Annotated in this window: 61 protein-coding genes, 1 tRNA gene and 1 pseudogene (1 of these 63 cut by a window edge); 41 read left to right on the forward strand and 22 right to left on the reverse strand. The window is 68.6% G+C overall.

Features of this window, described 5'->3' with window-relative positions; all coding sequences use genetic code 11:
* A pseudogene (locus WBA97_RS18730) lies at positions 1-585 on the forward strand (DNA polymerase III subunit gamma/tau); the annotation flags it as partial.
* Positions 586-594: 9 nt separating this feature from the next.
* Here the strand turns inward: WBA97_RS18730 and WBA97_RS18735 are convergent.
* Positions 595-1,425 (reverse strand): N-acetylmuramoyl-L-alanine amidase, encoded by an 831-nt coding sequence (locus WBA97_RS18735; protein ID WP_424232139.1) that lies wholly within the window; start codon positions 1,423-1,425, stop codon positions 595-597.
* Positions 1,426-1,476: 51 nt separating this feature from the next.
* On the opposite strand from WBA97_RS18735, the gene WBA97_RS18740 reads away from it, so the two are divergent.
* The 8 genes from WBA97_RS18740 to WBA97_RS18775 all read left to right on the forward strand — a co-directional run bounded on the left by WBA97_RS18740 (position 1,477) and on the right by WBA97_RS18775 (position 8,813).
* Positions 1,477-1,815, forward strand: coding sequence for a YbaB/EbfC family nucleoid-associated protein (locus WBA97_RS18740; RefSeq protein WP_424232140.1), 339 nt, complete (start codon positions 1,477-1,479; stop codon positions 1,813-1,815).
* Between the two features lie 3 nt (positions 1,816-1,818).
* Entirely contained in the window at positions 1,819-2,415 is a 597-nt protein-coding gene (gene recR, locus WBA97_RS18745) for a recombination mediator RecR (RefSeq protein WP_424232141.1), read from the forward strand.
* Positions 2,412-2,921, forward strand: a complete 510-nt coding sequence (locus WBA97_RS18750) for a uridine kinase family protein (RefSeq protein WP_424232142.1) — start codon at positions 2,412-2,414, stop codon at positions 2,919-2,921. The genes recR and WBA97_RS18750 overlap by 4 nt, the downstream gene beginning before the upstream one ends.
* Positions 2,922-3,025: 104 nt before the next feature.
* Positions 3,026-4,693: an ABC transporter substrate-binding protein gene (locus tag WBA97_RS18755; protein WP_424232143.1), complete on the forward strand. Its 1,668-nt coding sequence runs from the start codon at positions 3,026-3,028 to the stop codon at positions 4,691-4,693.
* Between the two features lie 35 nt (positions 4,694-4,728).
* The gene (locus WBA97_RS18760; protein WP_424232144.1) at positions 4,729-5,751 is read left to right on the forward strand and encodes an ABC transporter permease; all 1,023 of its coding nucleotides are present in this window, start codon (positions 4,729-4,731) and stop codon (positions 5,749-5,751) included.
* Positions 5,748-6,680, forward strand: coding sequence for an ABC transporter permease (locus WBA97_RS18765; protein WP_424232145.1), 933 nt, complete (start codon positions 5,748-5,750; stop codon positions 6,678-6,680). The genes WBA97_RS18760 and WBA97_RS18765 overlap by 4 nt, the downstream gene beginning before the upstream one ends.
* 7 nt (positions 6,681-6,687) lie before the next feature.
* On the forward strand, positions 6,688-7,686 hold the full coding sequence (locus WBA97_RS18770; RefSeq protein WP_424232146.1) for an ABC transporter ATP-binding protein: 999 nt from the start codon (positions 6,688-6,690) through the stop codon (positions 7,684-7,686).
* Positions 7,683-8,813 carry an ABC transporter ATP-binding protein gene (locus tag WBA97_RS18775; protein WP_424232147.1) on the forward strand — a complete coding sequence of 377 codons (1,131 nt, stop codon included), beginning with the start codon at positions 7,683-7,685 and terminating at the stop codon, positions 8,811-8,813. The genes WBA97_RS18770 and WBA97_RS18775 overlap by 4 nt, the downstream gene beginning before the upstream one ends.
* Before the next feature lie 121 nt (positions 8,814-8,934).
* Here WBA97_RS18775 and leuA read toward each other — a convergent pair whose 3' ends face one another.
* Positions 8,935-10,737, reverse strand: coding sequence for a 2-isopropylmalate synthase (gene leuA, locus WBA97_RS18780; protein WP_424232148.1), 1,803 nt, complete (start codon positions 10,735-10,737; stop codon positions 8,935-8,937).
* Between the two features lie 347 nt (positions 10,738-11,084).
* On the opposite strand from leuA, the gene WBA97_RS18785 reads away from it, so the two are divergent.
* The 3 genes from WBA97_RS18785 to WBA97_RS18795 all read left to right on the forward strand — a co-directional run bounded on the left by WBA97_RS18785 (position 11,085) and on the right by WBA97_RS18795 (position 13,173).
* Positions 11,085-11,276 (forward strand): hypothetical protein, encoded by a 192-nt coding sequence (locus WBA97_RS18785; RefSeq protein WP_424232149.1) that lies wholly within the window; start codon positions 11,085-11,087, stop codon positions 11,274-11,276.
* Positions 11,277-11,300: 24 nt separating this feature from the next.
* Complete coding sequence (locus tag WBA97_RS18790; RefSeq protein WP_424232150.1) at positions 11,301-11,600, forward strand: hypothetical protein; 300 nt, start codon at positions 11,301-11,303, stop codon at positions 11,598-11,600.
* A gap of 130 nt (positions 11,601-11,730) precedes the next feature.
* Positions 11,731-13,173 carry a FadD3 family acyl-CoA ligase gene (locus WBA97_RS18795; RefSeq protein ID WP_424232151.1) on the forward strand — a complete coding sequence of 481 codons (1,443 nt, stop codon included), beginning with the start codon at positions 11,731-11,733 and terminating at the stop codon, positions 13,171-13,173.
* Here WBA97_RS18795 and WBA97_RS18800 read toward each other — a convergent pair.
* Positions 13,163-13,750 (reverse strand): TetR/AcrR family transcriptional regulator, encoded by a 588-nt coding sequence (locus WBA97_RS18800; protein ID WP_424232152.1) that lies wholly within the window; start codon positions 13,748-13,750, stop codon positions 13,163-13,165. The genes WBA97_RS18795 and WBA97_RS18800 overlap by 11 nt on opposite strands.
* 42 nt (positions 13,751-13,792) lie before the next feature.
* Between WBA97_RS18800 and WBA97_RS18805 the strand changes: the two genes are divergently transcribed.
* The 3 genes from WBA97_RS18805 to WBA97_RS18815 are packed head-to-tail and all read left to right on the forward strand — an operon-like array spanning position 13,793 to position 16,472.
* The gene (locus WBA97_RS18805; RefSeq protein WP_424232153.1) at positions 13,793-14,944 is read left to right on the forward strand and encodes an acetyl-CoA C-acetyltransferase; all 1,152 of its coding nucleotides are present in this window, start codon (positions 13,793-13,795) and stop codon (positions 14,942-14,944) included.
* Complete coding sequence (locus tag WBA97_RS18810; protein WP_424232154.1) at positions 14,941-15,684, forward strand: SDR family oxidoreductase; 744 nt, start codon at positions 14,941-14,943, stop codon at positions 15,682-15,684. Before WBA97_RS18805 ends, WBA97_RS18810 begins: the two co-directional genes overlap by 4 nt.
* The gene (locus tag WBA97_RS18815; protein ID WP_424232218.1) at positions 15,684-16,472 is read left to right on the forward strand and encodes an SDR family NAD(P)-dependent oxidoreductase; all 789 of its coding nucleotides are present in this window, start codon (positions 15,684-15,686) and stop codon (positions 16,470-16,472) included. The genes WBA97_RS18810 and WBA97_RS18815 overlap by 1 nt, the downstream gene beginning before the upstream one ends.
* 21 nt (positions 16,473-16,493) lie before the next feature.
* Here the strand turns inward: WBA97_RS18815 and WBA97_RS18820 are convergent, their stop codons facing one another.
* The gene (locus WBA97_RS18820) at positions 16,494-17,084 is read right to left on the reverse strand and encodes a nitroreductase family protein (RefSeq protein WP_424232155.1); all 591 of its coding nucleotides are present in this window, start codon (positions 17,082-17,084) and stop codon (positions 16,494-16,496) included.
* Positions 17,084-18,313 (reverse strand): hypothetical protein, encoded by a 1,230-nt coding sequence (locus WBA97_RS18825; RefSeq protein WP_424232156.1) that lies wholly within the window; start codon positions 18,311-18,313, stop codon positions 17,084-17,086. Before WBA97_RS18825 ends, WBA97_RS18820 begins: the two co-directional genes overlap by 1 nt.
* A 209-nt stretch (positions 18,314-18,522) precedes the next feature.
* On the opposite strand from WBA97_RS18825, the gene WBA97_RS18830 reads away from it, so the two are divergent.
* From WBA97_RS18830 to WBA97_RS18840, 3 genes are all read left to right on the forward strand, one after another.
* Entirely contained in the window at positions 18,523-19,788 is a 1,266-nt protein-coding gene (locus WBA97_RS18830) for an aspartate kinase (RefSeq protein WP_424232157.1), read from the forward strand.
* Positions 19,788-20,858 carry an aspartate-semialdehyde dehydrogenase gene (locus WBA97_RS18835; RefSeq protein WP_424232158.1) on the forward strand — a complete coding sequence of 357 codons (1,071 nt, stop codon included), beginning with the start codon at positions 19,788-19,790 and terminating at the stop codon, positions 20,856-20,858. The genes WBA97_RS18830 and WBA97_RS18835 overlap by 1 nt, the downstream gene beginning before the upstream one ends.
* A gap of 100 nt (positions 20,859-20,958) precedes the next feature.
* Positions 20,959-21,366: a GNAT family N-acetyltransferase gene (locus tag WBA97_RS18840; RefSeq protein ID WP_424232159.1), complete on the forward strand. Its 408-nt coding sequence runs from the start codon at positions 20,959-20,961 to the stop codon at positions 21,364-21,366.
* Between the two features lie 12 nt (positions 21,367-21,378).
* Here the strand turns inward: WBA97_RS18840 and WBA97_RS18845 are convergent, their stop codons facing one another.
* Complete coding sequence (locus tag WBA97_RS18845) at positions 21,379-22,554, reverse strand: MFS transporter (protein ID WP_424232160.1); 1,176 nt, start codon at positions 22,552-22,554, stop codon at positions 21,379-21,381.
* A 111-nt stretch (positions 22,555-22,665) separates the two neighbouring features.
* Between WBA97_RS18845 and WBA97_RS18850 the strand changes: the two genes are divergently transcribed.
* Together WBA97_RS18850 and WBA97_RS18855 are read left to right on the forward strand one after the other, a co-directional pair.
* Positions 22,666-23,097: a Fur family transcriptional regulator gene (locus WBA97_RS18850; protein ID WP_424232161.1), complete on the forward strand. Its 432-nt coding sequence runs from the start codon at positions 22,666-22,668 to the stop codon at positions 23,095-23,097.
* Positions 23,094-24,545, forward strand: coding sequence for a catalase (locus tag WBA97_RS18855; protein WP_424232162.1), 1,452 nt, complete (start codon positions 23,094-23,096; stop codon positions 24,543-24,545). Before WBA97_RS18850 ends, WBA97_RS18855 begins: the two co-directional genes overlap by 4 nt.
* Positions 24,546-24,562: 17 nt before the next feature.
* Here the strand turns inward: WBA97_RS18855 and WBA97_RS18860 are convergent, their stop codons facing one another.
* On the reverse strand, positions 24,563-25,666 hold the full coding sequence (locus tag WBA97_RS18860; protein WP_424232163.1) for an alpha/beta hydrolase: 1,104 nt from the start codon (positions 25,664-25,666) through the stop codon (positions 24,563-24,565).
* Between the two features lie 178 nt (positions 25,667-25,844).
* Between WBA97_RS18860 and WBA97_RS18865 the strand changes: the two genes are divergently transcribed.
* On the forward strand, positions 25,845-26,402 hold the full coding sequence (locus tag WBA97_RS18865; RefSeq protein WP_424232164.1) for an NADPH-dependent FMN reductase: 558 nt from the start codon (positions 25,845-25,847) through the stop codon (positions 26,400-26,402).
* Positions 26,403-26,459: 57 nt separating this feature from the next.
* Positions 26,460-26,936: a Dps family protein gene (locus WBA97_RS18870; protein ID WP_424232165.1), complete on the forward strand. Its 477-nt coding sequence runs from the start codon at positions 26,460-26,462 to the stop codon at positions 26,934-26,936.
* Here WBA97_RS18870 and WBA97_RS18875 read toward each other — a convergent pair.
* Positions 26,933-28,771: a prolyl oligopeptidase family serine peptidase gene (locus WBA97_RS18875; RefSeq protein ID WP_424232166.1), complete on the reverse strand. Its 1,839-nt coding sequence runs from the start codon at positions 28,769-28,771 to the stop codon at positions 26,933-26,935. The genes WBA97_RS18870 and WBA97_RS18875 overlap by 4 nt on opposite strands.
* Before the next feature lie 176 nt (positions 28,772-28,947).
* On the opposite strand from WBA97_RS18875, the gene WBA97_RS18880 reads away from it, so the two are divergent.
* Complete coding sequence (locus WBA97_RS18880) at positions 28,948-29,493, forward strand: hemerythrin domain-containing protein (protein WP_424232167.1); 546 nt, start codon at positions 28,948-28,950, stop codon at positions 29,491-29,493.
* Between the two features lie 64 nt (positions 29,494-29,557).
* Here WBA97_RS18880 and WBA97_RS18885 read toward each other — a convergent pair whose 3' ends face one another.
* Entirely contained in the window at positions 29,558-30,397 is an 840-nt protein-coding gene (locus WBA97_RS18885) for a hypothetical protein (RefSeq protein WP_424232168.1), read from the reverse strand.
* A gap of 297 nt (positions 30,398-30,694) precedes the next feature.
* Between WBA97_RS18885 and WBA97_RS18890 the strand changes: the two genes are divergently transcribed.
* From WBA97_RS18890 to WBA97_RS18905, 4 genes are all read left to right on the forward strand, one after another.
* Positions 30,695-31,138: a hypothetical protein gene (locus WBA97_RS18890; protein WP_424232169.1), complete on the forward strand. Its 444-nt coding sequence runs from the start codon at positions 30,695-30,697 to the stop codon at positions 31,136-31,138.
* Positions 31,139-31,142: 4 nt separating this feature from the next.
* Entirely contained in the window at positions 31,143-31,796 is a 654-nt protein-coding gene (locus WBA97_RS18895; RefSeq protein WP_424232170.1) for a class F sortase, read from the forward strand.
* Between the two features lie 774 nt (positions 31,797-32,570).
* Positions 32,571-33,140: a DUF6932 family protein gene (locus tag WBA97_RS18900; RefSeq protein ID WP_424232171.1), complete on the forward strand. Its 570-nt coding sequence runs from the start codon at positions 32,571-32,573 to the stop codon at positions 33,138-33,140.
* A 386-nt stretch (positions 33,141-33,526) separates the two neighbouring features.
* Complete coding sequence (locus WBA97_RS18905; RefSeq protein ID WP_424232172.1) at positions 33,527-34,120, forward strand: hypothetical protein; 594 nt, start codon at positions 33,527-33,529, stop codon at positions 34,118-34,120.
* A 237-nt stretch (positions 34,121-34,357) separates the two neighbouring features.
* On the opposite strand, the gene WBA97_RS18910 is transcribed toward WBA97_RS18905, so the two are convergent.
* Positions 34,358-34,840 carry a hypothetical protein gene (locus WBA97_RS18910; RefSeq protein ID WP_424232173.1) on the reverse strand — a complete coding sequence of 161 codons (483 nt, stop codon included), beginning with the start codon at positions 34,838-34,840 and terminating at the stop codon, positions 34,358-34,360.
* Entirely contained in the window at positions 34,837-35,784 is a 948-nt protein-coding gene (locus WBA97_RS18915; RefSeq protein WP_424232174.1) for a hypothetical protein, read from the reverse strand. The genes WBA97_RS18910 and WBA97_RS18915 overlap by 4 nt, the downstream gene beginning before the upstream one ends.
* 513 nt (positions 35,785-36,297) lie before the next feature.
* Between WBA97_RS18915 and WBA97_RS18920 the strand changes: the two genes are divergently transcribed.
* Together WBA97_RS18920 and WBA97_RS18925 are read left to right on the forward strand one after the other, a co-directional pair.
* Positions 36,298-36,492: a winged helix-turn-helix domain-containing protein gene (locus tag WBA97_RS18920; protein WP_424232219.1), complete on the forward strand. Its 195-nt coding sequence runs from the start codon at positions 36,298-36,300 to the stop codon at positions 36,490-36,492.
* A gap of 37 nt (positions 36,493-36,529) precedes the next feature.
* Complete coding sequence (locus WBA97_RS18925) at positions 36,530-37,453, forward strand: SUMF1/EgtB/PvdO family nonheme iron enzyme (protein ID WP_424232175.1); 924 nt, start codon at positions 36,530-36,532, stop codon at positions 37,451-37,453.
* Positions 37,454-37,483: 30 nt separating this feature from the next.
* Here the strand turns inward: WBA97_RS18925 and WBA97_RS18930 are convergent, their stop codons facing one another.
* The 3 genes from WBA97_RS18930 to WBA97_RS18940 form a co-directional block, all read right to left on the reverse strand.
* Positions 37,484-37,747 (reverse strand): hypothetical protein, encoded by a 264-nt coding sequence (locus tag WBA97_RS18930; protein WP_424232176.1) that lies wholly within the window; start codon positions 37,745-37,747, stop codon positions 37,484-37,486.
* Positions 37,744-38,007: a hypothetical protein gene (locus tag WBA97_RS18935; protein WP_424232177.1), complete on the reverse strand. Its 264-nt coding sequence runs from the start codon at positions 38,005-38,007 to the stop codon at positions 37,744-37,746. Before WBA97_RS18935 ends, WBA97_RS18930 begins: the two co-directional genes overlap by 4 nt.
* A gap of 150 nt (positions 38,008-38,157) precedes the next feature.
* Complete coding sequence (locus WBA97_RS18940; RefSeq protein ID WP_424232178.1) at positions 38,158-38,937, reverse strand: aminotransferase class IV family protein; 780 nt, start codon at positions 38,935-38,937, stop codon at positions 38,158-38,160.
* Between the two features lie 179 nt (positions 38,938-39,116).
* Here WBA97_RS18940 and WBA97_RS18945 point away from each other — a divergent pair, with 179 nt between their 5' ends.
* On the forward strand, positions 39,117-39,317 hold the full coding sequence (locus WBA97_RS18945) for a hypothetical protein (RefSeq protein ID WP_424232179.1): 201 nt from the start codon (positions 39,117-39,119) through the stop codon (positions 39,315-39,317).
* Here the strand turns inward: WBA97_RS18945 and WBA97_RS18950 are convergent.
* Positions 39,314-39,661, reverse strand: a complete 348-nt coding sequence (locus WBA97_RS18950; RefSeq protein WP_424232180.1) for a GntR family transcriptional regulator — start codon at positions 39,659-39,661, stop codon at positions 39,314-39,316. The two genes, WBA97_RS18945 and WBA97_RS18950, sit on opposite strands and share 4 nt — an antisense overlap.
* Positions 39,662-39,801: 140 nt before the next feature.
* Between WBA97_RS18950 and WBA97_RS18955 the strand changes: the two genes are divergently transcribed.
* From WBA97_RS18955 to WBA97_RS18990, 8 genes are all read left to right on the forward strand, one after another.
* A complete protein-coding gene (locus WBA97_RS18955) occupies positions 39,802-40,023 on the forward strand; it encodes a hypothetical protein (protein WP_424232181.1) in 222 nt (73 codons plus the stop codon).
* Positions 40,024-40,112: 89 nt separating this feature from the next.
* On the forward strand, positions 40,113-40,859 hold the full coding sequence (locus WBA97_RS18960) for an ABC transporter permease (RefSeq protein ID WP_424232182.1): 747 nt from the start codon (positions 40,113-40,115) through the stop codon (positions 40,857-40,859).
* Positions 40,859-42,985, forward strand: coding sequence for a cell division protein FtsK (locus tag WBA97_RS18965; protein WP_424232183.1), 2,127 nt, complete (start codon positions 40,859-40,861; stop codon positions 42,983-42,985). Before WBA97_RS18960 ends, WBA97_RS18965 begins: the two co-directional genes overlap by 1 nt.
* A gap of 140 nt (positions 42,986-43,125) precedes the next feature.
* Positions 43,126-43,377, forward strand: a complete 252-nt coding sequence (locus tag WBA97_RS18970; RefSeq protein WP_424232184.1) for a hypothetical protein — start codon at positions 43,126-43,128, stop codon at positions 43,375-43,377.
* Positions 43,378-43,412: 35 nt separating this feature from the next.
* Positions 43,413-43,937, forward strand: a complete 525-nt coding sequence (locus WBA97_RS18975) for a hypothetical protein (RefSeq protein WP_424232185.1) — start codon at positions 43,413-43,415, stop codon at positions 43,935-43,937.
* Positions 43,937-45,466, forward strand: coding sequence for a DUF3631 domain-containing protein (locus WBA97_RS18980; protein ID WP_424232186.1), 1,530 nt, complete (start codon positions 43,937-43,939; stop codon positions 45,464-45,466). The genes WBA97_RS18975 and WBA97_RS18980 overlap by 1 nt, the downstream gene beginning before the upstream one ends.
* A gap of 59 nt (positions 45,467-45,525) precedes the next feature.
* Positions 45,526-45,744 carry a helix-turn-helix domain-containing protein gene (locus WBA97_RS18985; RefSeq protein WP_424232187.1) on the forward strand — a complete coding sequence of 73 codons (219 nt, stop codon included), beginning with the start codon at positions 45,526-45,528 and terminating at the stop codon, positions 45,742-45,744.
* Entirely contained in the window at positions 45,737-46,921 is a 1,185-nt protein-coding gene (locus WBA97_RS18990) for a site-specific integrase (protein WP_424232188.1), read from the forward strand. The genes WBA97_RS18985 and WBA97_RS18990 overlap by 8 nt, the downstream gene beginning before the upstream one ends.
* A 48-nt stretch (positions 46,922-46,969) precedes the next feature.
* Here the strand turns inward: WBA97_RS18990 and WBA97_RS18995 are convergent, their stop codons facing one another.
* The 3 genes from WBA97_RS18995 to WBA97_RS19005 form a co-directional block, all read right to left on the reverse strand.
* Positions 46,970-47,428, reverse strand: coding sequence for a hypothetical protein (locus tag WBA97_RS18995; protein WP_424232189.1), 459 nt, complete (start codon positions 47,426-47,428; stop codon positions 46,970-46,972).
* 118 nt (positions 47,429-47,546) lie between these two features.
* A tRNA-Pro gene (locus tag WBA97_RS19000) sits at positions 47,547-47,620 on the reverse strand.
* 17 nt (positions 47,621-47,637) lie between these two features.
* Positions 47,638-48,591 (reverse strand): metallophosphoesterase, encoded by a 954-nt coding sequence (locus WBA97_RS19005; protein WP_424232220.1) that lies wholly within the window; start codon positions 48,589-48,591, stop codon positions 47,638-47,640.
* 91 nt (positions 48,592-48,682) lie between these two features.
* Here WBA97_RS19005 and WBA97_RS19010 point away from each other — a divergent pair, with 91 nt between their 5' ends.
* The gene (locus WBA97_RS19010) at positions 48,683-49,153 is read left to right on the forward strand and encodes a GatB/YqeY domain-containing protein (RefSeq protein ID WP_424232190.1); all 471 of its coding nucleotides are present in this window, start codon (positions 48,683-48,685) and stop codon (positions 49,151-49,153) included.
* Between the two features lie 56 nt (positions 49,154-49,209).
* On the opposite strand, the gene WBA97_RS19015 is transcribed toward WBA97_RS19010, so the two are convergent.
* Positions 49,210-51,753: a penicillin-binding protein gene (locus WBA97_RS19015; protein ID WP_424232191.1), complete on the reverse strand. Its 2,544-nt coding sequence runs from the start codon at positions 51,751-51,753 to the stop codon at positions 49,210-49,212.
* A gap of 235 nt (positions 51,754-51,988) precedes the next feature.
* Between WBA97_RS19015 and WBA97_RS19020 the strand changes: the two genes are divergently transcribed.
* Positions 51,989-52,306: a WhiB family transcriptional regulator gene (locus tag WBA97_RS19020; protein ID WP_424232192.1), complete on the forward strand. Its 318-nt coding sequence runs from the start codon at positions 51,989-51,991 to the stop codon at positions 52,304-52,306.
* 49 nt (positions 52,307-52,355) lie between these two features.
* On the opposite strand, the gene WBA97_RS19025 is transcribed toward WBA97_RS19020, so the two are convergent.
* Genes WBA97_RS19025 through WBA97_RS19035 form a run of 3 tightly spaced genes read right to left on the reverse strand, consistent with a single transcriptional unit; the run spans position 52,356 to position 54,791 of the window.
* Positions 52,356-53,492, reverse strand: a complete 1,137-nt coding sequence (locus tag WBA97_RS19025) for an ArsA family ATPase (RefSeq protein WP_424232193.1) — start codon at positions 53,490-53,492, stop codon at positions 52,356-52,358.
* Complete coding sequence (locus WBA97_RS19030) at positions 53,489-54,493, reverse strand: ArsA-related P-loop ATPase (protein WP_424232194.1); 1,005 nt, start codon at positions 54,491-54,493, stop codon at positions 53,489-53,491. Before WBA97_RS19030 ends, WBA97_RS19025 begins: the two co-directional genes overlap by 4 nt.
* A gap of 46 nt (positions 54,494-54,539) precedes the next feature.
* Positions 54,540-54,791 carry a hypothetical protein gene (locus WBA97_RS19035; RefSeq protein ID WP_424232195.1) on the reverse strand — a complete coding sequence of 84 codons (252 nt, stop codon included), beginning with the start codon at positions 54,789-54,791 and terminating at the stop codon, positions 54,540-54,542.
* Positions 54,792-54,831: 40 nt separating this feature from the next.
* Here WBA97_RS19035 and WBA97_RS19040 point away from each other — a divergent pair, with 40 nt between their 5' ends.
* Positions 54,832-54,973, forward strand: the 5' portion of a protein-coding gene (locus tag WBA97_RS19040; RefSeq protein WP_330838386.1) for a hypothetical protein. It continues 14 nt past the right edge of the window; the window shows 142 of its 156 coding nt (coding positions 1-142); it begins with the start codon at positions 54,832-54,834; its stop codon lies beyond the right edge, outside the window.

The following is a 54,973-nucleotide window of genomic DNA, read 5'->3' on the forward strand; positions in this document are numbered from 1 at the left end:
GTGACCACCCCGGCCCCGGCGCCCGCCGCGAGTGGGGCGCTCGACGCGGCCGCGGTGCGCGGGCTGTGGTCGGAGCTGCTCGGCTCGGTCCGCAAGAACAGCCGCAGCACCGAGGCCATGCTGACCAACGCGACCGTGCAGTCCGTCGAGGGGGACACGGTCACCATCGCGCACACCGCGGCGCCGCTGGCCCGTCGGCTCGGTGAGCCGCGCAACGTGGATGCCATCGCCGCCGCGCTCGGTGAGGTACTCGGCGGGCAGTGGCAGGTCAAGTGCGTGCACGCCGCGCACAACACGGCCACCCAGTCGGTGCAGCAGAAGCCACGCAGCGAGCCGCCCACGTTCACCCGGCCAACGCAGCCCGCCGCGGCCCCGCGACAGCAGCAGGCGCCCGAACCGCCGAGGCCTGTCGTCCCTGCCTCGCCGCCGCCCGCCGACGAGCCGCCGCTGCCGGAGCCACCGGAGGACGACTACTACGAGGACGATGGCGTGCCGCCTGCGCCGGTGCCAGAGAGCAACCCGGAAGAGGACATGGTCAAGCTCCTCACCGACAAGCTCGGCGCCCGCCCCATCAACAACCGGTAGGCGGGCTGGTCAGCCCAGGTAGGCGAGGATGCCCGCCGTGATGGCCGTCGCGTAGGACTGGCGGCCCGCCTGGTCGCTGAACGCGGCGGCCTCGGTGGCGTTGCGCATGTTGCCGCACTCCACGAGCACGGCAGGGCGCTCCGACAGGTTGAGCCCGCCGAGGTCGTCGCGGGGTGACAGGCCCGAGGACCCGATGTAGGTGGACGTCGCGAAGCCCTTGGCCACCAGCGTGTCCCGCATGGTCGTGGCCAGCCGCGTCGACGGCTCGCCCTGTGCCTCGTTCAGCGGTGGCGCCGAGTACGCGAGGTGGAAGCCGTGTGCGGACGGGTTGGTCGAGCCGTCCGCGTGGATCGACACGACGGCCGCGGCGCCCGACTCGTTGGCGATCGCGGCCCGGCGGTCGACGCACGGGCCGATGCCGTTGTCGTCCGGCCTCGTCAGCACGACGCGCACGCCCTGTGCGGTGAGCTGGTCGCGGACCCGCTCGGCGACGTCCCACGTGAACGCGTGCTCCGGGTAGCCGGCGTTGGTCGCAGTGCCGGTCGTGTTGCAGGCCTTCACGCGGCCGCGGCCGGCGGGCACCTGGCGGTTGATCTCGCCGGGGTTCGCCGCGTTCGCGCCGTTGTGGCCGGGGTCGAGGACCACCACGGGCGCGGGTTTCGCGGGCGGGGCCACCGTGGTGGTGGTCGGGGGCGTGGTGGTCGTGGCGGACACGGTCGTCGTGGTCGGGGCCGTGGTCCTCGTCGCCGTCGTGGCCGGCGTGCCGGATGACTGGCCGCCGCACGCCGTGAGCGTCACCAGCCCGATCACCGCGAGTACAGATCTCCGCACGGCGCTCACCCTGCCACAGGGGTGCGCGACTACGCTGGGAACAACCGAAGAGAGGACTCCATGGTGCAACCCGGTGGTGGCATGCCCGACATGCAGCAGATCCTGCAGCAGGCTCAGAAGATGCAGGAACAGCTCATGTCCGCGCAGGAGGAGCTGGCCAACGCGGAGGCGACGGGCTCGGCGGGCGGTGGTCTCGTGACGGCGGTCGTGTCCGGCTCCGGCGAGCTGAAGTCCCTCGCGATCGACCAGAAGGTCGTCGACCCCGACGACGTGGAGACGCTGGCCGACCTGGTGGTCGCCGCCGTCCGCGACGCCAGCGGCAAGGCGCAGCAGATGGCCGCCGACGCGATGGGTCCGCTCGCGGGTGGCATGGGCGGCCTCGGCCTGCCCGGCATGTAACCCATGTACGAGGGACCGGTCCAGGACCTGATCGACGAGCTGGGGCGGCTCCCCGGCGTCGGTCCGAAGAGCGCACAGCGCATCGCGTTCCACCTGCTCGGCGCCGACCCGGCCGACATCGCCCGCCTGCAGCTCGCTCTGCAGAAGGTGAAGGAGGGCGTGGTCTTCTGCGACATCTGCGGCAACGTCTCCGAGGAGCCGACCTGCCGGATCTGCCGCGACGCGCGCCGCGACCCCTCCGCCGTGTGCGTGGTGGAGGAGCCCAAGGACGTGCTGGCCATCGAGAAGACCCGCGAGTTCAAGGGCCGCTACCACGTGCTGGGTGGCGCGCTGGACCCGCTGTCCGGCATCGGTCCCGACCAGCTGCGGGTGCGTGAGCTGCTGCAGCGGATCGGCGGGCAGGAGATCACCGAGGTCATCCTGGCCACCGACCCGAACACCGAGGGCGAGGCGACCGCCACCTACCTGGTGCGGATGCTGCGCGACTTCCCCGGCCTCACGGTCACCCGGCTCGCCTCGGGCCTGCCGATGGGCGGCGACCTGGAGTTCGCGGACGAGCTGACGCTGGGCCGGGCACTCACGGGCCGCCGGTCGGTGTGATCGAGCTGAGGCCGCCGCGCCTCGGCGCCACCACCCTGATCGCGGTCGACGGGCCGTCCGGCTCCGGCAAGACGCACTACGCGAACGAGCTGGCCCGCGAGCTTGGCGCCACGGTGGTGAGCACCGACGACTTCGCGACCTGGGACGCTCCCGTGTCGTGGTGGCCACGTCTGGTGAACGACGTGCTCATTCCCATAGAAATGGGAAAAACAGCCTGCTACCAGCGGATCGAATGGACGGACGGCCGCTCGCACCCCGGTCGGTACCGCCGGATAGAAGTGCCGGAAGTGCTGGTCATAGAGGGTGTTTCGGCGGGCAGAAGGTCGATCTACGACAAGCTTTCCCACCTCGTCTGGTGTGAGCTTCCTGACGAGACCATTCGGCTGGAAAGGGCCGTCGCGCGGGACGGCGAGGAGGTCAGGAAACACATGCTGACCTGGCAGGACTTCGAGCGTGGCTGGTTCGCGGTCGACCAGACCAAAGCACGTGCGGACCTGTGCCGATGAGGATCGGATACCGAGTCGTTACAGACCAGGACTTCACGTCCTGGCACCCGGACGGGATAGGGTCGGCGACCAAAGTGTGAGACTCGAACCCTCTGAGGTGCGTAATGGTCAACCCCCGCACGGTCCGCTTGGCGGCAATCGGCTTCGCCGCCGCTGTCGCGCTGACCGCGTGCGCTGAATCCCAGCGCGACTCCCAGGACGAAGGTGGCGGCCAGACCGGCGGCACGATGACCTTCGCGACCGAGGGTGCGCCGAAGCTGTTCGACCCCTTCTTCGCCACCGACGGGGCCACCTTCCGCACCTCGCAGCAGATCTTCGAGGGTCTGATCGAGTTCAAGCCGGGCACCGCTGACGCCGAGGCCGGTCTCGCCACCAAGTGGGACCACAGCGAGGACGGGCTGACCTGGACCTTCGAGCTCCGCGAGGGTGTGAAGTTCCACGACGGCTCCGAGTTCAACGCCGAGGCGGTCTGCTTCAACTTCGACCGCTGGTACAACCAGAAGGGCCCGGGCCAGAGCCCGGCCGTGACCGGTTACTGGCAGGACAACTTCGGCGGCTTCGCCGACAAGGCGAACCCGTCGCTGTTCGAGTCGTGCACCGCGGACGGCGCGAACAAGGCCGTCGTGAAGCTGACCCGCTCCACCTCCAAGTTCCCGGACATCCTGGGCCTGCCGTCGTTCGCGATGCAGAGCCCGACGGCGCTGGAGCAGTACAAGGCCGACGAGGTCGTCCAGGCGGGTGACAGCTTCACCTACCCCGAGTACTCGACGGACCACCCGACCGGCACCGGCGCGTTCAAGTTCGCCAAGTACGACGAGGCCAACGGCACCGTCGAGCTGGTCCGCAACGAGGACTACTGGGGCGACAAGGCCAAGCTGGACAAGCTGATCCTGCGTGCCATCCCGGACGAGACCGCCCGCAAGCAGGCGCTGCAGTCCGGTGACGTCGAGGGCTACGACCTCCCGTCCCCCGCCGACTGGCAGGGCCTGAAGGACGACGGCTACAACGTCATGATCCGCCCGGCGTTCAACGTCTTCTACCTGGGCATCGGTCAGAAGAACGTGCCGCAGCTGCGTGACCTGAAGGTCCGCCAGGCGCTCGCCTACGCGATCGACCGCGAGGGCCTGGTCAAGCAGCAGCTGCCCGAGGGTTCCGAGGTCGCGGAGAACTTCTACCCGAAGACGGTCGACGGCTGGACCGACGACGTCGAGAAGTACACCTACGACCCGGACAAGGCGAAGTCGCTGCTCGCCGAGGCCGGCGCGGCCAACCTGTCGGTCAACATCTACTGGCCGACCGAGGTCACCCGCCCGTACATGCCGAACCCGCAGGACATGTTCGGCTTCATCCGGGGCAACCTGGAGGCCGTCGGCGTCAAGCTGAACGTGGTCAGCAAGCCGTGGAACGGTGGCTACCTGGAGGACGTCGACCAGGGCAAGGCCGACCTGTTCCTGCTCGGCTGGAACGGTGACTACAACACGCCGGACAACTTCATCGGCAACTTCTTCTCCGACCCGAACAACCGCTTCGGCACCGGCAACTCGCCGTGGGGCGCCACCCTGTCCCAGGAGCTGCAGGCGGCCGACTCGGAGCCGGACGCCGAGAAGCGCACCGGGTTGTACGAGGAACTGAACAAGAAGCTGAAGGCCGAGTACCTGCCCGCGATCCCGATTTCGCACGGACCGCCCGCACTGGTCGTCGCCGAGAACGTGAAGGGTCTGGTTCCCAGTCCGCTCACGGACGAGCGCTTCGACTCCGTCAGCCTCGGCTGACCTGTCCCGCTCCCCACCACAGGAACAAGGGTTAGGTGCTTCGTTACACGGTTCGGCGGTTGCTGCAGCTCGTAATCGTCGTCGGGGTGCTGTCGCTGCTGCTGTTCGCGTGGCTGCGTTCGCTCCCAGGAGGGCCGGTCTCGGCCCTCCTGGGCGAACGCGCGACCGCGTCGTCCAGAGCCCGGCTCACACAGGAGCTGGGTCTGGACGAGCCGATCTTCGTCCAGTACTGGAAGTTCCTGTCGCGTGCCGCGTCGGGTGACTTCGGGGTGTCCACGGGTGTGCAGCCCGGCGACACGGCGATGGATATCTTCTTCCAGCGCTTCCCGGCGACGCTCGAGCTGTCGTTCTTCGCGATCGTCATCGCGATCGTGGTCGGCATCCCGCTCGGTTATCTCGCCGCCCGCCGCAAGGGCGGCTGGCTCGACAACCTGTCGATCGTCGGTTCGCTGATCGGCGTCGCGGTGCCGGTGTTCTTCCTCGCGTTCGTGCTGAAGCAGGTGCTGGCCGTCGACCTCGGCTGGTTCCCGACCGCTGGCAGACAGACCGGTGGCATCGACGCCACCCGCGTCACCGGGTTCTTCGTGCTCGACGGGATCCTGACGCAGGAATGGGACGCGGCATGGGACGCGATCCACCACCTGATCCTGCCCGCGCTCGCGCTGTCGAGCATCCCGTTCTCGGTGATCTTCCGGATCACCCGCGCGTCCGTGCTCGACGTCCTCGACGAGGACTTCGTCCGGACCGCGGAGTCCAAGGGCCTCACCACGCCGGTCATCAACCGCCGCCACGTGATGCGCAACGCGCTGCTGCCGGTGGTCACCACCATCGGCCTGCAGACCGGTGCGTTGCTCGCGGGTGCCGTGCTGACCGAGAAGGTGTTCGCGTTCCCCGGCATCGGGCAGGCGCTGGCGCTCGGGTTCGAACGCCGTGACTATCCGGTGCTGCTGTTGCTGATCCTCTGTGCCGCCGGGGTGTTCGTGCTGATCAACATGCTGGTCGACCTGTCCTACGCGTTGATCGACCCGCGCATCCGCACGGCGGGTGGTGCCCGGTGAGCACGAAGTCCAAGATCGACGCGCTCGCGGCCACCGCGGGCAAGATCGGCGACGACCCCGGCGTGAGCGTCGCGGCAGCCGCGTGGCGCAGGCTGCGCCGCAACCCGGTGTTCCTCACCGGTGCGGTGATCATCGCCGCGTTCATCGTGCTGGCGATCCTGTCGCCATGGCTGGCGCCGCACGACCCGACCGACCCGATGCTGGGCGACCAGGTCGTCAAGGCACGCAACCAGATCCCGGAGCCGCAGCCAGGGCACCCGCTCGGCGGCGACCAGGTGGGCCGCGACCTGCTGTCCAGGCTCCTGGTCGGCTCGCAGCAGACGCTGCTGGTCGGTGTGCTGGCCACGCTGATCGGACTCACGGGCGGGTTGATCCTCGGCACGCTGGCCGGTGCGATCGGCGGCTGGGTCGACAGCGTGGTCATGCGCGCGGTCGACGTCATGCTGTCGATCCCTGGCCTGCTGCTCGCGGTCTCGATCGGCGCGTTGTTCGCACAACCCAACGTCTACACACTGATCGTCGCGGTCGCGACGGTCCAGATCCCGATCTTCGCGCGCCTGCTGCGGGGCTCGATGCTCGCGCAGCGGCACAGCGACCACGTGCTCGCCGCCCGTTCGCTCGGCGTGAAGCAGCGGGCGATCGTGTTCCGGCACATGCTGCCGAACTCGCTCGGCCCGGTGATCGTGCAGTCCACGCTGGTCCTCGCGATCGCGATCATCGAGGCAGCGGGCCTTTCGTTCCTCGGTCTCGGCAACCCGGACGACCGCGTCCCGGAGTGGGGGCAGATGCTCGGCCGGGCGCAGAACGTCATCGACAGCCACCCGCAGCTGGCCTTCTGGCCCGCCGGCTGCATCATCGTGGTGGCGCTCGGCTTCACACTCATGGGTGAGTCGCTGCGCGAGGCCCTCGACCCGAAGAGCAGGAGGTGACCGGTCAATGGCACTGCTAGAGGTACGCGACCTGCGGGTCGTCTTCCAGCGCAAGGGCGAGGAGCCGTTCACCGCGGTCGACGGTGTCGACTTCGACGTGGAGCCCGGCCAGACGGTCGGTCTGGTCGGCGAGTCCGGCTGCGGCAAGTCCGTGACCGCGATGTCGATCATGGGTCTGCTGCACAAGCGCGGCAACAAGGTCACCGGCTCGGCCAAGTTCGAGGGCACCGAGCTGCTCACGCTGTCCGACCGGCAGATGCGGGACCGGCGCGGCCGCGACCTGGCCATGGTGTTCCAGGACCCGCTGTCGTCGCTCAACCCGGTCATCTCGATCGGCCTGCAGGTCACCGAGGTGCTCGAGCGGCACCGCGACCTGTCCCGCAAGAAGGCCATGGTCGAGGCGGCCGACCTGCTCGAGAAGGTCGGCATCCCGGACCCGAGGCGGCGCCTCGACGAGTACCCGCACCAGCTGTCCGGCGGCATGCGGCAACGTGCGCTGATCGCGATCGCGCTGGCGTGCCGGCCGAGGCTGCTGATCGCGGACGAGCCGACCACCGCGCTGGACGTGACCATCCAGGCGCAGATCCTGGCGCTGCTCGCGGAGCTGGTGCGCGAGACCGGCACCGCGCTGATCATGATCACGCACGACCTCGGCGTGGTCGCGGGCCTGTGTGACGAGGTCAACGTGCTGTACGGCGGCCGCGTGGTCGAGCGCGGCGGGCGGCACGACCTGTTCCAGGTGCCTCGGCACCCGTACACGTACGGCCTGCTGCAGTCGATCCCCAGGCTCGACGCGCTGAAGGGGGAGCGGCTGTCGCCGATCCGCGGGTCGGTGCAGGACAACATTCCGTGGACCTCGGGTTGCGCGTTCGCGCCCCGCTGTCCCAACGCGACCGACACGTGCGTCGAGGTGACACCGGAGATGGTGCCGGACGGGGTGGGTTCCGTGCGGGGCGAGCGGTTGCTGCGCTGCCACAACCCGGTCGCACAGGAGGTGCCAGCGTGAGCGCGCCAGCTACCGAGCCGACCACGCGGCCACTGATCGAGACCGAGGACATCAAGGTCCACTTCCCGATCAAGCGCGGGATCGTGCTGGACCGGACCGTCGGCTACGTGTACGCGGTCGACGGGGTCGACCTGGCGGTCAACCAGGGTGAGACCTACGGCCTGGTCGGCGAGTCCGGCTGCGGCAAGTCCACGCTCGGCCGCGCGATGCTCAAGCTCACCGAGCCGACCGGCGGCAAGGTCGTGTTCGACGGCGTCGACCTGTCGTCCATGAAGGGCGAGCCGCTGCGCACCATGCGGCGGCGCATGCAGATGGTCTTCCAGGACCCGATGTCGTCGCTGGACCCGCGCCAGTCGGTGGAGTCGCTGCTGATCGAGGGCATGCGTGCGCACGGCCTCGACAAGAGCAAGGAGTCGACCGGCAAACGCTTGCGGGAGCTGCTTTCCTCGGTCGGCCTGCCGAGCACCGCGCTGCGCAAGTACCCGCACGAGTTCTCCGGCGGCCAGCGGCAGCGCATCGGCATCGCCCGCGCGCTGACCGTCGAGCCGGACCTCATCGTGGCGGACGAGCCGGTGTCGGCGCTGGACGTGTCCGTGCAGGCGCAGGTCATCAACCTGCTGGAGGACCTGCAGGAGGAGTTCGGCCTCACCTACCTGGTGATCGCGCACGACCTGGCCGTCGTCCGGCACATCTCCGACCGCGTCGGCGTGATGTACCTCGGCGGCCTTGTCGAGGAGGCGACGTCCGACGACCTGTACGCCGAGCCGCTGCACCCGTACACCAGGGCGCTGCTGTCGGCGGTGCCGGTGCCGGACCCGGCGATCGAGGACAGCCGGGAACGCATCCTGCTCGCGGGCGACCTGCCATCGCCAGCCCGCCCGCCGACGGGCTGCCGGTTCCACACCCGCTGCCCGTGGAAGCAGGCGGAGCGCTGCGACACCGAACGCCCCGCACTGCGTGAGATCACGCCGGGCCACCGCGTGGCGTGCCACTGGGCGGAGGACATCCGCGACGGCAAGATCCAGGCGCACGAGGTGAAGCCGGAGCTGGTGGAGATGGAGTGGGACGCGCCGGACGACACCTCGCTGGCCGGTCCCGCCTCGGTCACGGAGACGCTGGGCCCCTGATTCCCGGCCAGGCTTGGGACATGCACTTGTCGCGCTCGACCGGTAGACAAGCGGGGCCCGGCACGATCGTGCGCGGGGGCGGGTCTCGTAAGGGGTTGCCGGGCCCGCCCCCAACGCCTGCTCAGCGTGAGAAGCGGTTGACCGCCGACACCACCGCGCGCAGGGACGCCGTCACGATCGAGCTGTGGATGCCGACCCCCCACAGCGTGCGCTCGCCGATCGAGCACTCCACGTACGCCGCCGCGCGTGCGTCGTCGCCCGCCGTGAGTGCGTGCTCGGTGTAGTCGAGGACCCGCACGTCGTAGCCGACCGAGGCGAGCGCGTCGACGAACGCGGCGATCGGGCCGTTGCCGGAGCCGGTGATCTCGTGCCGGTCACCCTCCACCTCGACGACCGCGCTGATCTCGTCGTGGCCACGGCCGTCCGAGGGATCGGAGCCGGCGATGCGGTGCTCGCGCAGCACGAGCGGTGCGTTGTGCTCCAGGTACTCCGACGAGAACGTCGACCACATGAGCGCGGGCGACACCTCGCCGCCCTCCGAGTCCGTGTAGTGCTGCACGGCCTGCGAGAACTCGATCTGCAGGCGGCGCGGCAGCTCCAGCTGGTGCTCGGTCTTCATCACGTACGCGACGCCGCCCTTGCCGGACTGCGAGTTCACGCGGATCACGGCCTCGTAGGTGCGGCCGACGTCCTTCGGGTCGATCGGCAGGTACGGGACCTCCCACGGGTGGTCCTCGACCGGGTGGCCCGCCCGGTCGGCGGCGTCCTTGAGCGCGTCGAAGCCCTTGTTGATCGCGTCCTGGTGCGAGCCGGAGAACGCGGTGAACACCAGGTCGCCGCCCCACGGGTGGCGCTCGCCGACCGGCAGCTGGTTGCAGTACTCGACCGTGCGGCGGATCTCGTCGATGTCGGAGAAGTCGATCTGCGGGTCGATGCCCTGGCTGAACAGGTTCATGCCCAGCGTCACCAGGCACACGTTGCCGGTGCGCTCGCCGTTGCCGAACAGGCAGCCCTCGATGCGGTCCGCGCCGGCCTGGTAGCCCAGCTCGGCGGCGGCCACGCCGGTGCCGCGGTCGTTGTGCGGGTGCAGCGACAGCACAACGGAGTCACGACGCTCCAGGTTGCGGTTCATCCACTCGATGGAGTCGGCGTATACGTTCGGTGTCGCCATCTCGACGGTGGCGGGCAGGTTGATGATCACCGGGCGGTCCGGCGTCGGCCGCCAGATCTCGGTGACCGCGTTGCACACCTCGGCCGCGTACGACAGCTCCGTGCCGGTGTAGGACTCGGGGGAGTACTCGAACCGGAAGTCGGTGTCGGAGTACTTGCCCGCCAGCTCGGCCACCATCTCGGCGGCGGAGGTGGCGATCTTCTTGATGCCCTCGCGCTCCTCGCGGAACACCACGCGCCGCTGCAGGATCGAGGTCGAGTTGTAGATGTGGACGATCGCCTTGCGTGCGCCCTGCAGTGCCTCGAACGTGCGCTCGATCAGTTCGGGGCGGCACTGGGAGAGCACCTGGATCGAAACGTCGTCGGGAACGGCGCCGTCGTTGATGATCTCGCGCACGAAGTCGAAGTCGGTCTGCGACGCGGCGGGGAAGCCGACCTCGATCTCCTTGTAGCCCATGCGCACGAGCAGGTCGAACATGCGTCGCTTGCGGGCGGGGGACATCGGGTCGATCAGGGCCTGGTTGCCGTCACGCAGGTCGACAGCGCACCACTGCGGCGCGCGGGTGATCACCTTGTCCGGCCAGGTCCGGTCGGGCAGCGTGATCGGCTCGACGACCTGGGCGAAGGGCTGGTAGCGGTGCACCGGCATCGACGAGCCGCGCTGGGTGTTCCACGCGGGCTGGTCGGCGGGCGCCGGCCTGCTCGGCATCCGGATGTTGCTGGTCGCGGCACGCTGTACGTCGGGAATGCTCATGATCTGGGGACTCCTGCTTGCGGGTCTATGGACGAAATGACCGGCAAGGCTTCGCCCCGCGGCGGGGAGCCGGTCTGGTCAGGCCCCGTCGCGGCAACGAAGGAGGAGAGCACGTGCCACGGCGACAGCCTAGCCACCGATCGCGGTGAACACGAAGGCGCCCCATCGCAATGTGGGCCGAACGGCCTACCAAGATTGCTCCCAGCGGCGAGTTTTGTCACGGCGGGTCTGGGCATCCACCTTTCATGACAACTCGTAGATGGAGCCGCACAGGCAGTGGGACCGCAGCGCGCGTAGTCCAGCTCATCGGGGCTGTCTTCGCGCTCATCGAGGTCGTCTACATCCTGTTGAACCTGTTCGGCGCGAACGCAACCAACGCCTTCTTCCGTTTCATCCAGTCGATGGCAGAGCCGCTGGCCCTGTTCTTCCCTGGCCTGTTCACCTTCGCCAACAAGGCACTTGAGACCATCGTGAACTACGGTCTGGCCGCCGTGTTCTGGCTGGTTCTCGCCGGCCTGATCGCGCGGTTCGTATCCTGATGGCGATCGTGCCAGACTCCCACCATGGTCGCTGTGACCCGGTCGAACGTGGTGGGAGTCCTGGCGGGCGTCGTCCGTTGGGTTGGGTTGATCTTCGCCGTCGTGCTGGTCGTGCATGTCCTGCTGACGGTGGGCAACGCCAATCCGGCGAACGGCATCACCAAGTTCTTCTCTGCCGCCGCTGACCCGCTCGCACTCGCGTTCAAGGATCTGTTCACGCCGGACAACGCGGGGTTGCGAGTGCTCGTGAACTACGGTCTCGCGGCGCTGTTCTGGTTGATAGTTTCCTCGGTTTTGTCACGCCTGGTCCGGCGGCTGGCGTGACTCTGGACGACTCTGCCCTGGGTGCCAGTCGGGGGTTCCCAGTGCTGTCGTAGGCCTTGCCGGTGCCCCTCCCCCTCGGGGCGCGGGCAAGGCCTTGCGTCTCGTTTGTAGAACGTGTTCTAGTTATGTCGTGGACACGATTCCGGCCGTCGTTGCCGAGGCGGCTCGTCGGTTCGGGCGCGCGGAGGCCATGGTCGACGGCCCGGTGCGGATGACGTGGCACGAGCTGCACGAACAGGTCCGCGCCACCGCGGGACTGTTCGCCGCCAACGGCGTCCGGCCCGGTGACCGGGTCGCCATCTGTGCTCCCAACACCCACCACTGGGTCCTCGCCGCGCTCGGCGCGTTCACCGCCGGTGCCACCCTGGTCCCCGTCAACACCCGCTTCACGGCCGCCGAGACCGCCGAGATCCTCGCCCGCACGGGCGCGAAAGCCCTGGTCGTCGCAGGTAACTTCCTCGGCCGCGACCGGCTTCGTGAACTCCGTGACGACGGCCACCCGATCCCGGACTTCGTCATGACCGTCGAGCCGGACCAGCCGTGGCGGCCGCTCGACCACCGGGCGCCCGATGTCGACGTCAGCCCCGACGACGTCAGCGACATCCTCTTCACCTCCGGCACCACCGGCCGCAGCAAGGGCGCCATGAGCGCGCACCGCCAGGCTCTGGGCGTCGCGCGGGCGTGGGCCGAACTCGGTTGCGTCACCGAGGACGACCGCTACCTCGTGATCAACCCGTTCTTCCACAGCTTCGGCTACAAGGCGGGCATCCTCGTCTGCCTCCTCACCGGCGCCACGATCGTCCCGCAGGCGGCCTTCGACGTCACCCATGCCGCGCGTCTCATCATGGACGAACGGATCACCGTCCTTCCCGGCTCACCGACGATCCACCAGACCCTGCTCGACCTGCCCGGCGCCGACCTGTCGTCCCTGCGTCTCGCCGTCACCGGCGCCGCCGTCGTGCCGGTGCCGCTCGTGGAACGCATGCAGCACGAGGTCGGCACGGTCCTCACCGCCTACGGCCTGACCGAGGCGGTCGTCGCGACCATGTGCTCGCCGGGCGACGACGCCGTGACCGTCGCCAACACCTGCGGGCGGCCGACTGCCGGGTTCGAGCTGCGAATCGGCGACCAGGACGAGATCCTGTTGCGTGGCCCCAACGTCATGCTCGGCTACCTCGACGATCCAACGGCGACCGACAAGGCGATCGACGCCGACGGCTGGCTGCACACCGGCGATATCGGCCGTGTCGACGACCGCGGCTACCTGACGATCACCGACCGTCTCAAGGACATGTACATCAGCGGCGGCTTCAACGTGTATCCCGCGGAGGTCGAGCAGGCGCTCGCCCGGCTGCCCGGCGTCAGGGAGTCCGCGGTCGTCGGCGTGCCGGACGAGCGGCTCGGCGAGGTTGGCAAGGCGTTCGTCGTCGCCGGTGGACTGTCCACTGACGACGTCATCGCGCACTGCGGGAGCCTGCTCGCCAACTACAAGGTGCCGAAACAGGTCGAGTTCACCGATGCGCTGCCACGCAACGCTTCCGGCAAGGTGCTCAAACGCCTGCTCAGGCCGTGATGCCGTCCAGGGTCATCTTCAGGTACTGGTCGGCCAGCTCGTCCGGCGAAAGCCTGCCGTCCTGGCGGAACCAGCGCACCGCCACCCACACCGAGTCGCGCAGGAACCGGTAGGTGATCGCCGGGTCGAGGTCGTCGCGGAAGCGGCCCGCCTCGATGCCGTCGCGCAGCACGGTGGTCCAGATGCGCCGGACCTCGTCGTCGGCCTTGGACAGGTAGCCGAAGCGGGGGAGCGTGCGCAGGTAGTTGCGTTCGTTCTGCAGCACGGTGATCGCCGCGCGGTGCTCGCCGAGCGACCGGAACGCCTCGGTGACCAGCCCGCGCAGCGCGGTGACCGGCTCGGCGCCCGCGATCTCCCGGTACGTCGCGAGCAGCTCGTCGAGGTAGCTCGACAGCAGCTCGTCGAGGATCGTCTCCTTGGAGTCGAAGTGGTGGTACAGGCTGCCGGACAGCACGCCGGCGGCATCGCCGATGTGCCGGACCGTCGTGGCCCGGTAGCCGCGTTCCGCGAACAGCTCCGCCGCGATCCGCACCAGGTCGGCACGCCGTGCCGATGGCTTGCCGCGCGTCTCCACCATTTTCTCCACTCCACCCAAGCGCTAGCTTGGTAGCCTAGCACCGTGGCAGACGCGTACATCGTCGACGCGGTCCGCACGCCGGTCGGCCGGCGCGGCGGCGGACTCGCTGGTGTTCATCCGGCCGACCTCGGCGCGCACGTGCTGCGCGCGCTCTTCGACAGAACCCCGCTCGACCCCGGTGCCGTCGACGACGTGGTCTTCGGCTGCGTCGACACGATCGGGCCGCAGGCGGGTGACGTGGCGCGGACGTGCTGGCTCGCGGCAGGACTGCCCGAGGAGGTGCCGGGGGTGACCGTGGACCGGCAGTGCGGGTCGTCGCAGCAGGCCGTGCACTTCGCCGCGCAGGCGGTGATGAGCGGCACCGCGGACGTCGTCGTGGCCGGTGGCGTGCAGAACATGAGCGCGATCCCGATCTCGGCGGCCATGTACGCGGGCCGCGAGCACGGCTTCCCCGACCCGTTCTCGACCTCGCGCGGCTGGCTCGCGCGCTACGGCGACCAGGAGATCTCCCAGTTCCGGGGCGCCGAGCTGATCGCCGAGAAGTGGGACATCTCGCGCGGTGACATGGAGGAGTACGCGCTGCGCAGCCATGCCCGCGCGGTGACCGCCATCGACGGCGGCTGGTTCGCGGGCGAGATCGCGCCCGTGGACGGCGTCGACGCGGACGAGTGCCCGCGCCGCGACACGTCGCCCGCGAAGATGGCGGGGCTCAGGACCCTGGTGCCCGACGGTCGGCTGACCGCGGCGCTGGCCAGCCAGATCTCCGACGGCGCGGCCGCGTTGCTGGTCGTCTCGGCGCGTGCGCTCGCCGAGCACGGGCTCACGCCGAGGGCCCGCGTGCACCACCTGTCAGCCCGCGGCGGCGATCCGGTGGTGATGCTCGACGCGCCGATCGCCGCGACCGGCCACGCGCTGCGCCGTGCCGGACTGTCCATCGCCGACATCGACCTGGTGGAGATCAACGAGGCGTTCGCGAGCGTGGTCCTGGCCTGGCTGAAGGAGACCGGCGCCGACCCGGCGCGGGTGAACCAGGCCGGTGGCGCGATCGCGCTCGGCCACCCGCTCGGCGCGACCGGCGCACGGCTGATGACCACGCTGCTCGCCAACCTGGAACGCACGGGTGGCCGGTACGGGTTGCAGACCATGTGCGAGGGCGGCGGGCAGGCGAACGTGACGATCCTGGAGCGCCTGTGACGACCGTGCTGGTGACCGGCGGCGCACGCGGCGTCGGGCTGGGGATCGTGCGCGGGTTCCTCGACGCGGGCGCCAACGTGGTGACGTGCGGCAGGCACGAGCCGACGACCGACCTCGGGCCTGCCGAGTTCGTGCAGGCGGACGTGCGTGATCTGTCCCAAGTGGACGGTCTGGTGTCCTCGGTGGTCAGCCGGTACGGGTCGCTCGACGTGGTGGTCAACAACGCGGGTGGTGCGCCGCCGGTCGAGGCCGCCTCGGCGTCCCCTCGCCTGCACGCCAAGATCATCGAGCTGAACCTGATCGCGCCACTGCACGTGTCGCAGCGCGCGAACACCGTGATGCAGCAACAGGAAACGGGTGGCGTGATCGTGATGATCGGCAGTGTGAGCGGCACCCGGCCCTCGCCGGGCACCGCCGCGTACGGCGCGGCGAAGGCGGGGCTCGCGAACCTCGCGACGTCGCTCGCCGTCGAGTGGGCGCCCAAGGTGCGGGTCAACACCGTCGTGGTCGGGCCGGTCGACACCGAGCGGTCGCACCTGCACTACGGCGACGCGGCCGGGGTCGCGGCGGTGGGCGCGACGATCCCGATGGGGCGCATGGCGGTGCCATCGGACGTGGCGCAGGCGTGCCTGTGGCTGGCCTCCCCCTCGGCGGCCTATGTCAGCGGCAGCACGATCACCGTGCACGGCGGCGGTGAACGGCCCGCGTTCCTGGCGGCCTCGAACGCGGACCCGTCGTGATCTGCGAGGGACGGGTGGTGGCCATCACCGGCGCGGCGCGGGGCATCGGGCAGGCGCACGCGGAGGAGTTCCGGCGCCAGGGCGCGCACGTCGTCGTGAACGACGTCGACGGCGGCGACCACGACGCCGACGTGTCCACATGGGACGGTGCGAGGTCGTTGGTGGACCTGGCCGTGTCGCGGCACGGCAGGCTCGACGTGCTGGTGAACAACGCGGGCATCGTGGCGGACCGCATGCTGGTGTCGACGAGCGAGCAGGAGTGGGACGACGTGGTGCGCGTGCACCTCAAGGCCCACTTCCTGACCATGCGGCACGCGGCGGAACACTGGCGTGCGCGGTCGAAGGCGGGCGAGCGGGTGTCCGCACGGGTGATCAACACCAGCTCGGGCGCTGGTCTGTTCGGCAGCGTCGGCCAGGCGAACTACTCGGCGGCGAAGGCGGGCATCCTCGGGTTGACGCTGGTCGCGGCGGCGGAACTGGCGCGGTACGGCGTGACGGTGAACGCGATCGCCCCGTCCGCGCGCACGCGGATGACGGAGGACCTGTTCCCCGACCTGCCGGGGCCGGGGGAGGTCGCGCCGCTGGTGGTGTGGCTGGGCAGCGCGGAGTCGGCCGGGGTGACCGGCCGGGTGTTCGAGGTGGAGGCCGGGAAGATCACCGTGGTGGCCGGGCACCAGCGAGTGGCCACAGTGGACAGAGGAAGCCGGTGGCCGGTCGAGAAGGTCGGCGCGGCGGTGACGGAACTGATCGCCAAGTCACCACCGGAGATCCCGGTCTACGGCGCGTGACACCGCGTTGGGCACGCGGGTTCAGAAGGCGGGGGTTCCCCACTCGCCCGTGAACGCGATCTCGTCCAGTGCCAGCCGCCGCCGAGGCGCGATCTCCTTCGCGCGTCGCTCCTCGTCCAGCAGGGCCGGGTCGCCGAGGGTGCCGAGTGCGATCACCGTCTGCGGCTCGACGTCGGCCGGCAGCGAGAACACGAGCTTCGCGCCCTCCTTGGCGAACCCGCCCATCTGGTGCGCGACCAGCCCCTCGGCCACGGCCTGCAGCGCCAGGTTCCCGGTGGCCAGCCCGACCCCGTACTCGGACATCGGGATCGGGCCCTTCTCGTTGACGGTCACCGCGCACGCCAGGATCAGCGCCGCCGCCGGATGCGCCCAGCCCTGGTTGCGCCCGGACAGCAGGTCGAAGATCCGCGCGTACGTCTCGTCCCCGCGCCGCCCCACCAGGTACCGCGCGGGCTGGGTGTTGCCGTTCGACGGCGCCCACCGCGCGGCCTCGAGCACCGCACGCAGCTGCTCGGCGGTCACCACACCGTCCGGGTCCAGCGCACGCGGGCTCCACCGGCCGGCCAGCAGCGGGTGGATGGGCACACTCGTCTCGGCGTCTCTGTCAGTCATCAGATCGCGTAACCCCACGACGTCAGTGCGTATGCCCCGAACCACGAACTGACCACCGCCAGCGCGCACAACGCCACCACGAACGTCGACACGCGTCGTTTCGCCAGCGCCAGTGCCACCGGGATCAGCAGCGTGAAGGCAGGCACCATCAGCCGCGCCTTCGAGTTCATCAGCCCGTTCGAGGTCAGGTCCATCGCCAGCACGGCGGCCGAGTACACGACCAGCGGCCACTCGACCTTCCGCACGATCATGATCACCAGCAGGATCAGCGCCACCACGATCAGCCCGACGGTGGTGACCTCCAGCACGGACCGGGCGTCGGCCAGCGCGTCCAGCGAGAACCGCAGCGTCGCGGCACCGCCGTCGAAGCCGGTGCCCCACCCGCGTTCCTGCAGCGCGAACCAGCCGTTCCACTCGCCGGTCCGCATCCCGACCCACGCGAGGTACCCGATCAGCCCGAGCGGCGCGACCACGCCGCCCACCCACGCCCGCCACGACCGAGGATTCCTGATCACCACGAGCAGCGTGGCGAGCCCGACCACCAGGACCAGCGCCGCGCCGGTCGACCGGACCAGCCCGGCCAGCGCGCAGCACACCCCGGCGAGCAGCCACCGCTTCTCCAGCACCCCGACCAGCGCCCACGCGGCGAGCGCGCAGAACACCGCCTCCGAGTACGCCATGGCCAGCACGACCGACATCGGCGACGCCGCGAACAGCGCCACCAGGATCAGCCCGGTCCGGCGCGAGCCGCCGCGGATGTGCTTCCCGAGCCGCGCGAGTGCGTAGGAGCACACGACGCCCGAGACAATCGTCACGGTCAGTGCCGAGGTGACGAGGCCGATGCCGCCCGGCCCGTCGATCGCGGCGAACCACCGCACGATCACCGGGTAGCCGGGGAAGAAGGCGAGCGGGGTCTCGGCGCCGCGCTGCCCGTACGCGTCGACCAGCCCGTCGGGCACCCCGGCGTAGCCGCCGTCCGCGATCGCGAGGAACCACTGCCCGTCCCACGACCGCAGCGCGTCGGACACGGAGTGGTGGTTGCGGCTCGCCATCCACGTGAGCACAAGAAGGCCCAGCTCACGGATGCCGAGGAAGATCAACGCGGGGGCCAGGAGAGCGACCGCTCTTCTGACGGTCCATGCGTGCTCGCGATCGCTGGACTCCACCGGTACGCCGTCCGGGACGGAGGTCTCGTCCGCCTCGGTGCGCGTCACGTCCGTCGCCGGCACCCCGATCCTTCCCGCCCGTCTCGGCTGGCTGTCCGCTACAGGGTAGGACGAGTGTTCTCGCACGTGGCGGGCGCCACACGCGCGACGGAACCAGTTGGCCAACTCGGTTAGGCTCGACGTTGACTCTTCGAGCGGAGCTTGCGGAGCGAGCATCAGACACAGCGCCACTCGGAGCCTGCACGGGGTGGCCGGACGGGAGGTAGCCGACAGTGGCGCTCGTGGTCCAGAAGTACGGGGGCTCATCGCTCGAGAACGCGGACCGGATCAAGCGGGTGGCCGAGCGGATCGTCGCGACCCGCAAGGCCGGCAACGACGTGGTGGTCGTGTGTTCCGCGATGGGGGACACCACCGACGAGCTGCTGGACCTCGCGCAGCGGGTGAACCCGGTCCCGCCGGAGCGCGAGATGGACATGCTGCTCACCGCGGGTGAGCGCATCTCGAACTCGCTGGTCGCGATGGCCATCAGCGCGCTAGGTGCGGAGGCCGTGTCGTTCTCCGGCTCGCAGGCCGGGGTGATCACCGACTCGACGCACGGCCGCGCCCGCATCATCGACGTCACGCCCGGCCGCGTGCAGCAGTCGCTCGACGACGGCTTCATCTGCCTCGTCGCCGGCTTCCAGGGCGTCAGCCAGGACACCAAGGACATCACCACCCTCGGCCGGGGCGGCTCGGACACCACCGCCGTCGCGCTGGCCGCCGCGTTGAACGCCGACGTGTGCGAGATCTACACCGACGTGGACGGCGTCTACACCGCGGACCCGAGGATCGTGCCGAACGCGCGCAAGCTCGACCGGGTCCCGTACGAGGAGATGCTGGAGATGGCGGCGTCCGGGGCGAAGGTCCTGATGCTGCGCTGCGTGGAGTACGCCCGCCGCTACGGCGTCCCCATCCACGTCCGCTCGTCGTACACCAACAAGCCGGGCACCATCGTCACCGGCTCAGTGGAGGACATTCCCGTGGAACAGGCCATGATCACCGGCGTCGCACACGACCGCTCCGAGGCGAAGGTCACCGTGACCGGCGTGCCGGACCAGGCGGGTGTCGCCGCCAGGATCTTCCGGGTGGTCGCGGACGCCGAGATCGACATCGACATGGTGCTGCAGAACGTGTCGAGCACGGTCTCCGGCCGCACCGACATCACGTTCACGCTGTCCAAGGACAACGGCCCGACCGCGGTCGCGTCGCTGGAGAAGATCAAGGCCGAGCTGGGCTTCACCGCGGTGCTCTACGACGACCACGTCGGCAAGGTGTCGCTGGTCGGCGCGGGCATGCGCTCGCACCCCGGTGTCACGGCCAGTTTCTGTGAGGCGCTCGCGAACGCGGGCGTGAACATCGAGATCATCAACACCTCGGAGATCCGCATCTCGGTGCTGATCCGCGACACGCAGCTCGACGATGCCGTGCAGGCCATCCACACCGCCTTCGGGCTCGGCGGGGACGAGGTCGCCCAGGTGTACGCGGGGAGTGGTCGCTGATGGCGCCCGTGCTCGCACTCGTCGGCGCCACCGGCGCGGTCGGCACCGTGATGATCGACATCATGAACGAACGGCCGGCGTTTCCGTTCGGCGAGGTCCGGCTGATCGCGTCGCAGCGGTCGGCTGGCCGCAGGCTGACCGTGCGCGGCGAGGAGAAGACCGTCGTCGCGCTGTCGCCGGAGGCGTTCGACGGCGTCGACATCGCGATGTTCGACGTGCCGGACGAGATCTCCGCCGAGTGGGCGCCGATCGCCGCCGCGCGGGGTGCCGTGGTGGTCGACAACTCGGGCGCGTTCCGCATGGACGACGACGTGCCGCTCGTGGTGCCGGAGTGCAACCTCGACAGGATCGGCGACCGGCCACGCGGGATCATCGCGAACCCGAACTGCACGACGCTGTCGATGATGGCCGCGCTTGGCGCACTGCACCGGTCGTTCGAGTTGAAAGAGCTGGTGGTCGCGTCCTACCAGGCCGTGTCCGGCGCCGGTGTCGCCGGCGTGGAGCGGCTGTACGCGGAGCTGGCCGCGGTGGTCGGCAAGGGCGTCGGTGTGCGGGCGGGTGATGTGCGCGAGGCACTGGAGGCCGCCGGGCTGCCCCTTTCCGACTCGCCGTTCCCTGCGCCGCTCGCGCTCAACGTGGTCCCGTCGGCCGGGTCCTACAAGGGCGACGGCTGGTACTCCGAGGAGCTGAAGGTCCGCAACGAGTCGAGGAAGATCCTCGGCATCCCGGACCTGAAGGTGTCCGCGACCTGCGTGCGCGTCCCCGTGGTGACCACGCACTCGCTGGCGGTCCACGCGACGTTCGCCTCGGCGGTGACCGTCGCCGCCGCCCGCGAGGTGTTCGAGGCGCAGCCGTCGATCGTCCTCCAGGACGACCCGGAGAACGGCGTCTTCCCGACCCCGGCCGACGTGGTCGGCGGCGACCCGACGTACGTGGGCCGCATCCGGCAGGCGCTGGACTTCCCGAACACCCTCGACTTCTTCGTGTGCGGCGACAACCTCCGCAAGGGCGCCGCGCTCAACACGTACGAGATCGCGGAAGCCCTGGCCGTCCCGCCTCCCCGGAACTGAAGGCTGTTGGTCGCGTCGCCCAACCCGGTGGGGGATCCTCGATGTACCGAGCGAGGATGGCGGGCAGGAACACGGTGGTGAGCAGCGCGGAGCGGCGGACATGATGATCAGGCACGCCCCGGACGGCCATGACGAGCTGCGGCGTGCCCACTTCGGCGATCTTGGCGGCCGTTTCAACCGCGACGTCTGGTACGCGGAGATCGGCGGCGAGGTCGTCGGCACCGCCATGATCGGCCCGCCGCGGGGCATCTTCGGCCCGTGGGTCGGCGAGCTGTACCGCATCGAGGTGCACCAGGACCACCGGCGCCATGGCATCGGCACCCGCCTGCACGACGCGTGCGTTGCCGCATGGCGCTCGCGCGGCGTCACCGTCGGCGTGCTGGAACTCCCGGCCACCGACGAAACCACCCGCGACTTCTACGAAAGCCACGGCTGGCGCCGGGACGGCCACACCCACCCCGGCTTCCACGGCACCACCTACGTACGACTACGCCGGACCATCGACTGACAACCCGCGGGTTCAGGTGGTGGCCGGTACCTGTTCGCGTTGCCGTGCCGCCAGTACCCATGCCAGTCCGGCGACAAGGACGCCGCCGATGCCTGCGGTGGCGAAGCCCCAGCCGGGTGACGCGTGGTCCACGACGAACCCGACCAGCGGTGCGCCCGCCGCCGACCCGAGCGTGAACGCCGACGACTGCAGCCCCATCGCCACTCCGCGTGCGGCGGGCGGTGCGAGCCGGGCCACCTCCTCGCCGGTGGCGGCGATCGTCGGCGCACAGAGGAACGCCGCGGGCACCAGCACCAGCATGAGCGACCACCACGCGCCGCCCGCGAGTCCGATCGGGACCGTCAGCAGCCCCAGCCACGCCATCAGCGTCACCTGCCGGAACGACCGCGTGAGCGCCCCGTAGACGAGCCCGCCCACGGCGGACGCGGCCGACCACGCGATCACGATGAGGCCGGTCCACGAAAGGTCCTCGTTGTGCTGCATCTGCGCGACGATCGCGACCTCGGAGCCCGCGAGGATGAACACGGCGCCCGCGCCGACGAGCAGGACACCCACCAGTCGCGGCGACAGCCATACCCGGCGCGGCACCTTCTCCGCTGATGCCTTCTCCGCCTCGCTGCGCACCGCGGGGTTCACTACGTACAACGCGGACCCGACGACCACGATGCCCGCCGCCATCGCGAGCGTCGCGGTCTGCGTGGAGAACTGCGTGGAGACGAGCACCGCCGCCGCGGGCCCGACCATGAACGACAGCTCGGTCGACACCGTGTCCATCGAGTACGCGGTCCGCCGCAGGTCGTCGGGCACGATCGCGGCGATGGCCTGCCGCCCGATGGACATGGCGGGCAGCACGAGCAAGCCGCCGACGAAGCCGCACACGAGCAGCACCGGGTACGGCATGAATCGCGCGAGCACCCAGAACGTGGTCTCGCCGATCGTGGTGACCACGAGCATCGGCCGCAGCCCGTACCGGTCGACGACGCGCCCCAGCACCGGCGCCCCGAGCGCGATGCCGATGGTCGCCACCGCACCGACGACGCCTGCCGCGCCGTAGCCGCGGTCCATCGTCACCGCGACGTGCAAGGTCAGGACCATGCCGGCCGCGGTAGCCGGGATACGGGCGAAGAACGCGAGGACCAGGAGGGTCCGGACCCCGGGCAGGGCAAGCGTTCGGCGGTACAACTGCATGATTTGATGTGACCTCTCGCGATCGTCGATCGGCAACCAATTTACGGCCGACCGACCGACAGTGCCGCGCCTATTCTTGACTCATTCCAGAAAAGGTGGTGTCGTGGAGGCATGAGCGACCACCGGGCAGAACAGCTGAGGGCCGTGGGCCTGCGGGTCACCGCGCCGCGCGTCGCCACGCTCGACTGGCTGGCAGAACACCCGCACGCAACCGCCGACCAGGTGGCCGAGGGGGTGCGTGCACGGCTCGGTTCTGTGTCCACGCAGGCTATCTACGACGTGCTGAACGCGTGCACCCAGACCGGTCTGCTGCGGCGCATCGAACCCGCGGGGTCCTCCGCCAGGTTCGAGGCCCGCGTCGACGACGACCACCACCACCTCGTCTGCCGGGACTGCGGGCGCACCGAGGACGTCGACCGCGTGGTCGGCGCCGCGCCGTGCCTCGAACCGTCGACGTCCGCCGGGTTCACGATCGACGCGGCGGAGGTCGTCTTCTGGGGGCGGTGCCCCGGCTGCGCGGCAGAACAGGAGGGACAGCCGTGACCCGTCCGACCACGAACAACGTGGGCATCCCGGTCCCCAGTGACAACGACTCGCTGACACTGGGCGAAGACGGGCCGATCCTGTTACAGGACCACTACCTGATCGAGAAGAACGCGCAGTTCAACCGTGAGCGCGTGCCGGAGCGGGTGGTCCACGCGAAGGGCGGTGGCGCGTTCGGCTTCCTCGAGGTGACAGAGGACGTCAGCCAGTTCACGAAGGCCGCGGTCTTCCAGCCGGGCACCCGCACCGAGAGCCTCGTGCGCTTCTCGACCGTCGCGGGGGAGCACGGCTCACCGGACACCTGGCGCGACCCCCGCGGCTTCGCGGTGAAGTTCTACACGCAGCAGGGCAACTACGACCTCGTCGGCAACAACACGCCGGTGTTCTTCATCCGCGACCCGATCAAGTTCCCCGACTTCATCCGCTCCCAGAAACGCCGCGCGGACAACAACCTGCGCGACCACGACATGCAGTGGGACTTCTGGACGCTGCGGCCGGAGTCCGCCCACCAGGTCACGTGGCTGATGGGCGATCGCGGCATCCCGTCGTCGTGGCGGGAGATGAACGGCTACGGGCCGCACACGTACCTGTGGCAGAACGCGGGCGGCGAGAAGTTCTGGATCAAGTACCACTTCAGGACCGACCAGGGCACCGGCTACCTCACGCAGGCCGACGCGGACCGCATCGCGGGTGAGGACGCCGACTTCCACGTCCGGGACCTGCACACCGCGATCAAGCGCGGCGACCACCCGTCCTGGACGCTGTACGTGCAGGTCATGCCGCACGACGACGCCGCGGGCTACCGGTTCAACCCGTTCGACCTGACCAAGGTGTGGCCGCACGCGGACCACCCGCTGATCAAGGTCGGTCGCTGGGTGCTCGACCGCAACCCGGAGAGCTACTTCGCGGAGATCGAGCAGGCGTCGTTCGAGCCGTCGAACCTGGTGCCGGGCATCGGCCCTTCACCGGACAAGATGCTGCTCGGCAGGCTGTTCTCCTACCCGGACGCGCACCGCTACCGCATCGGCACCAACTACGCGGAGCTGCCCGTGAACGCCGCGAGGACCGAGAAGAACAGCTACGCCAAGGACGGCGCCATGCGCTACACCAACCCCGGCGACCCGGTGTACGCGCCGAACAGCCACGGCGGCCCGCACGCCGACCCCGCGCTGGCGGGCGAGACCGCGTCCGCGTACGGCGCGACCGGCGAGGTCCTGCGCGCCGCGTACCGCCCGCACGCCGAGGACGACGACTTCGGGCAGCCGGGCACGCTGGTCCGCGAGGTCATGGACGACGACCAGCGGGAGCGGCTGGTGGGCAACATCATCGGGCACGTGAAGAACGGGGTGTCGAACCCGGTGCTGGCGCGTGTGGTCGAGTACTGGCGCAGCGTCGACGAGGCGCTCGGCGACAAGGTCGCGGCGGCGTTCGGTCCCTCCCCGGCCTGACCGGTCCGGCAGTTCTGTCAGGCGGTCGGCCGGAACAGGTCGACGACGTTCGCGCGGGACCGCAGCGCGAGACCCGTCCGAAGCGCGCCCGCCGCTTCGGAGACGGCTTCCCGAAAACGCATGCCGAGGTTCACGAAGCTGACGAACCCGTGAATGAGGTCGTCGTGCTGCCGTTTCACCACCGGCACCCCCGCCTCCCGCAGCCGGTCGGCGAACGCGTTGCCCTCGTCGCGCAGCGGGTCGAACCCGGCGGTCGCCACGTAGGCGGGCGGCAGCCCGCGCAGGTCGCCCGCGAGCAGCGGGGACAGCCTCGGGTCCGCACGCATGTCGACGTCCGGGCAGTAGTGGTCGAGGAACCACGTCATGTCGTCGTCGGTGAGGAAGAAGCCGTCGGCGAACAGGTCCCGGGACCGGCGCCGGGTGGTGCCGTCGGTGGCGGGGTAGAAGAGCAGCTGGAAGACCGGCCGCGGTCCCTTGGCCATGGTCTGCACCGTCTGGAGGCACACGGACGCGGCCAGGTTCGCGCCTGCGCTGTCGCCGCCGATCGCGATCGCCGACGAGTCCGCGCCGAGCGCCTCCGCGTTGTGCGCGGCGAACCGGAACGCGGTGAGCGCGTCCTGTGCGGCGGCCGGGAAATGGTGCTCCGGTGCCAGCCGGTACCCGACCGACAGCACCCGGACCTGGGCGTTCCTGGCCAGGTAGCGGCAGGTCGAGTCATGCGTCTCGATGCTGCCGATGACCCAGCCGCCGCCGTGGAAGTACACGAGCAGCGGTGATCCCGGCGCGAGGCTGACCGGTTCGTACAGCCGGGCGGGCACCGGGTCGCCCGCCTCCGACGGGATGTCCAGGTCGCGGGTCCGCACGCCGGTGACGCCGGGCCCGACCAGGTCGCGTCGCAGCTCGAGCTGCGCACGCGCGTCGGCAGGCGTCCCACCCCCGAGGTTGGTGTCGGTGAGCGCCAGCATGCGCAGCAGCAGCTGCGCGTCGAGCGCCAGCTCCAGCCCGTCCCGCCGGATCGGGGGCCCGGCGATCAGCCTGCGCAACGGCCGGGGCAGCGCGTACACGGCGTGCAGGGCGGCACCTTGAACGGGCAGCGGGACCCTGTCCATCACTCTCGACATAACGCCTCCCGGGCGGGTACGGATGGAGGCTAACCAATGAACGTGTCGCTGGTCACCCGATGTACGGAAAGTCCACTACCACGGGTGCTTGTCCATGGCCAGACCGCTGGTGGAACTACTAGGAGTGGAGTGAAGTGTCGCCAAAAGGGAGGATGATCGGGGTGGCGAAGGGAGAACGGTGACTGTCAGCGTGGTGGGCATCGGTGGGTCGTTGCGCACGGACTCGCAGTCCGAGCGTGCTTTGCGCATCGCGCTCGACGGGGCGGAGAAGGCGGGCGCCAAGACGACCGTCGTCACCGGGACCGATCTGGTCCTGCCGTTCTACGACCCGGCGGAGCCGGAACGCGGCCCGGCCGCCTACCGGCTGGTCGAGGAGCTCCGCAACGCCGACGGCGTCGTCCTCGTCTCGCCCGGCTACCACGGCACGATCTCCGGTCTGGTCAAGAACGCCCTCGACTACGTGGAGGACCTGCGCGACGACGTGCGCCCGTACCTCGACGGCAGGGCGGTCGGCTGTGTCGCGGCCGCACGGGGCTGGCAGGCGTCCGTCACCACGCTCACGGCACTGCGCTCGATCGTGCACGCGCTGCGCGGCTGGCCGACCCCGCTCGGCGCGGCCGTGAACTCCGCGGATGTCGTGTTCGGGCCGGACGGGAGCTGCTCGGACGAGCAGGTCGCCATGTCGCTTCGCACGATCGGGCGACAGGTAGTGGAGTTCGCCACCGCACGCGTGTGACCAGGAATCCCTCCGGGTACACCACCGTTTTCCCCAGGTGTACCGAGGAGGTATGAGATGACCAAGTCACCCATAACCAGCCCGCTGGGCGACGCCGAACGCGAGGCCACCGGCGCGGTCCTCCAGGCGACACTCGTCGACCTGATCGACCTGTCCCTGATCGCCAAGCAGGCCCACTGGAACGTCGTCGGCCAGAACTTCCGCAGCGCCCACCTCCAGCTCGACGAGCTGGTGTCGGCGTCCCGGCAGTACGTCGACGAGGTGGCCGAGCGCGCCAACGCCATCGGCATCTCCCCGAACGGCAAGGCCAAGGCCGTCGTCGAGTCCTCCGGCATCCCGGACTACCCCGCCAACTGGCAGAACACGGAGGCCACCGTCGCCGCGATCGTCGAGATCCTCGGCGAGTTCATCAAGCGGCTGCGCAAGCGCATCGACGAGACCGACAAGACCGACCTGGTCACCCAGGACCTGCTGATCGAGATCGCCGCCGAGATCGAGAAGCAGCACTGGATGTGGCAGGCCCAGACCGCCTAGCTGCCCAGGTGGCGGCGGACGAAGTCGACCTCGATCGCGGTCTGCTTGATCGTCTCGGCGACCACCAGCGATCCGTGACCCGCGTCGTACCGGTACACCTCGTACGGGCTGTTCCGCTCCGCCAGCCGCTCGAGATAGTTCTCGATCTGGCGGATCGGGCAGCGCGGGTCGTTCTCCCCGGCCACCACCAGCACCGGCGCGGCCACGCTGTCCACGTACGTGATCGGCGAGCACTCGACGTAGCGGTCCCGCACGTCGTCGGGTGAGCCGCCGAACAGCGCCCGGTCGAACGCCCGCAGCGGCTCCATCTCGTCCTCGTATGCGGCGAGGTAGTCCGCCACCGGCACCCCCGCGACCCCCGCGGCCCACAGTCGCGGCTGCGTCCCCATCGCCAGCAGCGACAGGTAACCACCCCACGAGGCGCCGTTGACCACGCACTTCGCCGGATCCGCCAGCTCCTTCGCCACCGCCCACTCGTGCACCGCGGCCACGTCAGCCAGCTCGGTGAGCCCCGGCCTGCCCTCGATGGCGTCCCGCCACTTCGAGCCGTACCCGGACGAGCCGCGGTAGTTGACGTGCACGATCGCGAACCCGGCGTCCAGCCACACCGCCCGGTACGCCGAGAACCGGTCCTCGTCGTGCGAGTGCGGGCCGCCGTGCAGCGAGAACACCGTCGGCAGCGGCCCGTCCTGCGCGTCGGCCGGCCGCGCGTACAGCGCGTGCACCTCGCCGTCCTCGCTCGGCACGAACACGTCCATCAACTCGACCGACTCGGGCGCCCGGTGCCCAGGCGGCGCCAGCAGCACCCGCTCTGTGCCGTCGGTGTACAGCGCTCGAACGACCCCGGGCCGGGCCGCGTTGGACCACGAGTACTCGACCGTGTGGTCGGGCCGCACGTCCACCGACCCGATCGTGCCCACCTGGGTGGCGAGCTTGGTCAGCCTGCCGGCGGCGAGGTCGTAGCGGTGGACCGTGTTGCGGGCCTCGTACGTGTGCACGACGACGATCGCGCGGCCGTCGGGGTACCAGTCGGCGGTCAGCTCGCCTGGCAGGTCGATGGCCAGCTCGACCTCGGTGTCCTCGGAGACGTCCCAGATCAGCAGCTCGTCGCGGCCCCGCCGCTCATGCCGGACCAGCAGGCGCTGGTCGCCACCGACCGGGCTGAACCCGATCGCTTCGAGCCCCTTGCCCTCGCCGTCCCACTTCTCGGCGACCGTCGCGCCGTCGGCCACCGCGAGGACCCGCAGCGCGGTATGCCGGCTGTCGCCGTGCTCGGAGTGCTCGATGGCGAGCAGCGTCTCGTCGCGGGACAGCGCGGTCACGCCGCCGTCGTTCTCGTTCCGGTACACGACCCGCGCGGCCGCGCCGTTTTTCGAGACGAACACGGCGGTGCCGTCGTCGTCGGACACGCCGACCGCCGTGACAGTGCGGCCGACGGCCAGGCCCGCGGGGTAGCCGGCCGCGGTGCCGGGCATCGCGGCCACGGGCTTTTCGTTGGCGGGCCTGCCCGCGAACGGCTCGGACACCCAGCTGCCGAACTCGTTGCCGTCGGAGTCGGCGAACCACCAGATGTGCTCGCCGTCCGGGGTGATGGTGCCGTTGTGGGTGCCGTTGGGCCGGTCGGTGACCTTCCGGTGCGTGTCGGTCGCACGGTCCCACGCGTAGATCTCGAACACGCCGCTCGCGTTGGAGACGTAGATGTTGCGGTCCGGCGCGTCGCGGGCCCAGCCGGGCAGGGACACGCGGGCCGCGGTGAACCGTGCGCGCCAGCGGGCCTCGGCGTCGTCGTCGGCGAACAGTCGGTCTGGGACCTCGGCGGCCGGGTGGTTGCTCACCCCCTGATCCTGCCAAACCGCGGCGACTTCGCACAGCGTGTCCGCTGGTGGCACGCACCTGACCGCCGGTATCGAGAAAACCCTTGTTGCGAAGGGACAACCGGCCCGCGGGTGCCGACTGGCCCGATTTCGCGGCAGGCGAGTTAGCGCAGGGTCCTCGCGGGGTATCCCCGTGCATGGGATACGTCGTGGACCTGCACCGCCCGGTGGCAGGCGATGTCATTGACCTGATTCTGGCCGACCACCGCCTGTTCGAGGAGTTGCTGCGCGCACTGCGCGACACCAGCGCGGACCGCGACGAGGTGCGAGGCGCGCTGGCCACCGTGCTCGTGGCCCATGCCGAGGCCGAGGAGAAGTTCGTCTATCCGAAGCTCCGCAAGCGCCGCGCGGTCGGCGAGGAGGAGGCCGAGCACGGCGAGGAGGAGCACGCCGAGGGCCATGAGGCGCTGCTGAAGGTGCTGGAACTCAAGGGAACCGACACGAAGGCCTTCGACGACGCCGTCGAGGAGCTGTCGGGCACCATCAACCACCACTTGGCCGAGGAGGAGCTGACCATCCTCAACCCGGCCCGCGACGAGGTGGGTCCGGTGGTGCGCGCGGACCTGGGCCGTGAGTTCCTGACCGAGCGCAACCGCCAGATCGACGCGAACTGCGGCCGGGTGGAGAACGTCCGCCGCCTGGTGGCGGAGGCGAAGAAGCGGGGCAAGCTCGACGACGACTAGAGCGGAGAAACGACCAGGCCCCGCCCGCGTGTTCGCGGCCGGGGCCTGGTCGTGGATCGATCCGTCAGCACAACACGAGCAGCCCTGTCACGGCCGTGCAGTACCGGCGAGCACTGTCGTTTTCACCGTCGGGATCGGAAGGTGTGGAGGAAACCCGGGTGACGGTCGAGGAGAAGGACCCCAGCGTCAGCAACCCGGCATAAACGGAATACGTCGCGGACACGGTCCCGCCGGACGGAATGGACGCGAAGTCGCACACGACGCCCCGGTTCCCGTCCTTGACACACCCTGACCCGCTACTCCAGGCGAACCCGGCCGCGTAAACCCCGGAAATGCGGACCGAGGAAGCGGCGGAAGGCCCGTGGTTGGTCACGGAAACGGTGTAGGTAATCCGCGAAGCCAGCAGGCCGCGGGGTGACGCGTCAAGTGAAACCGCGAGATCGGCGATCTGGGGCGACACGACGACGGAAACAACGGGCCCGGACCCGGGCGCGAATGAGAAGTTGCTCCCGACGTGCTGGTGCTCGAATGTGTAAGCCGCCAGCGGGGCGGACTCGCGAGCCCGGAAAGTGAAAACCACGGTGGCCTGACCGCCGGAGGCGATGTCACCGACACCACCGCGGTAACTGGTGGGCGAGTTCTCGAAACACGTCCCGCCAGTACATGAGACCAGCTCGAACACCGACGTGATCGGCGCTTCGGCGAGCCGCAACTGGGCGGCAGCCCCGGTGACGGTGAACGCCTGAGGATTGAACAACTCGACGGAAACCGTGAAGGTGCCCCCAGGGGCCACTTCGGAAGTACCCGTGACAGCCGCACTGGGGTCAGGAGGCGCGGCAGTAGCAACCCCCGGTACCACAAGCCCAGCGAGCAGAACAAGAACCCCTACCAGCCCTTTACGCATACCCCATCCAATCCTCAACCGACACCACTGCACCCCGTCGCGACCCAACCCCCGTCCGTTACGAACGGATACTCTCTCCACCCGAAAGGGCTAGTCACTTCAACCTGAATGCGGGAATCCAAAGCACAGAAGCGCACTGAGAGCAGACCGCGTCGTGCGACCGCATTCCTGTCAAGAATCGAGCCAGTCCACTCGGTCGAGTGCACTTTTCACCCGTAGGGATCCCACTTCCTCCGATGCCGCTCCGTTACTGTCCATTTCGGACTGAAGCTGCGACAGGAAGAAGAGGATTCCGCAATGAACGAACTCGATCCCTGCATCATCGACGGGGGTGGCGGCCCCGTCACCAGCACGGGTCTGTCCATGGCAATCGTCGCGGTGGCCCTCCTCGTGGCCGCCGTCGCGGTGGCCATCCTGGCCCGCGTGCGCGGCAGGCGTGCCGCGGGCACGGCGGCCATGGTCGTGGCGCTGGGCCTGTTGACGTTCGGTGCCGTCGCGATCGTCGCCCCTCCTCAGGCGGCCGCCAGCGCCCCCTGCCCGGTCACACCGGCGAACCCCGTCACCACCACCTGGGCGCCCACCGCTACGACGCCCGACCCCGGCACGCCCCCGGCCACCCCGACGACGGACGTCACCACCACCACGACCCCGCCCCTCACAACCACCGGCGGTGGTGGCGGCGGCAACAACGGCGGCGGCGGCAACGGCGGCGGCGGCAACGGTGGTGGCGGCAACAACTGATCCGGTGATCCATCAAGAAGCCCGCGCCCGGCCGGACCGCCTCACCCGCCTGCTGACTCTGTCGGCCGCGGTGCTGTTTGGCAGTGCCGCGGTCGCGGGCGTCCTCGCCCTGCGCGCCCCACCGCCCGACATCCCCCTGTCCGCCCCACTTCCGAACAGCACCATCAGCACGGTGCGCTCGGTGCAGGCACCCGCGATCACCAGAGGCACACCGTCGACGGTGACCGTTTCCGCGATCAACCAGCACGACGTGCCGATCATCGCGGCGACAGTGGAAGACGATCGGATCAGCCCACCGCGCGACGTCCACACGGTCGGCATCTGGACCGGTGGGGCGCCCCTCGACGCCACCACCGGCACCACGACACTGGTGGGTCACGTCAACTACGTCGGCCAGGGCAACGGCGCGTTCCACGACCTGGCATTCGTCCAGGTGGGTTCGGCTGTCACCACCGTCGACGCGACCGGCAGAGCCACGTCGTGGGTCGTCACCGCGATCACCACCACCGCCAAGACCGACGGCGTGGACCCCGCCGCCCTGGCGGGAACGCCCGGTCCACGCCGCCTGGTCCTGGTCACCTGCGGCGGCGAGTACGACGAGAACCTGCAGTCCTACAGCGACAACGTCTATGTATGGGCCACCCCGGCCAGCGGTTGATCTCCCCAGATTCTCCCCGGCGGTGTCCTGGAAATCACTCAGGGCCGGACTCCCCAAAGAGGGAACCGGCCCTGAGCTGCTGTTTTCCACCGTCGGGGTGACAGGATTTGAACCTGCGACCCCTTCGTCCCGAAGGCAAGCAAACAGCGTTTGACGTGTGGAAACGCCACGTCAGTCACCCTTCCGGCGTCCGTGGACGTCCGGCCAGATCTGTGCCGATTCGCCATGATCGTCAGGCAGTTGGTCAGGCGGCGGGAAGGGCTACCAGCAATACAGTCGGAGGCGGGAGGTTTGTGTTCAGACTTTCTCCACTGTTTCAAGGCGGGCGCCTTCGGCGCCCGCTGGCCCGCTGTGCTCATGGCCGAACCGGCACTGCGCGCTGGGCGTGCGGCTGGCGCCGGTCCCAGCGCGCGCCGGTAGGCCGGAGGCGGGCCAGGAGCAGTAGGCCCGCGCTGAACAGAGAGAAGAGATGTCCTCGCCGGACGGGCAGGTCTCCAGGATGGCGGGGACTGCGGTTCGGCTGCGGTTCGTCGGGGGAACGTCCTGCCTTCCCGTCGACCTCCACAAGGGCTATCGCACCGCGTCAAGGGGGCAGACCCAGCCCAGGGTGCCAGCCACGAGGTAGGTGCCCCCTTGACCCGGCACGATCGGGCTACGCCAGGTCGACGGGAAGGCAGGAAGCCCCTTGGATGTTGTGTCTGAAAATGTTCATCAACCTGGGTAACGGAAGGTGACTGCAGCTCGATCTCTTCGTGAGAGCGAGAGGAGTCGATCGTGTTGCCTGAGATGGTCATATCGCAGTTCGACTCCACGCTGCGCGTGCTCCCGTTCGCAAAATCGCCTCACCGTGCTACTTGGGAGGAGCTCGAGGCGACCTTCGGCGACACGGCTGAGCGGAAGACCATGCTCTACCTGGCGCGCAGTCGCCTTGAGGCGATGATTGCTGACTCCGTTCCTGTTGCTGCGGCTTGGGTGAACGGATCTTTCGTCACCAGCAAACAGAGTCCTTCAGATATCGATCTTGTAGTGATCCTGAATGGGCCGCAGGTCGCGCAGATGTGGCAGTCGGGGCTGATCCCCCATGACGAGGTCATGAAGCGGATACGCCACTACGAAGAGCAACGATACGAACCCGGTGGGACGGCGACGCAGCATCTAACAGACTTCCACTACGCTCGGTGGTTTCCCAAAGATCACGGACTCCATGCCAGCAGCTACGGAGAACTTGAGTACTGGTCTTCTTGCTGGTCACGTGTCAAGGTTGAGTCAGATGCGCATACTGAGGAGGTACCGGACTTCACCCGGTACGCAGACTGCAAGGGCTTCGTAGAGGTGAGGTGGTAGCCATGGCAGAACCACTACCACCTGTGCTTTTCACGCGACGAGTCTCCGAGCCAGGACGGCTGGTCAACGCAGACGAGGATCTAGTCAGGTTTGATGAGTTCCTACTCTCAGTTCCATCCGACTACCCAGGGTTGCACGCTTTAAGGCGTCGTCGGGAGGAGCTGGCTACTGCGGCCTACGGTGGCGTCCCCGAACTCGACCTGCATCTCGATGGTGACTCTGTACGAGGACATGGCACCGACGCAACTCACTTAGCGAGGTTCATCGGAGCAGCATCGCGCGCTGTGCAAGAGGTAACCAAAAGCCTAGGAGGCTTTCGGCGGCTTGCACCCGGGCTCCAGGTGATCCCAGGTCCAGGAAGCGTGAGGCTAACTTTCATGCCACGAGTGAGCGTCCCGCCGCCGGGTAGCCTCTCCAGTCAAGCTCTGGTCACGAACGAAGTGGCCGGCCTTCGTCGGCTCGCGAACCTCATGATCGTGGCACAGACAACTGAAGACATCACTGGTGCCGAGATGCTTGCCGCTGTGCAGGACCTGGCGCCCACTGCCCGCAGGGCGATCCGCTCCTTCGCGAAGGCTGCCATTGACGGCGAGTACGACGTCGATGGCACTTGGGTGGATCCTGGTCGCGGAACGACTCCCCTGCGTCTAACTCAGCGTGCAGCTCGTCGGCTGACTGACGCCGCAGCGATGGCTACTGAAGAGATCACGAAGGCGTCGATGAGTGGCGCGATCGACGGCTGGGAGTGGTCTACGAGCACCATCAAGTTTCGCCCCGCAGTCGGATCGCGCTTCCGCGCGCATGTTCCCGAACGGCTTGCGAACGAGGCAGCCCGGTTGGGTGCTCAGCGGGACCTACAGCTGGATGTGCTGTTCACGGTAGTCACCAAGTACGGCGCCGGAAGCGATAGACCTACAGGCCGTGGTTACACCGTGGAACGCATTGCACCTAGTAAAACTTCGGATACCCCGCCGTTCTGATTGACTATAGCCAATCAAGATCATTCCCCGAGTTTACCCTCAGAAAACGACCACAACTGATCATGGCGGACGCCACACGTCGACCATTCACACTTGCGAATCGCACAGGTGGGACGGTAAGTCGGCAAATAACGACAGGTGATCGACGGACATGATCATGAAACCGTAGGTTCGCGGATCTGGTCAGGCTGGTCCTTGTGTCGCGTCATCGGCAGGCGACTTCGTCAATAGATCGCCCTAATCCCGTGTAGCTCCCCGTGGCCACACCACTGTGACCGGTATGCCCTGGTTGCGGGCCGCGTCCACCACGTCGGCCGTTCCGCCGTAGCCGCGTGCTGGCTGGCCGTCCCAGACGGCGAGCAGTTCGTCTGCATCTGTGAGCATTCGCAGGCTGGCGTCCATGTGCGCCTTCGAATCGGACTCGATGTGGTCAAGGCGGATGGTGTCAGCGGCTTCGGCGATTAGCGCGTCGTAGGTGGCGTGGTGCTCCTGGGGGAGGCCGTCGCGGTACCGGTGAGCGGGAACGATGACGTGGAGCGTTCCTCCGTGGTCGAGTATGGCTCTGGCGAACAGGGCATCTGCTCCGTCAGCGATGCAGCTCAGGCCGACCAATGGGCCGTTCTCTGCGCGCTTGCTGACCTCCTCTCGGAGAGCGGCGTCTACCAGTGTTGCCGTTTCGGCGGAGAGGCCGCGGTGCCCTGTTGTTGCCAGGCGCGTCATCCGTCTTCCCGTTCGTAGAGCGTGGCCAGGGCGTCGTCAAGTTGGCGGGCTTCTGTGGTGTGCGTTGCGATGCTCGCGCGGAACTGGCGAACTCGGCTGGTGATTCGTTCGCTGCCGTAGGCGCGGCCAACCGCAAGGGCTTCGGTCGCCAGTGCGCAGCCTCCGGCGATGTCTCCGGTACTGGCTAGTACCGTGGCGTGCTCGACCTGGGCGAGGGCGCGCGGCTTTGCGGCGGTCAGTGCCGGACCTGCAGTTGCATAGGCAGTTCGGGCCGCTCGGAGGTCGCCGAGGCGGCCGAGCGCGCTTGCTCGGTACCGGGCGGCCTTGGCGGACGAGAACGCGAACACCCACGGCCATTGTGGTTCGCCAGTCTGTCGGCCAACCAGGTTCTCCGAGTCGCGCAGCGCAGCAAGTGTCTGTTTCCGGTCGCCTGTGTGGGCGTAGGCGATAGCGAGCAGGGATGCCAACCAAGCGCGAGCAGTTGCAGGCGCGCTGACATCGAGCTGCTGCATAGCCCGCTGGAGCAGCGTCAACCCCTGGCGACTGTCACCGATCTCCACTGCGAAGTGGCCGAGGCTGGCCGTCATGTACGCAGCTAGGAGCGGGTGGTGTGCACGCTTGGCGTGCCCGATCGCCTCGACGTAGCGGCGTCGGGCCGTGGCGTTGTCGCCACGGTCCGCCGCTAGCCAGGCTGCCAGTCCTGCGGTCTCGGACAGTGTCCGAAAGCCATCTGACGTGCGGACACGATCGCGCACGATCCCTGCGGTGAGGTTCAGGTGTGCATCCACCGCCGGAGACAGCCGGTCCGAGGCGACGACTGACTCCATCTGCCGGTAGTGCGTGGTGGGGCCGGACAGGATCTCGATCAGGTTGGCGTCTGATGGCGCCAGCAAGACTCCGGCGCCAACTCCCAGCGTCGTCTTCAGGAACGTCTTGCGGTTCACGTCATCCAACGTAGCCCGCGACGGCCTCCTGAAACCCAGCTCGATGTCGGTCGTGACGTTGAGGACGGCCCGGAGCGCAGATCGGTACCTTGCCGCTGGCCACCTGGTGACGCCCCGTTCCCAGCGGCCGACGTGCCGAGCATCGACAGCTCCTGGCGTGCCGGTCGCCCGAAACACGTGGTTGTTGACCGCCTCCGACAGATCCTGACGGGTCATGGGGTGGCCTGGCGTGCAGGGCGACTCGATTCGCATCCGAGCCGTCGCCAGCAGGCGGTTGCCTGCGGGCGCGGTCTCGGCCTTCTCTGCTCGGTTCGCAGGCGACGGACGGCCCTGACTCTCGGAGGCCGATGTCGCATTCATGCAGGTCAGCATAGGACGCATTGTGACGCGGTGCATAGCGCTAGTACGCGTCCTTACGTTCCGTAGAACTCAGTGACTACATACAGTGCGCCCGTGAGCAAGCTCCCCGACTTCGACCCGGCGAAGATCGGCCCGGACTACCTGTACGTAGCCATGGCCGATCACCTCGCGGCGCGCATCGAGGCTGGGGAGCTGACGCCCAACACCCGCCTACCTGCGGAACGGGACCTGGCCGACGAGTACGGCGTCAGCCTCGGCACCGCCCGCCGGGCCACGCGGGAGCTGCGGGAACGCGGGTTGGTGATCACCGTGCCGGTCAAGGGCACGTTCGTGACCAACCGGTCGTAGCGCTCACGTCGCATCGGGGAACCAGACAGGGGGAAGTGTGGCTACGGTTCAGCGCTGGTCGGGAATCGAGGTACGGGCACTCCGCGAAGCCAAGCGAATGAGCATCCGGGAGTTTGCGGCCCACCTGGGCGTCAGTGAGCGCATGATCTCCAAGTGGGAGGCGGGCAAGGAGAACATCCGCCCGAGGCCGGTCAACCAAGCCGCTCTCGACACCGCCCTGGCCCGGTGCGATCCCGACACACAGGCACGTTTCTCGTTCCTCACCGGTGACTCGCTCGTGCCGGAGGAAGACGGCGGCGCGGCCGCCGAGCCGATCGGGGGTAGCCATGTTCGTCACCCGGTCGACGGCCGATCTATGGCGAAGGTCGACGGGAGCGTCTTCCTGTCGGGACCAGGCAACGAGCCCCTATGGCTGCCGGCCTTCTACATCGATGTCCACCCCGTGACCAACGACGAGTACGCGCGCTTCGTTGCGGCCACCGGCCACACGGCGCCGCAGGACTGGGAGAACGGGCGGCCAGCCGACGGCCGCGGTGACCATCCCGTCGTCTTCGTCACCTGGACTGACGCTGCCGCGTACGCCGAGTGGACGGGGAAGTCGCTGCCCACCGGCCAACAGTGGGAGAAGGCAGCCCGCGGCACCAGGGGCACCGTCTACCCGTGGGGCGACCAGACCACGCCCGCCAAGTGCAACGTCCGCGAGAACGGCGTGGGCAGTACAACGGCCGTGGACTGCTACCAGAGCGGAGTCAGTCCGTACGGCGTCTTCGACATGTGTGGCAACGTCTGGGAGTGGTGTTCGACCCAGACCAAGCCCGGCCGCCACGAACTGAAGGGCGGCGCCTGGACCAGTCCGTTTCTGCGGGCCACACCGTCGTCGTTCAACGACGCGGCCGAGTCCATGTGCGATGACGACACCGGGTTTCGGTGCGCCGTGACTGCTGAAACGCTGGACGGTTAGAGCCGGTACGCCAGTTGCCTGCTCCACAGGTCATCGGCCGCCGGAGTCGCCGATGTCGGCCAACTCGTTCACGACCTGGGTTCGACACAGGCGTGCGGCGGTGGCGAGTTGCTCGGCGACCGAGGCCCAGTCCGTGGCCTCTCCCATCAACACTCGCCGCGAATGATCTGCGATCGCACGGCCAACTACCTCCAACTTGCCGACGATCTCGACTATCTCCGGCGTTGCCGACGTCGATGGCTGCCGGTCGCGACTCACTGCAAGCTCAACCAACGGGTGCATCTGCCCGGTCATGACCTACGCCGATCGCTCAACTGCGCCGTGTCGAGCATGGGGCGGCTTCTGGGTGCCTGCGACAGAGAACACGCACCATCGCGCGTTGGGCGGCGGCGGGAATCACGCTGTGCTCGGGCTTCGGCTCGCTTCGCCTCGGCGTCTTGCTCACGCTGTCGTTCCTCGGCGCGCAACAGCAGCACCGCGCCGTAGTCGGCGAGTCCGATGACCGCCAGCAGGCCGAGTAGCCATGCGATCGATTCCCACAGGGAAGCGTTCATGACTACCGCCGCCCCGCTGTGGTGTGGGAACGATCGCGCCTCGGTACGAAGTGACTGGTCATGACTCCAGCATCGGTACCAGCGTGACCAAGATCGACCGCACACGACGGGGCAAGTTGGGGGAACGTGCGGGGTAAAAGCGCTGGCCCGTTAGATCTGCTCGGCGGGGATGTCCGCGTACAGCTCGCGCAGTTGCTTCAGCACCGCGTGGTCGACGGGCCACGAGTGGTCGTCCACGGACGCTACCGGGCGGATGCCGGTCGCCGCGTTGGTCGCGAACACGAATTCCATGGCCGGGAGGTCTTTGAGTGTGAGCGGTTCGGAGTGAATCGGCTCGTCAAGCGCTTGGTTCAGCAGCGTCATCGTGATACCGGTCAGCCATTCTGAACGCGGCCACACGATGCTTCCGTCGCGTACGAATCCGATGTTTGATGTCGCGATTTCGGAAATGGTCCCGTCCTGGTTTAGGAACAAGACATCGTCGAATCCCTCGCGTTGTGCGGTTCGCCTGCACCGGAGCGCGCCGAACAGACCGATGTGCTTCACCGCGGCCATCTCCCGGCGGTACGCCGCAGCCTGCAGCCGCAGCGGGCCGGGGTCGCTCGTCGAGGCCGCTCGTGTCGTCACCAGGACGTGCGGGGCGGCGTCCGAGCCTATCGTGCCGAGGTCGAGACCGGGGTCGTAGACCGTCACGCGCGCGACGGTGCGCGGAGCCTGGTCGACGAGCGCCTGCCGTACGTAGTTCCTGACCTGGTCAATGTCCAGATCAGCGTCGAAGAGCAGCCGGCAGTCCCTGGCCAGTCGCTGCAAGTGGAGGGACAGGCCACGCACGCGGCCGTCCTCCGTCAGCATCGACGTGAAGTGGCCGTAGTTCGTGAGCGCCAGAGCCTTGACCTGGTCCATGGTCGGGGGGACGCCGTTCAGCTGCATGTCGGCCAGCCTGACACGAAAACAGGCGCATTGACATGCCGAGACCGCCGAAGTTCGGTGAAAGTTCAGTGCGTCCGGTTCAGCGGAAGTTCAGCGTTTGGGGACTATTGCGGCACTTCTCGCCGCGTTCCTCAGGCCACATAGTTGTGGTGTGAGCAACAACGGCGAGAGGAACAACAATGGCGAAGAACGTAATGCCCGGGTTCAAGACCGGCGGCAGCGTGATGTCCAAGGTAATCGGAACCCTGGTCGTATTGGCCATTCTCGTGATCGTGGTCAAGCACCCGACGGACGCGGCCAGCTTCGCGAAGGGTCTCTTCAGCGGCGTGGGAGCCGTCATCGACGGCTTCGTGAGCTTCTTCCGGTCACTGATGGGCTAGGAGTCAAGACGGCCTTCGAGTTCGGTGACTCGACGGCGGAGATCAGCGATGGCCTGCCAGACGCGTTCGTCTCCACCGCCATCACGAGCCGGGGCCTCACCGTCGAGCGCCTGAGTGCGCACGAACGACCCCTTGCCGTGCTGAGTGACCACCAGGCCCTCGTCGCGCAGCAGCGTTACCGCGGACTTGGCGGTGTTGATCGCGACGCCCCAGGTCTCGGCGAGTTCTTGGTAGGTCGGCAGCTGCACGCCGGGGCCGTACTCCCCCGACCGGATGGCGGCACGCAAGCCACCGGCCACCTGCAAGTACGGCGCACGCGGGTCATCCGGGTCAAGAGAAGCCATAGAACAAGAGTAGGCGAATCAACTCAGTTAAGTCAGTTCCAGCATGTCTGTTGACAGAGTTAATAGACGAGCCTTACGTTGGGCCTCGGTCGCCACGACCGCTCCCGACTGGGAGACCACGACAGCTTGGAGCCAATCCCATGGACGAGGTACTGCCGCCGCTCAGCTACGCGCCGGACGGCTTGTACGAGGCAGACGTGGACGCGCTGATCGCCGAGTACTTCACGACCGACGAGCCGCGCATGATCACGGATCGCGTGACGGAGCACCGGCACACCCGGCGTCTCAGCCGCCAGACCGTCAGTGCCGCTCTCCGCGGCCGTTCGGTCGAGCCGAACCGCGTGGACGACGCGGCGGCTTGAGTTCGCCCCGGCCCGGCGGCCGGAACCGCCAAGAACCACCCGCCGGACCGGGCTCCCAAACCATCACCAGGACAGTCAGGAGACTTCTAATGGTAGGGCTCAACCTGCCTGACAACAGCCCCGGCAGCGCCTTCCCGCCGTCCGTCGAGGGCTTGATGCCCCGCGTTCGTGAGTGGGTGGCGGACCTGGGTTCGTTGCCGTCCCGGAACCGGATCATGAGCGAGTTCCGGGTGGGTGCACCGAAGGCGCGGGCCATCCTGGCAGCGCTGAACGAGGGTGCCTCGGTCCGGACCCTGCGTTCCGTCCCGGACTCGGCTGTGGACGCTGAAGCAGCACCATCGACTGAAGAAGTGCAGGTCAAACTGGTCGCGGACTCGGGTCCGGAGGAGATGCGGCCGGTCCCGTCCTGGCCGCTTCTCCTGCTCGCGTTGCCCGCGTTCGTGGCGATCTGGGGAGGCTGGGTTGGCCTGGGTCGGCTGACCGGGTTCGGCCCGATCGAACTGCTCCCGGGGATCTGGGACGGCCTGACGATCAACTCGGCGATCACGCTGCCGATCGGTGTCGAGACCTATGCCGCGTTCGCCATGCGGGTGTGGATGTCGGCCTCGACCCGGTCTACCCGCGCCCGGGAGTTCGCCAAGTGGTCGACGTTCGGATCGTTGGCGCTCGGGATGGCGGGTCAGGTCGCGTACCACCTGATGACGGCCGCCGGTGTCACGCACGCCCCGTGGCCGATCACCACGCTCGTTTCGTGCCTGCCCGTGGTCGTGCTCGGCTGCGGCGCGGCGCTTGCTCACCTGCTCCACACCAGCCGTCAGCAGGAGGTGTGCGCCTGATGAACACGACAGACGAACCCGGCAAGGTGATCGCGTTCCCCACGATCGTGGACGCCGAACTGGTCGACGACCCGCCGACAACGGCCGTGGACACGCGCGCCTCCGATGGCTCCACCTGGCTGGACCGGTTGCGAACGCAGGACCGGCAACCGATCGTCCCGCCGTACCTGCGGTCTCTCCCCGAGGCCAAGCAGGCAGCGACGTGGGTGGGCAAGCACTACGCCCACAAGACCGGCTATCACTTCGCCCGGTCGCCGCTGTACGCGCTGCGGCTGGCTGTCCGGTCACCGCGCGGCCTGCTGCTCCTGCTCGCCGCCACCGGCCGGTACGTGACCGACGCCGAGGGACGACCCGCACGCGCCGAGACGGCGACCGCGGACAAGGCAGAGCTGTACCTGAAGCTGTCGCAGCAGCGAGACCGGCGGGTCGTGCTGCGTTGGGTTCAGCTCGGCTTGCTCGCCAGCGTCGGCCTGGTTCTGCTGCTGGTCCTGCCCAACGTGTTGCCAGGTTGGGTGATCTGGGCGTGCGGAGTGCTGGCCGTTGGCCTGCTCGGCAAGCTCGGGTCCACGAAGGACAACCCGGTCGTGGCGTCCCGTGCCGTGATGGCGTCGAAGGTGCAGAAGCTCACCAGCGACAACGTGGTCCACGCGCTATCGGTGCTGGGCATCGCGGGCATCAACCAGGCTCTCGCCAAGAACCCGGACGCCATCGGGTTCACAGCGCCGATTCAGCGGGACGGCCCGGGCTGGCGCGCGGACGTCGACCTACCGCCCGGTGTCACGGTCGCCGAGGTCATCGAGCGCAGGCCCAAGCTCGCATCCGGTCTCGGCCGTCCACTTGGGTGCGTGTGGCCGGAGGGCAACGCCGAAGTCCATCCCGGACGGATGGTGTTGTGGGTCGGTGACGAGGACATGTCCAAGTCCCGCCAACCGGTATGGCCGCTGCGTAAGACCGGAACCGTCGACCTGTTCAAACCGCAGGCGTTCGGCACCGACCAGCGCGGCCGGTGGGTCAACGTCACGCTGATGTTCATCTCGATGGTCATCGGCGCGCTTCCCCGCATGGGCAAGACGTTCACGCTGCGGGAGCTGCTGCTGATCGCGGGCATGGACCCACGCGCCGAGCTGCACGCGTACGACCTCAAAGGCACCGGCGACCTGTCGCCGCTGGCTCCGATCTCGCACCGCTACCGGGCGGGAGAGGAGCCGGATGACGTCGCCTACGCCGTGGCGGACCTGCGCGCGCTGAGTGTCGAGCTGCGGCGGCGCGCGAAGGTGATCCGGGAACTGCCGAAGGACCTCTGCCCGGAGAACAAGGTCACGCCGGAGCTGGCCGACAAGAAGTCGCTGGGCCTGCACCCGATCGTGATCGGGGTCGACGAGTGCCAGAAGTGGTTCGAGCACGCCGAGTACGGCGCGGAGATCGAGGAGATCTGTACCGACCTGGTCAAGCGTGGACCGGCGGTGGGCATCGTGATCATCCTGGCCACGCAGCGGCCGGACGCGAAGAGCATCCCGACCGCGATCAGCGACAACGCGGTGATGCGGTTCTGCCTGAAGGTGACAGGGCAGCAGGCGAACGACATGGTGCTCGGCACGTCCGCCTACCGGAACGGCATCAAGGCGACCGCGTTCTCCTTCCGTGACAAGGGGATCGGCATCCTGCTCGGCGAAGGCGACGAGCCGCGGACCACGCGCGGCGTCTACATCGACGGCCCGGACGCCGAACGGCTCGCGGCCCGTGCCCGCACGGCACGGCTGGCGGCCGGACGACTGACCGGCTACGCGGCCGGACTCGACCTCACGCCGGACGACGAGGCCGACAGCGGCACGTTGCTGGCCGACGTGCTGACCGCGATCGGCAGCGCGGACAAGGCGTGGTCGGAGTCCATCGTGGACCGGCTCGCCGAGCTGCGACCGGCGGTCTACGGGCCGTGGGCCGAGCTGCCGACCGGCACAGCCAAGGCCACCCAGCTGTCCAGCGCGCTCAAGCCGTACGGCATCTCCACCAAGCAGGTGTGGGCCACCGACCCGGAGACCGGGAAGGGCGCCAACCGCATGGGCATCAAGCGCGAGTGGATCGCCAATGCTCTCACGGAACGTGACCGGATCCGAGGTCACGGCTAGCTCGCCACTGGGCTCTAGGTCTAGGGCCTCCTGCCTCTAGGCCTAGAGCCCCTCCTAGACCGTCAAACATCCGCTGATCAGCGTCCTAGCACCTAGAGGCGTGGGCTGATCGCGCCCAGAAACAGCCCTGGAGGCACCTCGTGAACACCCTCGGCGTGTTCCTGCTCCTGATGATCCTTGTAGCTCTCGGTTACGCATGGTCGTGCGCCGTCTACCCGTACCGACCGTGCCGTTCGTGCCGCGGCGTGGGGCAGTTCCGCTCCCCGTTCCTGCGTGCCATCCGGCTGTGCCGTCGCTGCGGCGGCACCGGTCGCACGCTCCGCGCCGGACGCCGCGCCTACAACGCCGCCGTCCGTGCCCGCCGCGCCATCCGACGCTCGCAGGGCCGCTGACCACACCTCCTGTTCCTTCGCTCGAAAGGCGATCGATGACTCCCGTCATCCTTGACCCCGAACGCCAGTTCCTCGGCTGCGTCATGCAACTCGACGCCGACCCCGCGCGGCGGCTGCTCGCCGGAATGCAGGCAACCGACCTCAACGAGCCGATCGGGTGCGACGTCCTCCAGCTCGCCATCGAGTTGGTAGCCGCCGACCAGGCCCCGACGCCGCTCGCTCTGCTCGATGGCGTGTGGGAGACCACCGACACGCGGCCGTGGACCGGAGGCCCGCGCCGACTTCAGGTCATCGGTTCGTGGCTCGCGGACACCTACCACCACGCACCCCACGCACCAGCGGCAAGCGGGACATGGCTCAAGACCGTCGTCCTGAAAGCCGCGTGGCGCCGAGCAGTCCGCGCCCACGGCCTGCGCCTCGTGCAGGCGGTCGACGACGAGTGGGCAACCACGTCTCTGTACGAGGTCGCCGACGACTCCGCGCGGATCGATGACCTGTGGAGCCGCTACCGAACCGCCTGTGAGTACATCGGCGCGTCGACTCGGCTGGAGGCGGCGTGATGCCCGACATCACTGACGCGCTCTCGGCGATCGATGCGGCCATTGGTGAGTGCCTGTCGTGCGGAGACTCGCTCGGCACGTCACCCTCTGCGGACTTCTGCTCGGAGACGTGTCAGACCGGTTGGCGCGCGCAGAAAGCTGGGGCCAAGAACGTCGAGGACATAGGTGTGGCCCATCCGTTGACGTGGCTGGGTCCGACGGCGGCCGGCACTTTGCGCACGCCTGGTCACGACGTGCTCGACGCCGTGGTGGCGTTCGTGTCGCGGTTCTCCGCGTTCCCGAACGAGCACTGCGCGCCGACCGTGGCCTTGTGGTACGCCCACACTCACATCGCGGACCGGCTCTACGTCACGCCCAGGCTCATCCTTGATTCGGCCGAGCCGGGCAGCGGCAAGACGCGAGTCCTGGAAGTTGGCCAGTACCTGGTCGCCAAGCCGGAGATGACGATCAGCATCACTCCGGCGGCGGTCTTCCGGATGTTGGTTGAGGGTCCGATCACGTTGCTGTTCGACGAGATCGACGCCGTGTTCAGCCCCAAGACCGGCGGCAACAACGAAGACCTCCGGGCACTGCTGAACGCTGGATACAAACGAACCGCCACCGTCGCTCGCTGCGTCGGCGACGCCAAGAGCATGAACGTGGCCAGGTTTCCGGTATACGCGCCGGTTGCCCTGGCAGGGATCGCGGGCGGCATGCCCGCGACGATCACAACCCGCGCGGTAACGATCCACATGCGCAAGCGGCGCTATGACGAAGTGGTCGAGGAGTTCATCGAGGAAGACGTGGAACGGGAAGCCACCCCACTCCGCGAAGACCTCGAAAGCTGGGTCTACCGCGTCGCCGACAAGGTCGCGCACGCGCGACCCGACCGACCGGACGGCGTGCGGGACCGGGCGGCCGAGATCTGGCGTCCGCTCCTGGCGATCGCCGACGCGGCGGGAGGGCACTGGCCGGAGACCGCGCGTCTGGCATGCCGCCATTTCGTCCTTGAGGAGGGGCCGCGTGACGTGTCGACCGGCGTCCGGCTGCTCGCGGACGTCAGGGAGATCTTCAGGACACAGCACACCGACCGCATGACGACGGCCGACCTGATCCGCGAACTGCACGCGATCGAGGACGGTCCGTGGACCGACCTGCAAGGCAAGCCGCTCGACAGCCGACGGCTGGCCAAGGAGCTGGACCGCTACTCCGTCCGCCCGAAGGACGTGAAGGTCAACGGCAAGGCGCTGAAGGGCTACCGCGTCGACGGCGACGGTGGCCTGACCGACGCGTGGAGCCGCTACCTCCCGCCGGTCAAGGCACACGCGACGGCCGCGACCTCCGCGACCACACAGGTCATCGAGAACAACGACGCCGAACAGGTCGCGCGACCAGGCGCGACCTCCGCGACCGCCATCCCGACAGAGGTCGCGGACGGTCGCGGCAGCGGGGAGACGTCCGCACCGCCCGTGACCAGGGCTGTCGCGGAGGTCGCGGAGGTCGCGGGCGAGACGTCCGACGCCCCTGAGACCCAGGGAGACGACCTGTGACATCGCCATTGATACCCACAAGGATCCGTCACTCCGACACGAGGGGAGAGGTAGCCGAGATGACCACGCTGGTGCCGTCCGTCGTGCCACTGCGCCACCTGTACAAGGTGCCGGAGGCGATGCGACTGCTGTCGATGAGCCGTTCGGTGATCTACGAGCAGATGCGCGCCGGACGACTGAAGTTCGTGAAGTTGGGCCGGTCGACGCTCATCCCGGCCGTCGCCATCTCGGAGTACGTGGAAATGCTGATCAGCGAATCGGGGGTGTGCCTTGACTAAGCGACGCGACCGCGGCGACGGCGGGCTGAGGTGGAGCGAGTCTCGGCAACGGTGGATCGGCGAACTGACGATCGGCTACCGCCCGGATGGCAAGCGCATCGTCAAGACGGTGACCGACAAGACCAAGACCGGCGCGAAGAACAAGCTGGACGAGGTCAAGCGCGACTTCGCTGATGACGAGCTTGCGACCGGGAAGGGCCACACGGTCGCGGACGCGGTGAACGCCTGGCTCAAGTACGGGCTTGCTGGCAGGAGCCAGAACACGATCGACAAGCTCACCAGCCTGGCCGAAACCCACGTCATCCCTGCCCTTGGAGCCCGCGAACTGCGAAACACGTCGCGTAAGCGCCACCTGCTCACTGCCGATGACGTGGACGAGTGGCTGGCGGAGAAGGCGCAGGAGCTCTCGACGAGGACCCTTCGGGAGGTCCGCTCGATCCTGCTGCGGAGTATCACCCGGGCGCAGAAGCGGGAGGGCGTGAAGCGAAACGTGGTGCTGCTCTGTGACTGCCCGACGGGTCAGGAAGGGCGGCCGTCGAAGTCGCTCACGCTCAAGCAGGCTGAAGCCGTCCTCACTGCGGCCGAGGCCGACCAGTCGACGATCGGCGCGTACATCGTGACGTCGCTCCTCGGGGGTGTCCGCACGGAGGAGGCACGGCCGCTCACGTGGTCACACGTCCACATCCCTAGGGCGTCGGATCGTGAGTCACGCAAATCGCATATCGACGTGTGGCGCTCCGTGCGTGTCGGAGGCGACACGAAGACCCGGAAGTCTCGCCGGTCGTTGGTCATTCCTGACCGATGCGTCGCGGAGCTTCGCGCACAGAAGGCGCGACAGCGGAAGGCCAAGAAGGACGCAGGCTCAGCCTGGCGCGAGAACGACTTGGTGTTCGCGTCCGAGGTCGGGACAGAACTGGACGCGCATAACGTCCGGCGTGCGTTCCGTCGGGTGGTGAAGGCCGCCAAACTCAACCCGTGGCTGTGGACTCCGCGTGAGCTGCGGCACAGCTTCGTGTCTCTCTTATCAGATGCAAGCGTGCCCATCGAGGTCATCTCGCGATTGGTCGGCCATAGCAGCACTGAGGTCACAGAGAAGATCTACCGTCACCAACTCAGGCCCGTGGTCGAGAGAGGGGCAGACGCCATGGACCAAATTTTCCCGGTCACAGCTTCATAGGGTCTGTTGGTGCTAGGTCATACTCAAAGCGATTGAGTATGACCTAGCTCAGTTTTTGTCAAATTTGATCTTCGCTCTAGCGACTCTTCCTGAGGCTGTGTGAAAACGCAGTTGAGCGGATCTGTTGTCGTGAAGCGCAGAGCTTAGTCCAGCATCTACTTCGGGTATTGGTTCGATCGTGAAGTCGTAGCCGCGCTGCGCTTCGATCAACATCGGAAAGTTGAGCCCGTTGACGTACTTTGCAGAAATGTCCGCTTTCGGTCCGAATCTGACATTTTCCGAGCTGATCCCCCATCCTGCGGATACGCGAATGACCTGGGCGTCGAGTCGGCCTTTGTTGAATATCCGCCCCTGGATCTTCATCTCATTGCCTCGCCCTGAACAGGTCGCTTCGACTCGTACAACCGGCCCTTGCCGTCGCCACGCGACGATGTTCCACAGTAGAGAAGCTGCGGCAAGCATTGCACCGCCGATGGCTATCACCCTCGCGAGCCAGTCGGCAGCCATCGAACCTCCCAGCCGTGGGCTGTAGACCGCGTGCACGCGGGGCCTTAGTCAGGCAACTAGTCAGGCAGAGACGATTCAGGCCCTGTCCACATCCAAAGTAGACAGGGCCTGACCACCGTCGGGGTGACAGGATTTGAACCTGCGACCCCTTCGTCCCGAACGAAGTGCGCTACCAAGCTGCGCCACACCCCGGTGGTACGGGAGAAAGTCTAGCCGACGTCCGCGCCTGCCCCGAACCGGGCACTGTCGGCAGCGCCGGGGTGTCCGGAACCGCTGGTGGGACGGGGCACGAGGGTCAGGAGCGAAGCCTCGGGCGGGCACGCGAACCGCACGGGTGCGTACGGCGAGGTCCCGAGGCCGGCCGAGACGTGAAGCCACGTGTGCGCACCCCACCTCGACGCGCCGCGGGCGCGGGTCCGGTCGAGCTGGCAGTTGGTCACGATGGCGCCGTAGCCGGGCACGCGGAGCTGCCCCCCATGCGTGTGACCGGCCATGACCAGGTCGTACCCGTCGTCGGCGAAGGAGTCGAGGACGCGAGGTTCCGGGGAGTGGGTGACGCCGAGCCGCAGGGTCGCCGTGCGGTCGGGTTTGCCCGCGATGTCGGAGTAGCGGTCGCGGCGGAGGTGGGGGTCGTCGACGCCGGCCACGGCGATGGTCTGGCCGTTGACGGCGATGAGGCGGCGCACGTGGGTGAGGTCGTGCCAGCCGCGTTCGACGAGGGCCGCGCGCAGGTCCCGCCAGGGCAGGGGCACGCCGTGGATGCGCTTCTTCGACTTCGTGATGTACCGGACCGGGTTCTTGGGGCGCGGCGCGTAGTAGTCGTTGCTGCCGAACACGAACACGCCGGGCACGTCGAGCAGGGGGGCGAGTGCGCGGACCACCGCGGGGACCGCGTTCTGGTGGGCGAGGTTGTCGCCGGTGTTGACGACGAGGTCCGGCTCGAGCTCGGCGAGTGCGGCGACCCAGCGCTGCTTGGACGTCTGGCCGGGCGTCATGTGCAGGTCGGAGATGTGCAGGACCTTGAGCGGCCGTGCGCCTTCCGCGAGCACGGGCAGGGTGGCCTGCCGCAGCGTCCAGTGCCTGCGTTCGATGCCGACGGAGTACGCGAGGGTCGCGGTCCCCACCGCGGTCGCTCCCAGCGCTGCCCGGCCGATGTTGCGCACAAGGTTACCCACGCACCCGAGCCTAGATGTGCCATCTGATGATCGGAAATCGCCGTGAGCGGGATCCCGGCTGACCAGTAGTGTTCGCGTCATGGCTGACCTCAAGGCACGGCTGCGGACGGACCTGGCCGCGGCCATCAAGTCCCGGGAGACGACCCGTATGGCGGCGTTGCGCATGGCGCTCACGTCGATCACGACGGAGGAGGTGGCCGGGGACGAGGCCCGCGAGCTTTCTGACGCCGAGGTGGAGACGGTGCTGACCCGCGAGGTGAAGAAGCGCCGCGAGGCCGCCGAGGCGTTCGCGGGCGCGGGTCGCGTTGAGCAGGCACAGGCGGAGCGGGACGAGGCCGCGGTGCTGATCGACTACCTGCCGAAGCAGCTGTCGGACGACGAGCTGTCGGCGCTGGTCGCGGACGCGGTGGCCGAGGTGACCGAACAGCTGGGTGAGGCGCCCGGCCAACGCCAGATGGGTCAGGTGATGAAGGCCGCGAACACGAAGGTGGCCGGCCGCGCCGAGGGTGGCCGGGTGGCGACGGCCGTGAAGGCCCGCCTGCGGAGCTGACCAGACGAAAGAGGCCGGGGCCCAGTGAGATCGCTGGGCCCCGGCCTCTTTGCGGGTCAGCCGCCGCCGGGTCTGCCGCCCGGCGGGTTGCCGCCGCCGGGACCCGGGGGTCCGCCGCCACCACTCGGTGGCGGGGTGCCCCCGCTGGGTGGCGGTGGCCCACCGCTCGGCGGCGGGGCGGGTTGCTCGGTCTGGGCGGGCGGGACGTAGCCGGTGCTCACGTAGATCGTGATGGTGGCGCCGGGGATCGTCGCGCCGCGTGGGCTCTGGTTGACGACCGTGCCCTTCGGGTCGGAGCGGTTGGTCCGCTTGACCGCCACCTTGTAGCCGGCTTGTTGCAGTGTCGCCATGGCGTCGCCCTCGCTGCTGCCGACGACGTTCGGCACGCGGCTCTCCGGTCCGCCGTCGAGGTAGCGGGGGTCGCCGGGTGGCAGCGGCACGGCCGGTGCGTCGCCGTGGATCTGGCCCATGGCCTCGAACCACGTTCTCGCCGGGGCCCGGCCGCCGAAGATGGATCCGCTGCCGCACAGGCGTGGGGGCACGCCCGACGCCTGCCCGTCACAGATCGGCCTCGGTCTCGGTCCGTCGTTGAAGGTCATCGTCGACGCCGCCAGCTGCGGGGTGGCGCCGACGAACGCGGCCGACTTGTAGTCCTGCGTCGTGCCGGTCTTGCCGAGCATCGGGCGGGTCCAGCCGAACGACCGCGCGGCACCCGCCGATGTGCCGCTTCCGGTGTCGTCCTTGCTCATGCCCTGCGCGAGCGAGTTCGCGAGCGGCTCGGCGACGGCCTGCTCGCACGGCTCCTCGTACTTGGTGATGTCGAGCTTCTTGCCGTTGCGGTCCAGCACCTCGACCAGCGGCGTCGGCGGGCACCACACGCCACCGCTCATGATCGTCGCCGCGACGTTCGACATCTCCAGCGTGCTCACCGGCGCCGGGCTGAGAGTGAACGACGCGCGCCCGGGGTAGCCGTTGGGCCTGGGCCGGAAGTACTGGTTCTGCGTCTGGGTTTCCTCTTCGCGGCTCCCGGCGGGGTCCGGCGTCTTGCCGTTCATGTTGGTCGCCATGGTCTCGCGCAGGCCGAGCCTGCTCGCCATGTCGACCACCAGGTCCATGCCGATCGTCTCTTCCAGGATCACGAACCCGGTGTTCGGCGACGTCGCGAGCGCTTGCTGCAGCGTCATCTGCTTCGGGTAGCCCTCGCTGGCGTTCGACAGGCAGTACTTGCGGTTGTCACCGTCGTTCGGCGCGTCGGTGCGGGGGCACTTCTTGGCGCCACCGCTGAACGTGTTCGACGTGTGGGAGCTCGGCGTCTGGATGACGTGGTTGATGCCACCGCCCTTCTCCAGGTACGCGGCCGCGGTGAAGATCTTGTACGTCGACCCGGCGCCGAACTTGTTCATCACGCCGTACGGGTAGGAGATGGTGGTCTGGCCCGCGTCGCCGTTGAGGCCGTAGTCGCGGTTGGCGACGAGCGCGACCACCTCGTGTCTGGTCTTGCCTGGCCGGACGATCGACATCGTGTTGGCGATGCCCTCGGTGCTCTTCGGTACCTGGTGCTCGACGGCGGCCTTCGCGATCTGCGTGGCCCGCGCGTCGAACGTGGTCTTGATCGTGTACCCGCCGGAGTACAACTGGTCCTCGGAGAACATCCCGATCTTCAACAGGTAGTCCTCGACGTACTGGCAGAAGAAGCCGTACTTCGGGCCCGCGCCGACGCAGTTGGCCGGCGGACGGTCCGGTCCGTTCGGCTGGACGCCGAGCGGCTCCTTCTTCGCCGCCTCCGCGTCCTCCTTGGACAGCCGGTTCGTCTCGACCATCGTGTCGATCACCCGGTTGCGCCGCTTCAGGGTCTGGTCGGCGCGCTTCCACGGGTTGTAGAGGCTCGGGTTGTTGACCATCCCGGCGAGCATCGCGGACTGGCTGACCGTCAGCTTGTCCGGCGTCGTGTGGAAGTAGGCGTGCGCGGCCGCGCCGACGCCGAACACCCGGTCGGTGAACTCGACGACGTTGAGGTAGCCGGTCAGGATCTCCTCTTTGGACATCTTCTGCTCGAGCTGGATCGAGAGGCGCGCCTCGCGCAGCTTGCGGGTGATGCTCTGCTCCTGCGCCCGCTGCCGCCCGATCTCCTTCTCCGGGTCCTCCTCGGCACCCTCCTGGTCCCGGTAGACCACGTTGATCAGGTAGTTCTTGACGTACTGCTGTGTGAGCGTCGACGCGCCCTGCGTGTCACTCGACGACGAGTTGCTGATCGCGGCACGGATGGTGCCCTTCCAGTCCACGCCGTGGTGCTCGTAGAAGCGGCGGTCCTCGATCGAGATCACCGCCGCCTTCATGATCGGCGAGATCTGGCCGGAGGTCACCGGCAACCGGTACTGGTTGTAGAGGTAGGCGATGTCGTTGCCCTGCGAGTCCGTGATCCGCGTGATCAGCGGTGGATCGGTGGCGACGAGATCCGCGGAGACACTGTCGATCGTGTCGCTCGCGCGGTTGGACGCCACGCCAAGGGCGCCGACGACGGGGAAGAGCATTCCCGCCATCAGGACACCGGCCAGCAGGCACAGGCCGAACATCTTCAGCAGACCGTCTCCGACTCGCACGGGGGCCAGCGTACGCGGGATCCAAATGCCCCTCTGTTACCCGACGGAGTTATTGACTTTCTGTAACGCCTGTGCACCCGGTCGTTCTCATGGGAACCGGTGGGCCCTAGAGTCCGTCAACGTCTCAAACGACATGAGCCGGGCAGGGCGACCACAAAGGTGGCCGGCCGCTGGCACCCCGGGGCCGAAGGGGGGACCCGGGGGATGAGGTCGAGACGAGGTAGGGGCGGGGGTTATGCAGCAGATGGAACACATGGAACAGGCCGACTGGCGAGTCAACGCGTCGTGCCGCAACGAGGACCCGGACGGGCTGTTCGTCCGCGGCAAGGAGCAGCGCAAGGCCAAGCTGGTGTGCATCGCGTGCCCGGTGCGCACGGAGTGTCTCGCCGAGGCACTGGACGGCCGGATCGAGTTCGGCGTCTGGGGCGGGATGACTGAGCGTGAGCGACGGGCTCTACTCCGTCGCCGCCCGGACGTCACGTCCTGGCACGAACTGCTGACCGAGGCCAAGCGCCAGCACTCCGACGAAGACGAGGATGTCCGCGTCGGCTAGATCCAGCCCAGGACACGGCGGCACACTGCCGCCGGTCCTGGCGGGTCTCCTAATCCCGGGGCGGCGAACCAGCCAGCTGCTCGCCGATGGTGCGCAGGCCCGACAGGTCGTGTACGTCCGACGGCATGGCGGGCACGCTGACCGATGGCACGCTCGGGTGCGCCTTGGTGAACCTGGCCAGCAGCCTGCGTTCGCGCAGCCGGACGGCCACCCGGTCCGCGTGCAGGCGGAGCACCGCGGCCGCGAGCGGCGACTCGCCCTTCGCGTCGAGCCCGTCGGCGGCCGCGATCGCCTTGGCGGCGGGCAGCTGCGCCAGCACCGGGTGCGTCCGGTTGATCACGAGCCCGGCGAGCGGCATCGACTCGGACGCCAGCCGCTCCACGAAGTAGCTCGCCTCCCGCAGCGCGTCCGGCTCCGGCGAGGCCACCACCACGAACGACGTGCCCGACGAGCGCAGCAGCTCGTAGGTCTTGCGGGCCCGCTGCTTGAAACCACCGAACATGGAGTCGAAGGCCTGCACGAACGCCGACGCGTCGGCCAGCAGCTGCCCGCCCACGATGGTCGACACGGCCTTCGCGAACAGCATCACCCCGGCGCCGACGACCTTGCGGATGCCCCAGCCGCCACCGCGGGCGGGCCCGGACAGCAGGCGGATCATCCGGCCGTCCAGCGCGGAGGACATGCGCTGCGGCGCGTCGAGGAAGTCCAGCGCTGACCGGCTCGGCGGGGTGTCGACGATGATCAGGTCCCATCGGCCCTCGTTCGCGAGCTGGCCCAGCTTCTCCATCGCCATGTACTCCTGCGTGCCGGAGAACGACGTGGAGATCGTCTTGTAGAACGGGTTGGCGAGCACCTCCTGCGCCCGCTTCTCACCCGCGTGCCCCAGCACCATGTCGTCGAAGGTGCGGCGCATGTCGAGCATCATCGCCGAGAGCTGGCCGGACGGCTCGAACCCGTCGACCTCCACCTCTCTCGGGGTGTTGCCCAGCTCGCGCAGCCCGAGCGCCTGCGCGAGGCGTCGCGCCGGGTCGATGGTCAGCACCACGGTCTTGCGGCCGCGTTCCGCGGCACGCACCGCGATGGCCGCGGCCGTGGTGGTCTTGCCGACGCCACCGGAGCCGCAGCAGACGATCACCTGGATGTCAGGGTTGTCGATCAGCGAGTCGACGTCGAGCCGCTCGGTCATCGCACCCCCTGCTCGACCATGGTCTCGGCCAGCTCGTACAGCGCGGCGGTGTCGACGCCATCGTTGATGTCGGGCAGCTCGACGGCGGGCAGGTCCACCTCGGCGATCTGTTCGCGGGCGTTCTGCTCGGCCAGCACCCGGATCGCGTGCTCGACGGTCTCCCCGACCAGGCCGTCCAGGTCCTCCTCGGACAGGTCCAGCCCGGCGGAGGTGAGCCCGTTGCGGACCCGGGACGCGTCGACGCGGCCACCCGCGGCGGGTGTCACGGAACGGGTGGGCAGGCGGGGCGGGCGCACCCGGTTGAGGAACACCACCCCCGGCCGCAGGTCCGCGCCGTCCAGCTCGGTGATCGCCTCGATGGTCTCGCGGACCGGCATCTCCTCGAGCAGCGTGACCAGGTGCACCGCGGTGTCGCCGGAGTGCAGCAGCCGGACCACACCATCGCTCTGGCCCTTGATCGGGCCGACCTTCGCCAGCTCCGCCATGGCCTTGGTGACGTCGAGGAACTTCACGATCCGGCCGGTCGGCGGCGCGTCCAGCACCACCGCGTCGTACCTGTGCCGCCCGTTCTCGTCGGTGCGGCCGACGGTCTCCTTGACCTTGCCGGTCAGCAGCACGTCCCGCAGGCCGGGCGCGAGGGTGGTGGCGAACTCGATCGCGCCCATCCTGCGCAGCGTCCGGCCCGCGAAGCCCAGGTTGTAGAACATCGCGAAGTACTCGAGCAGCGCCTCTTCCGCGTCCACGTGCAGTGCGCGGACCTCGCCGCCGCCCGGCGCGGACGCGATCCTGCGCTCCTCGTAGGGCAGCGGGTTGGTGTCGAACAGCTGGGCGATGCCCTGGCGGCCCTCGACCTCGATCAGCAGCACCCGGCGCCCGCCCGTGGCCAGCGCGAGCGCCAGCGCGGCGGCGATCGTGGTCTTGCCGGTGCCACCCTTGCCCGTGACCACGTGCAGCCGCGCCCGTGCGACCTGGTCGGTCCAACCGACAACGGGAGTGCTCACGTTTTCAGGGTAAGTGGACGGATACGACCAGCGCTCACGAACCGGCTCAACTAGCGAGCATCATCACGGTCACGGCGCCGCCGACCACGACCACGACGCCCCACGCGATGCCGGCGGGCAGCACGAGCAGCACCAGCCCGACCAGGATCACGAGGACCACGAGCGAGATCGCCCCGGCCACCGCGACGTCGGCGCCGGTCGCGCCGCGCCGCTCGCGCACCTTCGCCATCGTGAGCAGCATCAGCACGATCCCGGCCACCGCCAGCAGTGCGCCCGCTATCAGCCGCCAACCCTCCACGCGGCACACCGTACCGGGGTGGCGGCTAGAGTCGCGGACCATGACCAAGTGGGAGTACGCCACGGTGCCGCTGCTGATCCACGCGACCAAGCAGATCCTCGACCAGTGGGGCGAGGACGGCTGGGAGCTCGTCACCGTCCTGCCAGGGCCGACCGGGGAACAGATGGTTGCCTATCTGAAGC

It is taken from the genome of Actinophytocola sp., assembly GCF_049647105.1.
Lineage (GTDB): Bacteria > Actinomycetota > Actinomycetes > Mycobacteriales > Pseudonocardiaceae > Actinophytocola.

Excerpts from the sequence above, each read along its gene's own strand:
- WBA97_RS18740 (WP_424232140.1), top strand. The coding sequence starts at position 1,477 with ATGGTGCAACCCGGTGGTGGCATGCCCGACATGCAGCAGATCCTGCAG.
- recR (WP_424232141.1), top strand. The coding sequence starts at position 1,819 with ATGTACGAGGGACCGGTCCAGGACCTGATCGACGAGCTGGGGCGGCTC.
- WBA97_RS18755 (WP_424232143.1), top strand. The coding sequence starts at position 3,026 with ATGGTCAACCCCCGCACGGTCCGCTTGGCGGCAATCGGCTTCGCCGCC.
- WBA97_RS18770 (WP_424232146.1), top strand. The coding sequence starts at position 6,688 with ATGGCACTGCTAGAGGTACGCGACCTGCGGGTCGTCTTCCAGCGCAAG.
- leuA (WP_424232148.1), bottom strand. The coding sequence starts at position 10,737 with ATGAGCATTCCCGACGTACAGCGTGCCGCGACCAGCAACATCCGGATG.
- WBA97_RS18790 (WP_424232150.1), top strand. The coding sequence starts at position 11,301 with ATGGTCGCTGTGACCCGGTCGAACGTGGTGGGAGTCCTGGCGGGCGTC.
- WBA97_RS18800 (WP_424232152.1), bottom strand. The coding sequence starts at position 13,750 with ATGGTGGAGACGCGCGGCAAGCCATCGGCACGGCGTGCCGACCTGGTG.
- WBA97_RS18820 (WP_424232155.1), bottom strand. The coding sequence starts at position 17,084 with ATGACTGACAGAGACGCCGAGACGAGTGTGCCCATCCACCCGCTGCTG.
- WBA97_RS18835 (WP_424232158.1), top strand. The coding sequence starts at position 19,788 with ATGGCGCCCGTGCTCGCACTCGTCGGCGCCACCGGCGCGGTCGGCACC.
- WBA97_RS18840 (WP_424232159.1), top strand. The coding sequence starts at position 20,959 with ATGATGATCAGGCACGCCCCGGACGGCCATGACGAGCTGCGGCGTGCC.
- WBA97_RS18845 (WP_424232160.1), bottom strand. The coding sequence starts at position 22,554 with ATGCAGTTGTACCGCCGAACGCTTGCCCTGCCCGGGGTCCGGACCCTC.
- WBA97_RS18850 (WP_424232161.1), top strand. The coding sequence starts at position 22,666 with ATGAGCGACCACCGGGCAGAACAGCTGAGGGCCGTGGGCCTGCGGGTC.
- WBA97_RS18860 (WP_424232163.1), bottom strand. The coding sequence starts at position 25,666 with ATGTCGAGAGTGATGGACAGGGTCCCGCTGCCCGTTCAAGGTGCCGCC.
- WBA97_RS18870 (WP_424232165.1), top strand. The coding sequence starts at position 26,460 with ATGACCAAGTCACCCATAACCAGCCCGCTGGGCGACGCCGAACGCGAG.
- WBA97_RS18880 (WP_424232167.1), top strand. The coding sequence starts at position 28,948 with ATGGGATACGTCGTGGACCTGCACCGCCCGGTGGCAGGCGATGTCATT.
- WBA97_RS18885 (WP_424232168.1), bottom strand. The coding sequence starts at position 30,397 with ATGCGTAAAGGGCTGGTAGGGGTTCTTGTTCTGCTCGCTGGGCTTGTG.
- WBA97_RS18890 (WP_424232169.1), top strand. The coding sequence starts at position 30,695 with ATGAACGAACTCGATCCCTGCATCATCGACGGGGGTGGCGGCCCCGTC.
- WBA97_RS18910 (WP_424232173.1), bottom strand. The coding sequence starts at position 34,840 with ATGACGCGCCTGGCAACAACAGGGCACCGCGGCCTCTCCGCCGAAACG.
- WBA97_RS18920 (WP_424232219.1), top strand. The coding sequence starts at position 36,298 with ATGGCCGATCACCTCGCGGCGCGCATCGAGGCTGGGGAGCTGACGCCC.
- WBA97_RS18930 (WP_424232176.1), bottom strand. The coding sequence starts at position 37,747 with ATGACCGGGCAGATGCACCCGTTGGTTGAGCTTGCAGTGAGTCGCGAC.
- WBA97_RS18935 (WP_424232177.1), bottom strand. The coding sequence starts at position 38,007 with ATGAACGCTTCCCTGTGGGAATCGATCGCATGGCTACTCGGCCTGCTG.
- WBA97_RS18940 (WP_424232178.1), bottom strand. The coding sequence starts at position 38,937 with ATGCAGCTGAACGGCGTCCCCCCGACCATGGACCAGGTCAAGGCTCTG.
- WBA97_RS18945 (WP_424232179.1), top strand. The coding sequence starts at position 39,117 with ATGGCGAAGAACGTAATGCCCGGGTTCAAGACCGGCGGCAGCGTGATG.
- WBA97_RS18950 (WP_424232180.1), bottom strand. The coding sequence starts at position 39,661 with ATGGCTTCTCTTGACCCGGATGACCCGCGTGCGCCGTACTTGCAGGTG.
- WBA97_RS18955 (WP_424232181.1), top strand. The coding sequence starts at position 39,802 with ATGGACGAGGTACTGCCGCCGCTCAGCTACGCGCCGGACGGCTTGTAC.
- WBA97_RS18960 (WP_424232182.1), top strand. The coding sequence starts at position 40,113 with ATGGTAGGGCTCAACCTGCCTGACAACAGCCCCGGCAGCGCCTTCCCG.
- WBA97_RS18965 (WP_424232183.1), top strand. The coding sequence starts at position 40,859 with ATGAACACGACAGACGAACCCGGCAAGGTGATCGCGTTCCCCACGATC.
- WBA97_RS18975 (WP_424232185.1), top strand. The coding sequence starts at position 43,413 with ATGACTCCCGTCATCCTTGACCCCGAACGCCAGTTCCTCGGCTGCGTC.
- WBA97_RS18980 (WP_424232186.1), top strand. The coding sequence starts at position 43,937 with ATGCCCGACATCACTGACGCGCTCTCGGCGATCGATGCGGCCATTGGT.
- WBA97_RS18985 (WP_424232187.1), top strand. The coding sequence starts at position 45,526 with ATGACCACGCTGGTGCCGTCCGTCGTGCCACTGCGCCACCTGTACAAG.
- WBA97_RS18995 (WP_424232189.1), bottom strand. The coding sequence starts at position 47,428 with ATGGCTGCCGACTGGCTCGCGAGGGTGATAGCCATCGGCGGTGCAATG.
- WBA97_RS19010 (WP_424232190.1), top strand. The coding sequence starts at position 48,683 with ATGGCTGACCTCAAGGCACGGCTGCGGACGGACCTGGCCGCGGCCATC.
- WBA97_RS19020 (WP_424232192.1), top strand. The coding sequence starts at position 51,989 with ATGCAGCAGATGGAACACATGGAACAGGCCGACTGGCGAGTCAACGCG.
- WBA97_RS19025 (WP_424232193.1), bottom strand. The coding sequence starts at position 53,492 with ATGACCGAGCGGCTCGACGTCGACTCGCTGATCGACAACCCTGACATC.